Origin of the sequence: Ornithinibacillus halotolerans (assembly GCF_014637405.1) — a bacterium.
Taxonomy (GTDB): domain Bacteria; phylum Bacillota; class Bacilli; order Bacillales; family Amphibacillaceae; genus Ornithinibacillus; species Ornithinibacillus halotolerans.
In genome coordinates this window covers 173,015-220,700 of the sequence record NZ_BMEY01000004.1, presented here as the reverse complement: position 1 = coordinate 220,700, position 47,686 = coordinate 173,015, and the positions used below count along the sequence as shown (strand labels likewise).

The window sequence follows — 47,686 nt, the reverse complement described above, 5'->3', positions numbered from 1 at the left end:
TTTATCAGATGGTATCCTTTTTGTTTACTAGGAAGAGTTAGAATATTAAAAATAAACGTAGCACTTACCATTCGAAATGGAAGTGCTACGTTTTTAATTATTACTGGGGTTTTGTCCCAGCCTCTTTTTATATTCTTTCGTAATATAGTTCAACATTTGGATGAAATTTGCATATCTTGATATAGAGTGATTAGCCCAGAAATCTTAGGACTGAAAGGAGTTCGATTTAACATTGAAGATTCATATCGTTCAAAAAGGAGATACATTATGGGAAATAGCTAAATCATATGGGGTTGATTTTGAAGCATTAAAGGCAGCAAACGCTCATCTCTCTAGCCCAGATATGATTATGCCTGGAATGAAGATTCGCATTCCGACTACTGCAAAAGCTGTTAAAAAAGAATCTGTTAAAAAAGAGGCTGTGAAAGAGGCACCAACTCAACAAATCCAAAAAGAAGCTAAGGTTCCATATAAGGATATTTCTCCAAAGCCGATGCCGGTAATTAAAGAAGACGATCAAAAACCAATAATGGAAATTAAACCAGAGATGCCTATGCCACAAATGCCGCAGATTCCACAAATGACAATGCCTCTTATAATGCCAACACTAGATCAAGATTTTACAACGAATTTGACATTTAACCTCCCAGATAAAGATAGTGTAGAAGCACCTGAAGTTAAAGAGGAAACTATGGAAATGCCAGCACAAGAAGAAATGCAACAGCCAATGTATCAACCAATTCAACAACCGATGTACCAACCTGTTCATTTTGTTCCTTGTCCTTGCTACCCAATCCATCCATGTTGTGCAGGTCATCCAATGCCAATGCATCCAATGCACATGATGCCGCCAATGGGTTATCCACAAGTAATGCCAGCAACAGATTTTGGTGAGGATTGTGGCTGTGGTGGAGGAACAAACTATGGTGACATAGAAATGGGCGCTATGCCTCCTTTTGCTGCTCAACCAAATATCGGATTTCAAGGTCAGCCATTTTTAGGTGAACAAACGGAAGCAAATGTAACTTATCCAACTATGACTGGATTTAATGCAAACAATTTCCCTACCCCTCCTGGTTTTGGAGAATTACGAATGAACCATGAAGAAGAGTCATCAGATTGAGTAAATTTCTTGAGAGAGACGACCACCGAATCAATCGTCTCTCTTCTTTCTTATACTGGGAGGGGAATTTAGAAACAAAAAAAGTTCATCCAATTAAACGTAATATTTACTATATAGAAACAACTAGTGGAGACGCATACGTATTAAAAGGTCATTCAAATATGAATAATGTACAGCAACAATGGGAATTCTTTAATCGGATTCAATCCAATCATATTGTTCCATTTACTAAGTTTCCGAATGGGAAAAAAGAGATAACTGCAGGAACAAAATATAGTTGGACGATTTCCCCGTATATCTCTGGTAGAAAATTGAACTATAAATCCCCAGTGGATCGCAACCGAGCTGTATCAACTATAAAAAAGTTTCATTATCAAGCGAGTGGCATTTATGTTAATCATTTTATAAGGAAGCAATTGTTTTTTACTAGATGGGATGCAAGGCAAGAGAAGTTTTTATCAACAGAAGAGATTTTTGAAAAACTTGGCTTTATGAAGTTATTTCAGGACATGAATATTTTGATGAAAAAATACATTCATGTAGTATCTAGCTATGATTGGAAAAAAGAACAATTAGAAGCTGAAAGAAAAGGATGTTGGGTACATGGTGATGTAGCTTCACATAATTACTTACTAAAAAATGAACAAACCTATTTAATTGATTTTGATTTATTACATTGTACTTCTCAACTATACGATGTCATTCAATTAGGTCAGCGATTTTTGCCAAATATTGATTGGGATGTGAATACATTACTTCAGTATAATATGGTTAAAGAAGAAGAAATAGAAAGATTTTTATACTCTGTGTTTATACCAAGTGATATGGTAAGGGAATGGTTACATTTTCTAACGAAGAAGCGTCGCATAACGGTCCATTCGTATTTGGAGATTATGGAAAACGAATGGATAAAACGAAAAGAGTTTCTAAAGGAATCAATAAAATTAATAAAGTAATGATTTTACAAATAATAAATGTTAAGGATAATTTAACCGGTAATAAATAACCTCTCATTAAGCAAAATAGCTCTAAGGGAGGTTATATTTATGCGTTGGAAAATGTTATTTATGGTAAGTAGTTTAGTCTTTATTGCTGCTTGTGGTAATGATTCAGAACAAGGTGCGAATGAAGAAAACTTGGACAACATACAGCCTATCAATTATGAAACGAAAGAAGAACAAAAGACTCGATTAGGACAAAATGAACAATCAATTGGAGAATTAGGTGGCTATCCTCAAAGTGAACAAGAACGAGTAAATGAAGGGGATAAGAATTTCGGCGCCAAAAATGAAGATCGTTATACTAATGAACGAACTTATTATATTGCCGAGAAATTGTCTGAACGAAAAGAAGTAGTCCAAGCACAAGTAGCTGAGACTGATAAACGTGTTATTGTAGCCGTAATGACAGGTAATAAATATTATCCTGATTTGCCGAAAAGTATACGAGAAGAAGTTAAAGAAATGATACCTGATAAAGAAATTGTTGTATATACAGATGCAGCATGGTGGGATAGAATGCGAAATCTAAATAGCAATCCAGATAAGCTAGAAATAACAATTGAAAGAAACCTAAACAACTTTTTCAATAATAATTGAGCCTTTGTACTTACAAAGGTTCTTTCTTTTGTTTTCGAAGTTATGACCTTCCAGCAAATTGTGGTAGAATAGGAAAAGGATTTATTATGGGGAGAAGATAAAATGATTTCGTATGTAAGAGGAAAATTAGTTCAAATACAGGATGAATCAATAATTATGGATGTAAATGGGATTGGGTATAATGTTATTTGTCCAAACCCTTTTGTTTTTCAAGACTCTTTAAACAAAGAATTACACATACATACATATTTCCATGTTCGAGAAGATGCACACATACTTTATGGTTTTAAAAATGAGGATCAGAAATATTTGTTTACACAATTAATATCTGTATCAGGAATTGGACCGAAAAGTGCAGTAAGTATCTTAGCTGGTGTAAATATACCAGACTTTGTTTCCGCTGTAGAAAGAGAAGATGATAAATTTCTAACAAGTTTTCCTGGAGTCGGTAAGAAAACGGCAAGACAGATTATTTTAGACTTGAAAGGAAAATTAACTACACAAATTACAATAACAAGTGAACCAAGTACGAATACAGAGACACCATCTATCCATACAGATGATTTAAAAGAAGCAATGGAAGCCCTAAAAGCACTTGGTTATGTAGATAAAGAGATTAAGTCTATTATGCCAAAACTTCAAAAAGTCATTAAACCATCGACAAACACGGATGAGATTATTAAAAAAGCATTAAGTTTATTAATGAAAAGGTAGTAGGGGGAGAATATAATGGATGAAAGAATAGTTACTGGCCAACTACAAGAAGAGGAATCTTCTGTGGAGCTTAGTCTTCGCCCTACAACATTAAACCAATATATTGGACAGGATAAAGTAAAAGAAAACTTATCTATCTTTATTCAAGCCGCCAAAATGCGTAATGAACCGTTAGACCATGTGTTACTTTATGGACCACCGGGGCTAGGTAAAACAACATTAGCGGCAATTATCGCAAATGAAATGGGTGTTGAATTTCGTTCCACATCTGGGCCAGCGATTGATAGAGCTGGAGATTTAGCAGCAATCCTTACATCATTGGAAGCTGGGGATGTACTTTTCATAGATGAAGTCCATCGTTTACCACGTTCAGTAGAAGAAGTGCTCTATTCAGCAATGGAAGATTTTTTTATTGATATTGTTATTGGACAAGGACCTAGTGCAAGGTCTGTAAGAATTGACTTACCTCCATTTACATTAGTAGGGGCCACAACTAGAGCTGGATTATTGTCAGCACCTTTAAGAGATCGTTTTGGTGTGCTATCTAGATTAGAGTATTATGAAACAAAGGACTTATGTGCGATTGTAGAGAGAACTGCTGATATTTTTGATACGAACATTTCAAAAGAAGCGGCTGGTGAAGTAGCTCGTCGTTCTAGAGGGACGCCTCGTATTGCTAATCGTCTATTGCGCCGTATTCGAGATATTTCCCAAGTAAAAGGAGAAAAGGAGATTAGTTTCGAAACTACTGAAGTTGCCTTACAGATGCTACAAGTAGATGATGCTGGATTAGATCATATTGACCATAAACTGATCAAAGGTATAATCGAAGGATTCCAAGGTGGGCCTGTAGGATTAGATACGATCGCAGCAACAATTGGTGAGGAAGCACAAACGATAGAGGATGTGTATGAGCCTTATCTTTTACAGATTGGTTTTATCCAACGTACACCTAGGGGAAGAGTAGTTACCCCTAAGGCATATCAACATTTTGGTATGAAAGTGAATGATGAAAAGTGAATCTAGGAAAGATGTTTATTATAATTGGAATTATCTTTTTAATAATTGGTGTCATTTGGACGTTTATTGGTCGTTTACCGGGTGATATTTCATTTAAAAAAGGGAATTTTACGTTTTATTTTCCAATTATGACATCTATCATAGTAAGTATAATCTTATCGCTCATATTCTTCATCATTGGCAAGTTTCGGTAATTTCGTATAAAGGAGTAGCATCATGAATATAGAGGATTTTGATTTTCATTTACCAGAAGAATTAATCGCACAAACACCATTAAAAGACCGAAGTTCATCTAGGTTAATGGTATTAAATAAAGATACTAACGAGATCGAGCATAAACACTTTACTGATATTAAGCAATACTTGAAACCAGGTGATTGCTTAGTTTTAAATGATACTCGAGTACTTCCTGCAAGACTATATGGTGAAAAAGAAGATACAGGAGGGAAAGTAGAATTACTCTTGCTTAAACAAATGGATGGCGACAGTTGGGAAGTTCTAGCCAAACCAGCAAAAAGAATAAAGGTTGGGAGTAAGCTTTCATTTGGCAATGGTAAATTAACAGCGACTTGCACGGACATATTAGAACATGGTGGTCGAATCGTATCATTTGACTATGATGGTATATTCTATGAGATTCTAGATGAATTAGGTGAAATGCCATTACCACCTTATATTAAAGAACAACTTCCTGAGAGTGAACGATATCAAACGGTTTACGCAAAGGAAAAAGGATCTGCAGCAGCACCGACTGCGGGACTGCATTTTACGAACGAATTATTAGAAGAAATTAAAGAAATGGGAGTAACTATTGCTTTTATTACACTCCATGTTGGACTAGGTACTTTCCGACCTGTAAGTGTAGATAACATTGATGACCATGAAATGCATTCGGAATTTTATATGATGTCAGAAGAAACAGCTTCAACATTATCGAATGTTAGAGAAAATGGTGGAAGAATTATATCCGTAGGAACAACATCGACAAGAACGTTAGAAACAATTACTAGAGACAATAACGGGAAATTTGTTGAATCGAGTGGCTGGACGAATATTTTTATTTATCCATGTTTCGAGTTCAAGGCAATTGACGGGTTAATTACAAATTTCCATCTACCTAAATCTACGTTAATTATGTTAGTAAGTGCTTTTAGTAGCCGTAATTTAATTCTTAAAGCTTATAATAAAGCAGTAGAAGAAAAGTATCGCTTCTTCAGTTTTGGAGATGCAATGTTAATAATTTAGAAGAGGAACGATAACATGACAACACCAATACGCTATGAATTAATTAAAACAGATAAACAAACAGGAGCTAGACTTGGAAGAGTACATACTCCACATGGGTCGTTTGATACACCAACTTTTATGCCTGTTGGAACACTAGCAACAGTAAAAACGATGAGTCCAGAAGATTTGGAGTCAATGGGTGCGAAGATTATTTTATCCAATACTTACCATCTTTGGCTAAGACCTGGTGAAGATATTATTCGTGAAGCAGGGGGACTCCATAAATTTATGAACTGGGATGGAGCTATTCTTACTGATTCAGGTGGATTCCAAGTGTTTAGTTTAAGTGATATGCGTGAAATTACCGAGGAAGGTGTACATTTCCGTAATCATTTAAATGGTGATAAATTGTTCTTATCGCCTGAAAAAGCAATGCAGATCCAAAATGCATTAGGCTCTGATATTATGATGGCATTCGACGAATGTCCACCATATCCAGCCACTTATGAATATATGAAGGCTTCAGTGGAAAGAACTTCTAGATGGGCGGAAAGATGTGTAAAAGCCCATGAACGTCCTGATGTACAAGGATTATTTGGAATTATCCAAGGTGGAGAATACGAAGATTTGCGTAAATTAAGTGCGCAAGATCTCATTTCTCTCGACTTACCTGGTTATGCAGTGGGTGGCCTTTCAGTTGGAGAGCCAAAAGATGTAATGAATCGTGTGTTGGAATTCACTACACCTTTAATGCCTAGCAATAAGCCAAGATATTTAATGGGAGTAGGTTCTCCTGATGCGTTAATTGATGGTGCTATTCGTGGTATTGATATGTTTGACTGTGTGTTACCGACAAGAATTGCTCGCAATGGAACATGTATGACTTCAAATGGAAGATTAGTTGTACGAAATGCAAAATTTGCCCGTGACTTTGGACCTATTGATGAAAATTGTGATTGTCACGTGTGTAAAAATTATTCCCGTGCTTATATTAGACATTTAATTAAATGTAATGAAACTTTTGGATTTAGACTTACTACTTATCATAACCTACATTTTCTGTTAAAATTAATGGAGCAAGTACGACAAGCTATTCGCGAAGATCGACTTGGTGATTTTAAAGAGGAATTCTTTGAACAATACGGATTAAACAAACCGGACGCAAAGAATTTTTAAGGAACGTTTAGAAACATGGGTTTTTAAACGAATTGTATAGAAAGGAGGGACAAGTTCATGGAACAGTTAGGTGCATTCATACCGTTAATTCTAATGTTTGTAATCTTCTACTTCCTGCTAATTCGTCCACAGCAAAAACGTCAAAAACAAGTAAGACAAATGCAGTCTGAACTTAAAAAAGGTGATGCTGTTGTAACAATTGGTGGTTTTCATGGTACGATTCATGCGATTGATGAAAATACAGTTGTATTACAAGCAGGAGATGGATCTAAACTTACATATGATCGTTCTGCGATCCGTGAAGTTTCAGTGAATTAATAAATAAAGAGAGGCTATGTAGGTAGCCTCTCTTTTTTTGATTTAACTTATATACATCATTCATTATTAGAAGCTATGTTTACTCCTACGGCTCCTCCAAATAGAGCTGCTAAAATGTAGAAGAAGTGGTATATGGCTTGTTGTAAATCGAAACCAACTTGGTAACCAAGGAATTGTACAAGAAATACAAATACTGTAAATCCTAAACCAGTTATTGCTCCTACCATCCAGCCTTTATGTTTAGATTTACCTCCTGCAACAGCTCCCCCAATAAATAAGGAGATTAAACCAATGACAAGTGTAACCCAATTTGTTGCTGATTCACTAAAACTAGAAAATCGTAATAATACTGCTAGCCCCATACTTGAAACTAATATTAATCCTAATACAACTATCCAACCATACAATAATGCAGTAAATTGATGATTACGCATAAAAATCCCCCTCGTTTAATGCTTTTATCGTATATATATTCTTGTCCACTAAAAAGTAGACGAGTTTTTCTCAAATTAGTGAAATAATTATTTAGTAAACCATTTTTGTAAGAATGGAATCTGTTCTAATTCTTCCCTTGTAATGAATTTCAAGATGAAAAGTAGAAAGATATAAATGATTAGAAGAAGTATGATTGATACACCAAACAAAATAATGTTTGGATCATATTGGATGTAATAATTGTAAATGAACTTCCCGATCCCCCAAGTAGATAGAATTAAAGCAATCATTTTTACTATATCTTTAAAGGGAATAAAGAAGTTGATTTCTTTTCTTAATGTTGCAAGATGCAATAGTGTAATGAGTATCACTCCAACTGACATGGCTATTGCAACACCCATGATACCAAAACTTTCATTGGAAGCTAGAATGAATAATACAACAAATTTAACAGCTGCACCTATTAAACTATTCCACATTGCAGGCTTTGCATAATCGAGTGCTTGTAATGTAGCTTGTAATGGGGATTGAATATACAGTAGAATATAAAATGGTGCCATGAATATTAAGATTGTACTCGCATTTGCGGTCCCATACATAAAGGATAAGATTGGTACAGCAAAAATCGACAAGACGACTGTAGCAATCGCTCCGGAAGCGAATGAGATACGAATCGATTGGTGAATTCGATAATGGATTAAGGTATTATTTTTCTTAGCATCTGCCTCTGAAATGTTAGGGACAAGGGCAATGGATAACGATTGAGTGATAAATGTTGGTAAGAATAATAAAGGTAATACAAAACCTGTCAGTTCTCCATATTGCTTTGTTGCTAAAGAACTTGATATTCCTGCTATAGCTAAACTATTTGCTACAATGATTGGCTCCAAGAAATAGGAGAATGAGCTAATTAGTCTACTTCCGGTACTTGGTAATGCAATCGAAAATAACTCTTTAACAGTCTGTTTACTTGATTTCAAATAGGAAAAAAATCGATGTCTAATGCGAATAGTTTTTTTAGACTTGAATTGATAGATCATATAAAGTAATGAAGCAAATTCACCTAATATGACACTAAACATTGCTCCAGCTGCTGCAAATTCGATACCATAAGGTAGCAATAAATAAACAAAGAATGCAACACAGCTGATCCGGACAATTTGCTCAATGACTTGTGAATAACTTTGTGGTTTCATATTTTGTTTACCTTGAAAATAGCCACGCAACACAGACGAAATAGCTACGATTGGTATAATTGGGCTTATAGCTAGTATCGGGTACAGTGTTCGATCATCTGTTAATAATGTTGTTGCAATGAATGGAGCTGCAAGAATCATAACAATTGTAAAAAAGATACTTGATATACCAGTTATAATGATTGATACGACTAAGATTCGTTTTATTTTTGCTCGATCATTTTGAGCATCGGCTTCTGCAATTCGTTTGGAAATGGCTACAGGTAGCCCTAATTGTGTCAGAGTCATTACGAGGAAGAATGTTGGAAGGGCCATCATGTATAGACCAACACCTTCTTCACCCATCACTCTTGCAATCACTAGACGGTTAATGAAACCAAGAAATCTAGTAATCATACCAGCTAATATTAAGATTATTGTACCTTGTAAAAAAGTTTGTTTAGACAACTTTGATGACCTGCCTTCTCAAAAAATAAAATTTCATATACAATGATATATATGCAAACATAGTGGCCAAGCATGACAACTTGTCTTATGAATTCATAATCTTTCTAAAGTGGGTGAATGTTCTTGGAAATAGTTAAAGCTGTGAATGATTGGAAAAAAGAGTTAATTCCTGTTTTGAAAAGTAAAACAGAGGAGTTTCAAATGATGGGTTATTCCAAGGCTACAGAAGAAGACGTCTGGAATTGTCTCGTAAAAAAAGTTTGGAAGGGAAATCCAAATAAAAGATTATATGAAGTTGTCCAAGACATCTTTCACCTTAGTTCAGGGATATATATGAGCTACATAACGATTGATACATATCAACAAGATGATGACTTAATGGCTTCAATTGCGGCATTAACAGGGAAAAGTTAGAAGTCCCCTTGATTTTTTACATTCACGGTTTGGATACAGATAAGGGAGGAACATGTAATGAAAAATAAAGGACGTATAGTATCCTTTTTCCTAATCGTTATTGCATTAGGGGTAGTAATTGGATTATTTACACCAAAGGTTGCCAAAGATATTAATCTTGGGCTTGATCTACAAGGTGGTTTTGAAGTTTTATATGAAGTAGAGCCGGTTGATAAAACACAAACAACCGATCGAGAATTATTAGAATCTACAGTTCAATTATTAAATGATCGGGTTAATAAGCTAGGAATTAGTGAAGCGGTTATTGATATTGAAGGCGAAAATCGTATTCGAGTTCAACTTGCAGGAGTTGAAGATCAAAACCAAGCACGAGAAATGTTAGCTACTAGTGCTAGACTATCATTCCGTGATGTACATGATAATGTTCTTTTAGATGGTGCAGATATTAAAGAAGGAAGTGCAAAACAAGATTTTCATCCGGATACAAATGCACCAATTGTAACTTTACAAGTGAAGGAAGCTAGTAAGTTAACGGAAGTTACAACAGAACTATCGCAAAAGTTCGTAAGAGGAGTACCTTTACCGGAACGTGAAGACTTACTCGTAATATGGATGGATTACCAAGAAGGGGATTCGTTTAAGGAAGAAGTATTTAAAGAAGAACCGAAATATATTTCCGCTCCTGGAGTAGAAAAGCCAATTCCAGGTACCGATGTTATGATTAGTGGTTCCTTTACGGTAGAGGAAGCAAAGTATTTAGCAAATATTATTAATTCAGGTTCATTACCTGTTGATATGACAGAAATCTTCTCTACGTCTGTAGGGGCACAGTTTGGTGAGCAAGCATTAAATGAAACAGTAATTGCAGCAATTGTCGGTATAGCTATTATTTTCTTATTTATGATTGTTGTTTATCGTTTCCCAGGAATTATTTCTATTATATCACTTAGTATTTATACGTTTTTAGTACTTCTTATCTTCGAACTATTAAACGGTGTACTTACATTACCAGGTATTGCGGCATTAATACTTGGGGTAGGTATGGCAGTTGATGCGAATGTTATTACATTTGAGCGAATTAAAGAAGAATTACGTGAAGGAAAATCATTACATGCTTCCTTTAAAGCGGGAACAAGTAACTCCCTTCGAGCAATTTTAGATGCTAACATTACGACAATGCTAGCTGCAACAGTATTATTTATTTTTGGGACAAGCTCTGTTAAAGGGTTCGCAACGATGTTAATTATCAGTATTTTAGTTAGCTTTTTAACAGCAGTTTTCGGAACAAAATGGTTATTACAGCTATGGTTGAAAGCTAAGTTCCTTAAGAAAAATCCTAGTTGGTTTGGGGTAAAACAATCAGATGTGAAAGATATTAAAGATAACTCAGAAGTGCCAGCGAAGTTTCTTAATAAGGAATGGAATATCGTTGACTACCGAAGAAGATTCTTTATATTTACTTCTATATTAGTTATTATTGGAGCGGTATCTTTAATAATCTTTAAATTAAATCCTGGAATTGATTTTACTTCAGGATCTCGAGTACAAATTGTGGCCGAAGAAAGTTTAGATTCAGAGAAAATAAGCAAAGAATTAGCCCAATTTGACTTAGATGCTCCAGTAGTATTATCAGGTGAAAATAATGAAATTGCTGTCATACGATATGAAGAGATCATCGACGAAGATAGAATTGCTGAACTTAATACATATTTCATTGAGGAATATGGTGTAGAACCAAGTGTGAGTGTTGTGTCATCCATTGTTGGACAAGAGTTAGTGAAAAATGCTATCTATGCACTTGCAATTGCATCTATCGGTATGATTATCTATGTGGCATTTCGATTTGAGTTCTTCTTTGCGATTACAACTATAATTGCCTTATTGCATGATGTGTTTATTATGTTGATGGTATTTAGTATTTTCCGTATTGAATTTGATGTTACGATTGTTGCGGCAATACTAACGATTATCGGTTATTCCATCAATGCAACGATTGTTACATTTGACCGAATCCGAGAAAATATACAGAAGCAGAAGAAACCTGTGAAGTTATTTAAAGATCTTGCAACGATTGTTAATAAGAGTATCGTTCAAACGATGACTAGAACAGTGAATACAACGATTACGACACTAATTGCTGTTTTGGCATTCTTATTCTTAGGTGCCGAACCAATTCAAGGATTTGGTATTGCCTTAACAGTAGGATTAATTGCTGGAACATATTCATCCTTATTCCTAGCAACTCAATTATGGTTAGTATGGCGTGGGAAGAATATTAAAGAAAAGCCAGTTGATTTTAGAAAGAAAAAACGAATAGAAGGACCACAAGTTTAATGAATATGACTCAATCCCTTTGTACATGTACAAAGGGATTGTTTTTTTAATCTTGTATAAAATAATAGATAAGTTTCTAAGGAGGTTATCTAATTGAAGGGGCAAACATATGTCATCATTGCTATTTTATTTATGATTTTAGTTGCTATTTTTGCAGTAACAAATATTGAATCCGTGAATGTAAACTATTTTTTCTGGAAAGTTGAGTCCCCGTTAATATTAGTCATACTATTTTCAGTGCTAATGGGTGGAATAATAAGTGCTGCAGTTGGGATGATGAAGATGTTTAAGATGAAAAGAGAAATAAAAGTACTTAAAAGAGAGAATGTAGAACTAGCTCAACGAATTGAGGAAAAGGAATTAGACAATTCGGATATCGATATAATTAATTCTGAAAACGGCGAAAATGATGCAAATAGGATAAACTAGAAATTTAATTGCTCCCCTCGACATGATTTGTGTATAATAGATTAGTCAGGGGTGAGATTATGATACAAAGCAAGTCAAATTGGAAATTTGCTAGCATAGAAGAGAATCAAATCGATTGGAATGATGGAAGTTCACAATTATCTCCCGTGATAAAAGAGCTCCTGCAACAACGAGGTTTGAAAACAGCGAAAGAAGTTGAAGATTTTTTAGTGCCTTCTATTAATAACTTACTTGATCCAAATCAATTAAGTTCTATGGATATCGCAAAGGAAAGAGTATTAGAAGCTATTGAAAGAAATGAAAAAATACTCGTCTTTGGTGATTATGATGCTGATGGTGTTAGTTCAACAACTATACTTATAAAAACATTACAAGAACTAGGTGCAAAATGCGATTTCTATATCCCTAATCGTTTCACCGAAGGATATGGACCGAATGAACAAGCATTTAGACAAGCTCATCAAAATGGATTTCAATTAATTATAACTGTGGATTGCGGTATTGCTTCTATACACGAAGCAGATGTTGCCAAAGAGTTAGGTATCGATTTAATTATTACGGATCACCATGAACCACAAGAGGAACTCCCAGATGCTTTGGCCATTCTTCATCCAAAATGCTCGCCTGATTATTCATTTAAAGAACTTGCAGGTGCTGGAGTTGCCTTTAAATTTGCCGAATGTTTACTCGGTTACTTTCCAGAACATTTATTAGATTTAGTTGCTATTGGAACGGTAGCAGATTTAGTACCTTTAGTAGAAGAGAACCGAATATTAGTTTATTACGGTTTGCAAAAACTATCCAGTACTGCTCGTGAAGGACTAATTGCATTAAAAAATCAATGTAAAATAGAAGGAAAAGTAAATGAGGAAGATATTGGTTTTTTAATTGGCCCACGATTGAACGCAGTTGGTAGATTACAGGATGCGGATTTAGCTGTAGAACTATTGTTATGCGATGACAAAGAAATAGCAGAAGAACTAGCTGAAATTGTGAACCAATTAAATACAGAACGCCAACAAATTGTTGCATCTATTGTAAAAGAAGTTGAAGAAACGGTTGAAATCGATGCGAAAAAAGGCGTTATTGTCGTTGCTAAACAAGGATGGAATGAAGGAGTCCTAGGGATAGTTGCTTCCCGTCTGGTGAGAAAATATGACCGACCAGCTATCGTATTAGCTATAAATGAAGAGAAGGGATTGGCTAAAGGCTCTGCTAGAAGCATCCCAGCTTTTGATCTCTTTCAAAGTTGTATGAAAATAAAAGATGTTTTTACTCATTTTGGAGGCCACTCCCAAGCTGCTGGAATGACCTTGCCAATAGATAATGTACAACATCTTGAACAAAAACTAGATGAAATCATAAAAAATGAGTTAACTAGTGAGGATTTTAAACAAGAAGTATTAATTAGTAGGAAACTGAAACTTAGCGAAATAAGTGAAAATCTTGTTACTGAAATTAGTCAATTAGCTCCTTTTGGAATGGCAAATCCAAAACCGAAATTCCTTGTGGAAAGTAGACCAGTTGATATACGTCAATTAGGTAATATGAAAAAACACTTAAAGCTACTCTTTAAAGAAGATACAGCATCATTAGATGGAATTGCTTTTGGAATGGGCAATTTACACCCGCTTATTTCACCTCAAGCAACAGTCTCTGTAGTAGGTGAACTAGGAATCAATGAGTGGAATGGGATTAGGAAAGTTCAGATGATGATTGAAGATGTGAAAATCAACCATTGGCAACTTTTCGATCATCGAGGAAAACGAAAAATTGATTTTAATTACGATCAATCCCATTTTAGTCATCAATTCGTCATTTATAATACACTTGAGATTCATCAAGATATTCCAAACCATATAAAGCACTTAACGTATAAGGAAGCATTGGAATTTAATGGTAAAGTAGAAGTATTATACTTGCTTGAATTACCACAACATTTACATGACTTACATGAAATTATCACTAAGTTCAAACCTGTTAATATTCATGCTTGTTTTTATGTCGAAAATAGTGTTTATATGGCTCCATTTCCGAAGAGGGAAGATTTTAAATGGTTGTATTCATTGATATGGAAAAATCAAGAATTGAGCTTGGATAGTGAACTAAACAAGATAATGAAAGCTAAAGGATGGACAGAGGAATTAATTCAATTTATGTTAGACGTGTTTTCTGAGCTTGAATTTGTTAATATAAATAATGGATTAATTACATTGAATAAGCAGCCACAAAAGAAAGATCTACAAGAGGCCAGAGCTTATCAAAATCGTATCAAACAAGGAAAAATCGAAAAAACACTATACTACGCGACATATAACGAATTGTTAACATGGTTTGAAGAGTGTAGAGGTGAGACGGTACAACCTAAGGAGGAAATTACCCATGGATTATAAAAAATATATAAAAATTGTTCATGATTGGCCGAAAGAAGGAATTGAATTTAAAGATATTACACCATTAATGGATAATGGAAAAGCATTTAAAGCTGCAGTAGATGAGATTGTTGAATTTGCGAGAGATAAGCAGATTGATTTAGTTGTAGGTCCAGAAGCGCGAGGATTTATTGTTGGATGTCCTGTTTCTTATGCGTTAGAAGTTGGATTTGCTCCAGTACGTAAAGAAGGAAAATTACCTAGAGAAGTTATTAAAGTTGATTATGGCCTTGAATATGGAGAAAATGTATTGACTATTCATAAAGACGCGATTAAGCCGGGGCAACGAGTACTAATTACGGATGATTTATTGGCAACAGGTGGAACGATAGAGGCAACTATAAAATTAGTGGAAGAACTAGGCGGTATTGTAGTTGGCTGTGCGTTTTTAATCGAATTAAGTTACTTGGATGGATTAGACAAACTTAAAGGCTATGATGTACTAACTTTAATGAAATATTAATTAATTTTCAAGGTCTGGCGGGGTATACCTCGTCAGACCTCTTCTAATAAGGTATTATAGTAATAAGAATAATGAAATAATATTGTTTCTATAAATTTTTCTTTACAATTGGGTCTATTTTTTTGATACTAGAAGGAAAGTATCTTCTACAATAAAAAGGTGATATTATGGCAAAAAACGACATTATTACAATTGAACAACTTATTGAAAAAGCTCGGGGTTATTTATCAGAGAAAGATATAGCATTTATTGAGCGTGCTTTTAAATATGCGGATGATGCGCATAAAGAACAATTTCGTAAATCTGGGGAAGCATATATCATTCACCCAATTCAAGTTGCTGGAATTCTAGTAGACTTAAAAATGGATCCTGAAACAGTTGCGGGTGGTTTCTTACATGATGTTGTAGAGGATACCGATATAACGCTTGAAATGATCGAGGAAGAATTTAATAAAGAAGTAGCCATGCTTGTTGATGGTGTAACCAAATTAGGTAAAATTAAATACCAATCCAAGGAAGCACAACAAGCGGAAAATCACCGTAAAATGTTTGTCGCAATGGCAAAGGATATACGAGTTATTTTAATTAAGCTTGCTGATAGATTGCATAATATGCGTACGTTAAAATTCTTACCTCCCGAAAAACAAAGACAGAAAGCAAATGAAACATTAGAAATATTTGCACCACTTGCTCATCGACTAGGAATCTCTACGATTAAGTGGGAACTAGAAGATATTTCCTTACGATATTTAAATCCTCAACAGTATTATCGAATTGTACAATTAATGAAACAAAAACGTGATCAACGAGAATCGTATATTGAGGAAGTTATTGAAGAGGTTAACGAGCAATTAAAAGAGGTAAATATAGAAGCGGATATTTCCGGAAGGCCGAAACATTTATACAGTATCTATCAAAAAATGAATAAGCAAAATAAGCAATTTAATGAGATTTACGATTTATTAGCGGTTAGAATTCTAGTTGATAGTATTAAAGACTGCTATGCTGTTCTTGGAATTATTCATACGTGCTGGAAACCAATGCCAGGCCGATTTAAGGATTATATTGCAATGCCGAAACAAAATCTTTATCAATCATTGCATACGACAGTAATTGGACCTAAAGGCGATCCTTTAGAAGTTCAAATACGTACGAAAGAAATGCATGAAATTGCAGAATATGGGATTGCGGCACACTGGGCTTATAAAGAAGGAAAACAAATAAATAAAGATAAAAAATCTTTTGAAGAAAAACTTACTTGGTTCCGAGAAATTTTGGAGTGGCAAAGTGAAACACATGATGCAGAAGAATTTGTTGAATCATTAAAAGTGGATCTATTCTCTGATATGGTTTATGTATTTACCCCTAAAGGAGATGTAATTGAATTACCATCTGGTTCAGTACCACTTGATTTTGCCTACCGAATTCATACAGAGATAGGTAATCAAACGATTGGCGCAAAAATTAATGGGAAAATGGAGCCACTGGATTATCAACTGAAAAATGGGGACATCGTTGAAGTACTAACATCAAAACATTCCTATGGTCCATCACAAGATTGGTTGAAAATAACGCAAACATCACAAGCAAAAAATAAAATTAGAGCATTCTTCAAGAAACAACGTCGTGAAGAGAATATTGCCAAAGGTAAAGACTTAGTTGAGAAAGAAATACGATCCATGGATATTGAACCAAAACTGGCATTAACCGAAGAAAACTTGCAACGAGTTTATGAACGTTTTAATTTTACTTCGGAAGAAGATTTATATGCTGCGGTTGGTTATCAAGGAATTACGGCTGCATTAGTAGCAACTAGGCTGACTGATAAGATACGTCAAACTCGTCAAAAAGAACAAGATTTAGCGCAAACACTTGAAGAAGCGAAGAATGAGTTTAAGGATAAGAAAAAGTATAAAAAGGACTCAGGCGTCATTGTAGAAGGTGTAGACAATTTACTTGTTCGTCTGTCTAAATGTTGTAATCCTGTACCAGGTGACAAAATACTTGGATATATAACTAAAGGCCGAGGAGTTTCTGTTCATCGGGAAGACTGTCCTAACGTACAAACAGAAGAGGCAAAACAACGACACCTCCATGTAGAGTGGGAAAAAAATCAGTCCCAAAAACAATATCATGTGGACTTGGAAATATCCGGTTATGATAGAAGAGGCCTTTTAAATGAAGTCTTGCAATCAGTAAATGAGTTAAAGACAAATATTACTCATGTGAATGGGCGTTCGGATCGTAATAGGATGGCAATTATTCAAATCACTATTCTGATTCATAATACCGGACATTTACGTAAGATTGTTGAACGTATTAAACAAATAAAAGACGTCTATACAGTAACTCGTACGATTCAATAAGGACTAACTCAAGAGGGAGACTTTCTCAAATAGAGTTAGTCTTTTTACTTATATATATAGTAAAAGGAGATTTAAAATGAGAGCTATTATACAGCGTGCAAAAGATGCAAAAGTCACGGTTGAACAGGAAATAGTAGGGGAAATTGAGTATGGTTTAGTTATCCTACTTGGTGTTACTCATGAGGATACAGAAGAGGACGCTAAATATTTGGCAAATAAGGTTGTGCATTTACGTATCTTTGAAGATGAACAAGAAAAAATGAATAAATCATTAAAAGATGTACAAGGTGAAATATTATCGATCTCACAATTTACTTTATATGGAGATACTAGAAAAGGTAGAAGGCCGAACTTTATGCAAGCAGCCAAACCAGAACAAGCAAATACATTGTATAAACAATTTAATCAACTTCTTATAGAACAAGGGATAAAAGTAGAAACTGGGATATTCGGAGCAATGATGGATGTACAATTAACAAATGTTGGTCCAGTTACTTTAATTCTCGATAGTAAGGTTAAATAAACTAAGAGAATTTTGTAGTAAAACAACAATTTATAGCAGTTAGTGAGGAAAGAAACTTTATAAGAAATGAATACCCCTGGATAACAAAATAGGTATCCGGGGGTAAAGTATGCTTTAAAATATTATTTTAACAAATAAAACATAAGGTTATTTGAAAAAACATTAATTATTAAAGTACCTCTGTAATCCATTGACCATTCCAGCTACTAATTTTTTTTGGTATGCATTTGTTGCTAGTAATTGATCAATTTCAGGATTAGAAATAAATCCTAGTTCCACTAATACAGAAGGCATTAGGTTTTGACGAATAACCTGGAAGTCTCCAAAATCGTAACCTCGATCACGGTCACCTGATTTTTTGACTGTTTCTTCTTGTATATATTGAGCTAAACTTTCTGATTGTTCGTTGTAATAATAAGTACTAATCCCAGTTACAGATGGGGATTCTGGGAAGCTATTGTAATGTAAACTAATAAAAGCACTAGCATTCACTGTATTAGAAATAGTTGCTCTCGATGTTAGCGAAACAAATGTATCTTCGTCACGAGTTAAGATTACTTCGGCACCTAACATAGATAGTTCTTGTGCTAGTATTTTCGCCGTTTTATAAGCAATATCTCTTTCATACACTTCAGTAGAACTTAATGCTCCTGAATCATTTCCTCCATGTCCGGGATCAACTACAATTGTCTTACCGTTCAAATCACCATAAGATGTTTCATTGGATTCATCTACTAGAGCTTTATAAATATAACCCTCTGAGCTATCTAACTTTACTTTATACCAATTATCTGTTTCTCCGATAATAACAAGTTCTTCTCCTTTAGATACAAACGCAATAATTTCATATTTTGTAGATGGTCCACTTCGGATATGTAATGATTCGACTGGATTACTAATCGTGTCACTTTCGTCCATTTCTATTGTATCGCCAGGTGTTTCGTCAGCTAATATAGTGACAAAATCTTGAATTACCCAAGCAGAAGAACCATTAAACTGAATCTCAATCCATTCTCCATCGCGAGAAACAAAAGGATATTTTTCATCTTTATATACTTGACCTAACACAGAATGATCAGTGCCAGGTCCACCTCTTAAATTGACACCATCTTCATTAATTATCACTTCATTTGCCTCTGCACTTACTGAAAAATTTCCCAATATCAGAATAGCACATAATATGACTAAGCCTTTCTTATAACGCAACCAATTTCCTCCTAATTATTTTCAAATTAAATTACCTTTCTATTTTAATAAATAATAGTCATTTAGGCAAAACTATTTGTAATCAAAGGAGGCGTTTTACATGCGTATGAATGAGAAACATTGGGGCTCTCATAATAATAGAGATATATTTGGAGTTAATTTACATCGTTTTATCGAGCTGGAAGAATCCTCAGGACATATGGAAATAGCTCAGGAATTAGGTATTTCATTAGGTGAAGTGAAAGCATTGAAGAAAAAGATCAATCGTACTTGACAATCAACACACAAAACATTATGATAATATTCATTCAAGTAGATTCTAATACATACTTTAGTACCGATGACGGAAAAAGTAACTAGTGCGAATAACATGTTCAGAGAAAAAATGCCATAGGCTGAAAGCATTTTACATGGGTCCCTAGTGAAAGACATTCCATAGGTTCTATATTGAACGGTAATCTAGTAAATATAGACGTTTTGCAGGCGTTAACTGTGAAAGAGGATGCATGTATTTGCATCAACTAGGGTGGCAACGCGGGTTACTCTCGTCCCTTTATTTTTAAGGGACGGGAGTTTTTTGTATTTTTTTATAAATAGGGAGGTTATGGCCAATGGAAATTAAGGCGCCAAGGGGTACACAAGATATCCTACCAAAAGAAGCGAAGAAATGGGAATATGTTGAAAATAAAATTAAAGGAATTTGTGAAGACTTCCATTTTGAAGAGATTCGTACACCAGTGTTTGAGCATACAGAAGTATTTGCACGAGGTGTTGGAGACACAACAGATATCGTTCAAAAGGAAATGTATACATTTGAAGACCGCGGAGGTAGAAGCTTAACACTCCGACCAGAAGGAACAGCTTCCGTAACGAGAGCGTTTGTTGAAAATAAATTATATGGTGACCCAAATCAACCAGTTAAACTATATTATTTTGCACAAATGTTCCGATATGAACGTCCACAACAAGGTAGAATGCGACAACTTAACCAGTTCGGAGTAGAAGTGCTTGGAAGTGCCGATCCAGCAGTCGATGCAGAGGTAATCGACCTAGCAATGACCGTTTACCAAAAACTCGGATTAACTTCTTTAAAACTAGTAATTAACTCATTAGGTGATACGGAAAGTAGAAAAAAACACAGAGAAGCATTGATTAACCATTTTTCGCCACATAAGGAAGAGCTCTGTCGCGATTGTCAAACCCGACTAGAACAAAATCCTATGCGCGTGTTAGATTGTAAAACTGACCGTAATCATCCAGCGATGAAGACAGCACCTTCTATACTAGACTACTTAAATGAAGAATCAAGTAATTATTTTGAACAAGTAAAAGAGTACTTAGATTTAATGAACATCTCCTATGAAGTTGATCCAAATTTAGTTAGAGGACTGGATTATTATAATCACACCGCATTTGAAATAATGAGTGAAGCGGAAGGATTTGGGGCGATTACAACACTTGCTGGTGGTGGTCGTTATAATGGGCTCACTGAACAATTAGGTGGTCCAAATACACCTGGAATTGGATTTGGAATGGGAATTGAGCGGTTATTAATGGCACTAGAAGCTGAAAAAGTAGAAATTCCGGTAAAAGATGAATTAGATTGTTATATTGTCTCATTAGGTGAACTACCGAAAAAAGAGGCTGTACGTTTAGTACACGAACTAAGAATAAATGGTATTCAAGTCGATCAAGATTATCAGGGGCGTAAAATTAAAGCACAATTTAAAGCTGCAGATCGTTATCATACAAAATTTGTGTTAGTACTTGGGGAAGATGAATTAGAAAAACAAGTTATCAATGTAAAGGATATGGCGACAGGTGAACAAATTGAAGTTCCTTTACAACAATTAGTTACTACGATGAAAGAAAAGCTTATAGGAGGAAAATAGATGAGCGAAAGAGTACTAGCGGGAACAATTCAAGAAACAGATGTGGAAAAAGAAATTCTATTAAAAGGTTGGGTACAAAAACGCCGTGACTTAGGTGGATTAATTTTTATCGATTTACGAGATAAGTCTGGAATTATTCAAGTGGTGTTTAATCCTGAGTATGAAAATGCTCTAGCAGTTGCTGAGAATGTTCGTAGTGAATATGTTATTGAAGTAGTAGGAACTGTTGTATTACGAGACGAAAATACAATTAATCCTCAAATGAAAACTGGAACACTTGAAGTAATTGCATCACAAGTAAAAGTACTAAATAAAGCTAAAAATCCTCCTTTCTTAATTCAGGATGAGACAGACGTGTCAGAGGATTTACGATTAAAATATCGCTATATGGATTTACGCCGTGCTCCACTTCAAGAAACGTTTAAGAAGCGACATCAAATAACACAAGTAGTACGAAACTTTTTAAACGATAACGAATTTCTTGAAATGGAAACGCCAATCTTAACAAAAAGTACTCCTGAAGGGGCAAGAGACTATTTAGTTCCAAGTCGTGTACATCCAGGTGAATTTTACGCATTACCACAATCACCTCAGCTGTTTAAACAGTTAATTATGATGAGTGGATTTGAAAGGTACTACCAAATTGCTCGTTGTTTTAGAGATGAAGACTTACGTGCAGATAGACAACCAGAATTTACCCAAATAGATATTGAGACTTCGTTCATGACAAGTGATGACATCATGGAGATGACGGAGCAGATGATGCAAAAGGTAATGAAAGAGGTAAATGATGTTGAAATCGAGCTTCCTTTACCAAGAATGCCATATCAAGAAGCAATGGAACGATTTGGTTCTGACAAACCAGACACTCGTTTTGAATTAGAACTTATTCATATATCAGAAGTTGTTGCTAACTCTGACTTTAAAGTATTCCAAAGTGCTATCGAAAATGGCGGAAAAGTTGCATTATTAAATGTTAAAGGTGAAGCTGCAAACTTCTCTCGTAAAGATATTGATAAACTTACTGATTTTGTTAAAGTTTACGGTGCGAAAGGATTAGCTTGGTTAAAAGTAGAGGGAGCAGAATTAAAAGGACCAATCGCAAAATTTATTACAGAGGAAGAAAAACAAGGACTCTTAACAAGTGCGGGAGCTGAGGATGGAGACTTACTGTTATTTGTTGCTGATAAAACTTCGGTTGTTTATGACAGTTTAGGTGCGCTACGACTTAAGCTTGGTAAAGAATTAGGATTAATTGATGAGAGTAAATTTAACTTCTTATGGGTTACGGACTGGCCTTTACTCGAATATGACGAGGAGTTAGGTAGATATTTTGCTGCTCACCATCCATTTACAATGCCATTTGAAGAAGATTTTGAAAAACTAACTACAAATCCTAGTGAGGTACGTGCGAATGCATATGACCTTGTATTAAATGGTTATGAATTAGGTGGGGGATCTATCCGTATTTACAAACGAGAAATTCAGGATCAAATGTTCAAAGTTTTAGGCTTTTCACAAGAGGAAGCAGAAGAACAATTTGGATTTCTATTAGAGGCATTAGAGTTTGGTGCACCTCCACACGGTGGGATTGCATTAGGCCTAGACCGTATTGTAATGTTATTAACTGGTAGAAGTAACTTACGTGATACAATCCTATTCCCGAAAACTGCTTCAGCATCTGATTTACTTACAGACGCACCAAGTGAAGTAAGTGATGCACAGTTAACAGACCTATCTATTCAACTAAATAAGAAAATATGACATAATTTTAATTCTGTTTATAAATTGTAACAATTGTCATGAAGACTTCATATAAGAATTATTGAATGGACGCTTGTGTCTATGTTAAGATATTTTTACAAACATAGATAACTTCATAAAGTACCAATCCTGACATGTTAGTCTATAAAATTATGTTTTGACCGAACAGATTAACGAAGGGAGCCGAAAGTTTTCGCATGGCATACATGCCTTTCATCAAGGACGTATAAAATTCGAAACTAGGCACCCACCTGCTTGAAGCGGGGATCAAAACTTGTTATAGACGGCATGATTGGGATTGGTATTATACATAGAATAATTGGGAGGCTATATTTTTGTATATAGCCTTTTTTTATTTGCAGCGGTAGTGACGGTAGAAACTTGTGTGAAGTATGGGAAATCAGCCGAGAGAAGGCTTGTCACGGTAGAACCTTGTGTGAAGTATGGAAAATCAGCCGAGAGGAAGCTTGTCACGGTAGAACCTTGTGTGAAGTGTTGGAAAATCAGCCGAGAGAAGGCTTGTCACGGTAGAACCTTGTGTGAAGTATGGGAAATCAACCGAGAGAAGGCTTGTCACGGTAGAACCTTGACTGAAGTGTTGGAAAATCAGCCGAGAGAAGGCTTGTCACGGTAGAAACTTGTGTGAAGTATGGGAAATCAACCAAGAGAAGGCCTGTCACGGTAGAAACCTATATGAAGTGTGAGAAAGCCAACCGAGAAACCTTATCACAGTAACAAATTCTGAGTTCCATGGAAAGTAGCCAATGTTAAGGTGGAAAATAGAAACTCTCATAAACACCAAATCCCTCCTGACTAAATCAAAATAAGACTGCCTTATTTACAGGCAGTCTTAATCTATTAACTAAACTTCAATAATCTCTAATTCTAATTTGAACCTTGAGCAATTTGCTCGAGATTACCATTTTTGTCCATGCGGAACGCTGGTGCTTTAAATGATCCTTGATCTTCCAACACGGTCATCTTTCTTGCACGGTCCATAATTTGAACGAAAACTTTATAATCTTCTTGAATGGTAACTAATTCTTTCTCTGTTTCAGAAAGCTGTTTTTCTAGTTTATTAATCTGTTCTTTTAACATCTGGTTTTCTTTTTGTACGTGATCTAATGTTACTTTTGATTGATTAGAAGCATAGTAGTCTTTCTTTAGCTGACTTAAGTATTGAATAACAGTTTCTAATGTAATGGTTGTAGCTTGTTGAGGAATCTCAACATTTGTTGATTCGTCGTTAGAATTAGAAATTGTTGTTTCATAATTAGGTTGAAATGTAACTACTGATGGGCGAGTAGTTTTCTTCGCCTTTTCTAACGCTCGTTTTTTCTCTTTTCTTTGTCTTTTTGCTAAATCAATCGCATTAATATATTTTTTCCTAATTTCTGCATTCCATCTAAATCCACATGCAGCTGAAGTTCGATTTAATTTATCGCCAACTTCCTCAAATGCGTTTAATTGTGTGCTTCCTTCGCGAATATGTCTTAGTACAGTTTCCGCTAGTAATAAGTCATCTTCATGGGACCAAGCATCTTGTCTAACTTTTGTCATGTATGTTTCATCTCCTTTTTCAAATAACAACTATTCAAACAATACTTTTTAAACTAGTAATTTGTGTTCAAAAAAAGTCAGTTCATTAGATAAAAAGTTTTGAGGTGACTTATTAGGTCATTATTTCGTTTTCAATAGTTTTGACTGGAGAAACATTTTTTATACGTATAGTTAGACAAAATTTTGTTCATCTCACTCTTTATTTATTATTCTTTTTCTCTCGTAATATTTTTTCATACACTTGTTTCATAGCTTGTTCGAATTTACCGGTTTCTTTCGGATGATAATACTGTTTATTTTTAATTGTTTCTGGTAAATATTCTTGATACACCCATGCTCCCGGATAGTCATGAGGATATTTGTAATCTACTCCTCTTCCTAAGCTTTTTGCACCTTGGTAATGAGCATCTTTTAAATGATTTGGTATTTCTCCACTTTTACCATTACGTATATCATGAAGGGCTGCATCAAGAGCTTGATAGGCAGTGTTAGATTTAGGAGATAAACATAATTCAATAATTGCGACAGACAAAGGAATTCTCGCTTCTGGAAATCCTAATCTTTCTGCAGCCTCAACCGCAGCAATTGCCCTAGGTCCAGCTTGTGGATTGGCAAGACCAATATCTTCATAGGCAATGACGATCATTCTTCTTGCTATAGAGTCTAAGTCGCCAGCTTCAATTAATCTACCTAAATAGTGTAGTGCAGCATCGACATCACTACCACGAATTGATTTTTGAAAGGCAGAGAGAACATCATAATGAGCATCTCCATTTTTATCATGGGAAAAGCTCTTTCGTTGCATACATTCTTCTGCTATTTCCAGATTAATAACAATTTCGTTGTTTTCATTTACCGGTGTTGAAGCGACGGCTAACTCCAGACCATTTAAAGCTGAACGCATATCTCCACCAGAGCTACTAGAGAAATGTTCTAAAGCTTCATCTGTTAAATAGATTTGTCTGTCACCAAATCCGTTAACTTCGTCTGTAATAGCTCTAGTAATGGCTTTCTTCACATCATTTGGAGTAAGGGAATGTAATTCAAAGATGTGACAGCGGCTTCTTATCGCAGGATTAATCGCGTGGTAAGGGTTACTAGTTGTACATCCGATTAACGTAATTAAATTACTTTCTAAATGAGGTAAAAGGAAGTCTTGTTTGGCTTTATCAAGTCTATGAACTTCATCTAAAATAAGCACTAGATTTCCTGTCATTTTCGCTTCTTCCACTACTATTTCCATATCTTTTTTCTTATCAACAACAGCGTTTAATAGTCGTACTTGTAATTGCAGACTTTTGGCAAGTGCTGTCGCTAGGGAAGTTTTTCCAGTACCAGGAGGTCCGTATAGTATCATGGATGCAAGACTCTCAGCTTGAACCATTCGATGTAATATTTTTCCTTCACCGACTAAATGTTCTTGGCCAATTATTTCATTTATATGTGTTGGTCTCATTCGAAAGGCTAGTGGTTTCCTTTTCATTTGCATCGTCCTTTTATAATAGTCTAATAATCTTAGCCTAATCTCGATTCGAAAAAAATGCAAGGAGACTAGCTTCATGTTATAATACCATGTATTTTAAAGTTAACGTTGATAATGGTATAGTTAATATAAAAATAGATACGTTAGTTTAATGGACGGATAAGAGGAGTTATAGTATGAAGATTTCAACAAAAGGAAGATATGGTTTAACGATTATGATCGAGTTAGCTCGTAATTATGGGGAAGGACCAATTCCATTAAAAACAATAGCTAGAGAAAATAACTTATCGGAGCATTATTTAGAACAGCTTGCATCTCCACTTAGGAACGCAGGTCTTATTAAAAGTGTTCGTGGGGCATATGGAGGGTATATTTTACCGAGAGAACCAAAAGAGATAACAGCTGGAGATATTATTCGCGTATTAGAAGGTCCAATTGCTTTAGTAGAAGGCATTGAGGAAGAAGAGCCTGCAAAGCAAGCGTTATGGAAACGGGTAACCGAAGCTATAAAACAAGTATTAGATACGACTACATTAGAAGATTTAATTAATCACGATAAAGACGATCCATTAGATGGATATATGTTTTACATTTAGTGTGTTTAGTTTAGAAAGGAAGTTAAATTTATGGAACATATCTATTTAGATCATGCTGCAACAACACCGATGGATAAAAGAGTGATTCATACAATGGTACCGATATATGAAGAAGTTTATGGAAATCCATCTAGTGTACATGCTTTTGGAAGAAAGGCAAGACAATTACTTGACGAAGCTAGAAGAGTTTTAGCTAAAAGTATCGATGCGAATGAAAAAGAAATAATATTTACTAGTGGTGGTACAGAAGCGGATAACTTAGCTTTAATTGGTACTGCATTAGCAAATAAACATAAAGGTAACCATATTATTACGACAACTATTGAACATCATGCAACACTGCACACTGCTGAATATCTTGAAAAAGAAGGATTCGAAGTTACCTATTTGCCAGTAAATAAAGAGGGAAAGATTTCAGTAGAAGATGTAAAAAGTGCGTTAAGAGATGAAACGATTCTTGTCTCAGTAATGTATGTTAATAATGAAACAGGAGTTATTCAGCCGATTAAAGAAATTGGTGAACTTCTAAAAGGTCACAAAGTATACTTCCATACCGATGCAGTGCAAGCATATGGTACGATTGAATTGAATGTAAATGAATTAGCTGTTGATTTATTATCTGTTTCTGCACATAAAATTAATGGCCCTAAAGGGATTGGTTTTTTATATGCAAGAGAAGGCACGAAATTGAACGCCCTCCAATTTGGAGGAGAGCAGGAACGTAAGCGGAGACCGGGAACGGAAAATGTTGTAGGTGCTGTTGGTTTTCAGTCGGCTGTGGAAATAATGCTAGAGGAAAGAGAAATTCGTAATAACACATATGAAGGTTATAAGAATCGATTTATAGAGGTATTGAAAGAAGAAGAGATTGACTTTAATTATAATGGGGATCCTTCATCAACTGTTCCTTCCATTATCAATATTAGTTTTCCTGGAACAAATGTAGAGAAGTTGTTGGCAAATTTTGATTTATCAGGTGTTGCGGCATCAAGTGGGAGTGCGTGTACGGCAGGTTCAGTAGAGCCGTCTCATGTATTATCAGCCATATATGGTGCAAACAATCCATGTACAACAAATTCAATCCGGTTTAGTTTTGGGGCGGCCAATACAATGGAAAATGTTACGGATGCAGCACATAGAGTCGCAAAAATAATAAAACGTTTAGTAAAGTAGGTGCAATTAATATGAAAGAAAATAAAGATATACGAGTTGTTGTCGGTATGAGTGGGGGTGTAGACTCCTCAGTCGCAGCATTGCTTTTAAAAGAACAAGGGTATGACGTAGTAGGCATATTTATGAAGAATTGGGATGACACGGATGAATTCGGAGTATGTACAGCTACAGAAGATTTTGATGACGTAGTACGAGTCTGTAATCAATTAGATATTCCATATTACTCCGTAAACTTTGAAAAACAGTATTGGGATAAAGTCTTTACGTATTTCTTAGATGAATACAAAGCAGGTCGCACACCTAATCCAGATGTTATGTGTAATAAAGAGATTAAATTTAAAGCATTTTTAGATCATGCTTTAGATCTAGGTGCAGATTATCTTGCAACTGGTCACTATGCACAAGTACGTGAAAATAATGGTAAATATGAAATGCTTCGTGGAGTGGACTCCAATAAAGATCAAACATACTTCTTAAATCAATTATCCAGTGATATCTTAGAAAAGGTAATGTTCCCACTTGGTCATTTACCAAAATCAAAAGTACGTGAAATTGCCAAAGAACACGGTTTAGCAACAGCAACGAAAAAAGATAGTACCGGAATTTGTTTTATTGGTGAAAGAAACTTTAAAGAGTTTCTAAGTGAATATTTACCAGCACAACCTGGTGAGATGCAAACATTGGGTGGAGTAGTAAAAGGTCGTCACGACGGGCTAATGTATTATACAATTGGTCAACGACAAGGACTTGGAATTGGTGGAGCAGGTGACCCGTGGTTCGTAGTCGGAAAAAACTTAAAAGAAAATATTCTTTACGTAGAGCAAGGCTATAGTAATGATAGCTTGTATTCAGATGAACTCATTGCAACAGATCTAAACTGGATTAATCCAGATGAAATACAAGATAGTTTTACATGTACAGCAAAATTCCGTTATCGCCAAGAAGATAGTGGTGTAACTGTTCAAAAATTGGAAAATGGAAATGTTCGAGTAATCTTCGATGAAAGCCAACGTGCCATCACACCAGGCCAAGCAGTCGTCTTCTATGACGAAGAAGTATGCCTAGGTGGAGGCACAATCGACAAAATCATAAAACATGATAAAATTTTGGATTATGTAGGTTAGATGTAGTGGTGTCAAAAGTGACTTTTTGTCTTTTAAATGTATAGCTAAAAGAGCTCCAGAAATATACGGAGACTCCTGCGGGAAGCAAGGCATCGGTGAGACCCCGCTGATGCACCTGCGTCTGCAAGTATCGCTAAGAAGCAGGCTTCCTCGGTGCAAGGCAGCAAGGAAGCCTATTCAAGTAGCAGCCTGGCTCACCAGCCGCCCGCGGAAAGCGAAGTATATTTCCGGAGCGGGGTAGGTGTGTATCAATAATCGTATTACTATTTTTTAGAAAAGAAGTCTCTACCTACCCAGAAAAAAGGAGTTTTTATATGGATAAAATAGCAACTGCAGTAGAACTAATGAGAGAAAATGAATTTGAGCAAGCAGCAAATCTATTCAATGAATATATTGAAGAAAATCCAACAGATCCAGTTGGTTACGTGAACTTTGGAAACTTATTAATGCATTTAGGTGATTTAGAAAGAGCAGTGACTTTTTTTGAAAAAGCAATCGAACTGAAAGACTCAACTGCAACTGCCTATTATGGGTTAGGGAATGTCTATTATGAAAAAGAAGACTTTGTAAAAGCACGTGAAAATTACTTAGAAGCGATTAAAAACGGTCTTGAAGAAGCGGATGTATTTTTTATGTTAGGAATGGCACATCAGAATCGCCAAGAGTTTAAATTAGCCCTTCCTTATCTATTACGTGCCAAAGAGCTTACTCCTAATGATGAAGAAGTTGTATTCCAGTACGGATTAGCTTTAGCACAAAGTGAACTGATTCCAGATGCTAAAAAAGTATTCGAAGAAGTATTAACATTAAATGAAGAACATAGTGATGCCTACTATAATCTAGGTGTTATTGCACTATTTCAAGATGATGTCAAAAAAGCTATCGAAAGTTTTGACAAAGCACTAACGATTAATCCCGAACATATATTAGCTGCAAACGGAAAACGAGTAGCTGAAGAAGCTTTAAATTAACGAGTTTGACCAAAGGTGAGGTGTGTAAGATGGATAATAGCCAATTAGAACAGAATAATGAATTTGTAAGAGGCGAACTTCTTTATACTATTTTCACCAATGATGTGGAGCATTTTTCTATTGCAAAAGTAAAAATAATAGAAACAAATATTAACTATGATGAAAAAGAAATGATCGTAAAAGGCTATTTTTCACAGTTACAAGAAGGAACAGTCTATCATTTTACTGGTCAACTCGAAAGACATCCAAAGTATGGACAACAATATAATGTATCGTCTTACCAAACATTTATTCCAGATACAAAAGAGGGCTTAATTGCCTATTTATCTAGTGATCTTTTCTATGGAATTGGTAAAAAAACTGCAAAGAGAGTGGTTGATCATTTAGGAGAATTAGCTGTTTCCAAGATTCTAAATGATCCCTCTGTCTTAGATTCAATCTCTGGTTTAAAAAAGGAAAATGCTACTACTATTGTTAAGACACTTCAAGAGAACCAAGGATTTGAACAGGTTGTCGTATACTTATCAAATTATCATATTGGTTTAAAAATGGCACAGAAAATATATGCGGCTTATAAAGATGAGGCGATATCTAAGTTACAAGAAGATCCATATCAGTTTGTTTTTGAAATCGAAGGATTTGGTTTTAGAACAGCAGATGATATTGCTAGGAAAAATGGAATATCATTATCCAGTCCTAATAGAATCGGGGCTGGATGTATTTATATACTACAAAAAAGTGTCCAAGATGGTCATGTATTCTTGCCGTTTGAACAATGTATACAAGAGATTGGCGATTTATTAACAGCTTCTGGAGAGGCTCTTACAGATATCCAAATCCAAAATACTATAGAAGAATTAAATACGGAAAAGAAAATCATTTTATACAAAGGGAATGTCTACTTACCATCACTTTATTACGCAGAAGATGGACTAGCATCAAGTATAAACCGTTTAATAACAGATCAAATTGAAGAAAAAACGACACTAGCCGATCTCATGAAAATTATCGGAAAAATTGAGGAAGAAGAAGTTTTAAGTTATGGCAAAGAGCAATTTTCTGCTATTGAACAAGCTTTAAAGTCCAAGTTAATGATATTAACTGGAGGGCCAGGTACAGGAAAGACAACTGTCATTAAAGGGATAATTAAAGCATATGCAGAAGTCCATAAAGTTTCTATTAATCCAATAGATTATGAGCAAAAAAATGATTTTCCATTCGTTCTTACAGCACCAACTGGTAGAGCCGCTAAACGATTAACTGAATCGACAGGCATACCTGCGATGACCATTCATCGATTACTTGGGTGGAATGGAGCAGATGGTTTTGATAAGGATGAACAGGAGCCATTAACAGGAAAATTTTTAATTATAGATGAATTTTCAATGGTTGATATTTGGCTTGCTAATAGTTTGTTTAAGGCTATTCCAACTGATATGCAAGTGTTAATTGTGGGCGATGAAGACCAGTTGCCTTCTGTAGGACCTGGTCAAGTATTGTCAGATTTACTAGAAAATCATACAATACCAAAGGTTAGCTTGCATGAAGTGTACCGACAAAAAGAAGGCTCTAAAATTATTCAACTTGCACATAGCATTAAAAATAACTCGTGTTCTACTGATCTTCTAGTAAATGATAAAGACTTTAGCTTTATCAACTGTAAGGAGCATCAAGTAGTAGAGGTTATTACACAAATTTTTCAAAAAGCAGTGAATAAGGGTTTAGATCCAAAAGATATTCAAGTATTAGCACCAATGTATCGGTCTCAAGCAGGAATAACAAACATTAATAAATCGTTACAAGAATTAATTAATCCACAAACAAAAGGAAAAAGAGAAGTACAAGCAAATGACGTTGTATATCGAATTGGTGACAAGGTCATTCAACTTGTTAATCAACCAGAAGACCAAGTATTTAATGGTGATATTGGGGAAGTAGTTGCGATATTTAGAGAAAATGAAAATACAGAAAATGTAGAGCAATTAGTCGTTTCATTTGATGAGAAGGAAGTTGTCTATGAAAGAAAAGATTATACAAATCTGATGCATGCATATTGTATATCCATTCATAAATCTCAAGGAAGTGAATTTCCTATTGTCATTCTACCCGTAGTCTCATCTTATCATCGAATGCTAAGAAAGAATCTCTTATACACAGCGATTACTAGAGGGAAAAAATCTCTTATAATATGTGGAGAGAAACAAGCATTTCTGAGAGGAATAGAAACATTGGATACAAATAAACGGAATACTACATTGAAGGGATTGTTGGAAGAACGGCTAAATGACTTCAACCCTACCAATGAAAATACACAAGAAGAATATGAAATTTCCCCTTATGATTTCATGTGAGAAGGTATATTTTACTTGAACTCGGGCAAGCATAACATAATACTTAAATTAAATTCAGGAGAGATTGAAATTATGTTAATGCGCTGCCCGAACTGTAGTAGTAAAGATATAGGGAAAATAGGTACTCAGCAATTTTATTGTTGGAATTGTTTTATAGAAATGTCTATCTCAGGAAATGAATTAACCATTCACCAAGTAGAATCTGATGGTAGTTTAAGTTCACTTAATGATCTTTTTACGGAGGAAGAGAGAAAGCTAGAATGGTAAACCTCTAGTTTAAATCGTAATTTTCAACTAAGGGGTGTACCGAATGATATTGAAGAAAAAACCGGTAAATTTTCTTTATTGGATTGTCACTGGTATTTTGTTTTTTCTTTTTATTTATTTACTAGTAAAGCTTTTTCCTTATTATAAAGCTTTTATTTCTTTTTTATGGCATTTATTAGTTCCATTTATTATCGCTGCATTAATTGCCTATTTACTCTATCCAATTGTAATGAAAATACATCGCTATAATATCCCAAAAGGTATTGCGATTCTAATTATTTATCTTCTTTTTTTTGGTGGAATTGGCTATCTAATTTATCGAGTCTATCCTGCCATTGTTACACAATTACGGGATTTTGATGAGTATCTTCCTCAATTAGTTAATATGTATCAAGATATAATTTATCAATTATATAACTCTACTTCGTTTTTACCGGAGACTGTCCACGATAAAATCGATGAAACTATTCATTCATTAGAAAAGTGGATAGATGCATTACTAGGTACATTAATTGGTGGATTTTCTAAGATTCTTGACTTTATCATTGTTATTACAGTAATTCCAGTATTAGTTTTTTATTTTCTTAAGGATTATGAAAAAATTAATCGTTATGTAAAAAAGCAAATTCCTAGTAAATATAGAGAAAATGTTAGTGACCTTTTTCATTCAATGGATGAAGGGTTAGGTGGATATATACGTGGACAATTACTAGTTTGTTTATTTGTTGCCATTACGAGTTATGCAATTTATCAATTTTTAGACTTAAAATATGCCCTATTATTGGCAATATTTATGGGAATTATGAACTTTGTTCCTTATTTTGGCCCCATTATCGGTGCAATTCCAGCAATTATTATTGCGTTAACGGTTTCCGGTAAAATGGTTCTTTTTGTCTTAATTGGGGTATTTGCTATTCAATTGATTGAAAGTAATCTATTGTCCCCATATATCGTTGGAAAGAGCACGAAAGTACATCCGGTTGCGATTATTTTTGCGTTATTATTAGGTGGAAAAATCGGTGGGGTAATCGGAATGGTGATCGCCGTACCATTGTTAACTATTTTACGAGTTGTCATTAAACATCTATGGTTAATTAGAAGGAAAAATTGACAATTATGACGAAGTTAACTATAATATCGCTATCTAAAGTATTTAACACGATGAAGGTTCTGAGTACATGGCACTCAATTTCAAGAGAGAGATTTCCGTAGGCTGAAAGAAATCTTATATTAGAACCATGGAAAGCTAAACCGGAGTACGGCTAATCCCCGTCGGCTGAGCAACCGTTAACTTGCTACATAAGGTGATGAACAATTGTTTTGTTCATAATTAGGGTGGTACCGCGATAATCTCGTCCCTGCAAATATGCAGTGAGGAGATTTTTTTGTTTTGTTAATACATAAAGGAGGATATAAATATGAAACAATTAACTTCAGCTCAAATTAGACAAATGTATTTAGATTTTTTCCAAGAAAAAGGGCATAAGGTAGAACCGAGTGCTTCCTTAGTACCCCAAGATGATCCAACTTTATTATGGATCAATAGTGGTGTTGCTACGCTAAAAAAGTATTTTGATGGTCGAGTAATTCCTGAGAACCCTCGCATAGTTAATGCACAGAAATCAATTCGAACGAACGACATTGAAAATGTTGGGTATACAGCAAGACATCATACTTTCTTTGAAATGCTAGGGAACTTTTCGATTGGAGATTATTTTAAGAAAGAAGCAATTGAGTGGGCTTGGGAATTCCTTACAAGTGAAAAATGGTTAGGTCTTGACCCAGAGAAACTTTCTGTCACAGTACATCCAGAAGATGATGAAGCATATGATATGTGGCTAAACGATATTAAAGTTCCGAAAGAAAGAATCATTCGATTAGAGGAAAACTTTTGGGATATTGGTGAAGGTCCAAGTGGTCCTAATACGGAAATTTTCTACGATCGGGGAGATAGTTTTGGAAACGACCCAGATGATCCAGAACTATATCCAGGAGGAGAAAACGATCGCTATTTAGAAATTTGGAACTTAGTATTTTCTCAATTCAACCATAATCCAGATGATACGTATACACCTCTACCGAAGAAAAACATTGATACTGGTATGGGCTTAGAGCGTATTACTTCAGTAGTTCAAGATGTTCCAACGAACTTCGAAACAGATTTATTTATGCCGATTATTAAGAGAACAGAAATGTTAGCAAATGTTAAATATGGTGAAAATCCATCAAGTGATACTGCATTTAAAGTGATTGCGGACCATATTCGAACAGTTAGCTTTGCTATTAGTGATGGAGCATTACCATCTAATGAAGGAAGAGGATATGTACTAAGAAGATTAATTCGTCGTGCTGTCCGTTTTGCAAAGGAAATTGGAATAGAGAAACCATTCATGTTTGAATTAGTAAATACGGTTGGAGATATCATGAAAGACTTCTACCCAACAGTAACAAAACAACATGACTTTATTCAAAATATCATTAAAGTAGAAGAAGAACGTTTCCATGAAACATTAAACGATGGATTAGATATCTTAACTGAATTAATTGCCAAAGAAAAAGCAAAAGATTCGACGATTTTCCCTGGAGAAGAAGTATTCCGTTTATATGATACGTACGGATTCCCGAAAGAATTAACTGCTGAATATGTAGAAGAACATGGTTTTACAATTGACGAAGCAGGATTTGAAGCAGAAATGGAAAAACAACGAGAACGTGCTAGAAACGCTAGACAAAAAGTTGATTCGATGCAAGTTCAAGATGAAGTTCTAGGCAAATTAGATATTGAAAGTGAATTTGTCGGCTATAATACATTAACAACAGAAACAACGATTGTTGCAATTATTAATAATGGGGAATTAGTTGACGTTGCAATGGAAGGGGAAGAAGTGTTAATCTTCTTACAAGAAACGCCTTTTTATGCTGAAAGTGGTGGACAAATTGCTGACCATGGAACTATTTCAATAGGTACTAACCGTGCATTTGTGAAGGATGTCCAAAAATCTCCGAAACAACAAAATATTCATCGAACAGTCATTGAAAATGGTGAACTTCATGTAGGAGATAAAGTCGAAGCTGTTGTAGATGCTGATTCTAGGAATTTAATCATTAAAAACCATACAGCAACACATCTATTACATCAAGCATTAAAAGATGTACTAGGTACACATGTAAATCAGGCAGGATCATTAGTAGCTCCAGAAAGATTACGTTTTGATTTTTCACATTTTCAGTCTGTGAAGAAAGATGAATTAGAACAAATTGAGAAAATAGTAAATGAAAAGATTTGGGATTCTATTTCATTAGATATTAGTTTAAAAGGAATCGATGAAGCAAAAGCTATGGGTGCAATGGCATTATTTGGAGAAAAATATGGTGACATTGTTCGAATAGTGAAGATTGGTGATTATAGTCTGGAATTATGTGGCGGTTGTCACGTTCAAAACACTTCTGAAATCGGATTGTTTAAAATTGTATCTGAAGGTGGAATTGGTGCAGGTACTAGACGAATTGAAGCTGTTACAAGTAAATTTGCATTTAATTACTTGTCAGGTAAACAAACACTGTTACAAAATACCGCTCAACTATTAAAGACAAATGAAGATCAAGTATTAGAAAGAGTAGATACTTTATTCTTAGAAATGAAAGAACTTCAAAAAGAAAACGAATCGTTACATGCAAAACTTTCTAATCTAGAAGCTTCCTCAATCCTTGACCAAGTTCAAGAAATTAGTGGTGTTCAAGTGTTAGCACAGAAAGTAAATGTAAAAGATATGAATCAATTAAGAACGATGCTAGATGAACTAAAACAAAAACTAGGATCTGCAATTATTCTATTAGCAACAGAAAGTAATGGCAAAGTACAACTAGCAGCAGGTGTATCCAAGGATTTAATTGATAGAGGATTACATGCTGGAAATCTAATTAAGAAAGCTGCACAGCTTTGTGGTGGTGGCGGTGGTGGTCGACCGGACATGGCTCAAGCAGGTGGTAAAGATCCTAGTAAGATTAATGATGCTCTTCAATATGTGATAGAGTATGTCGGTGAAAACATTAATAGTTAATTATCCAATGGTAAATAATATTATATTTAATTCACCAAACATGGTAGAATAAATTAGAGACAATAAATGGAATGAGGTGTCGTGATGAGTTCAATTGATAAGACAATGAAATTCAACTTTTCAGAGGAGCCATTTAATCGAGATATAAAAGAAATATTGATGACTGTCCATGAGGCACTTCAGGAAAAAGGCTATAATCCGATTAATCAGATCGTTGGTTATTTACTATCAGGTGATCCAGCATATATACCTCGCTATAAAGATGCAAGAAACTTGATCCGGAGAATCGAACGAGATGAAGTCATAGAAGAGTTAGTTAAATATTATTTGGAACAACATAAGGGTAATTAACATATGAAAATTATGGGATTAGATGTTGGTTCGAAAACCATTGGAGTCGCTGTAAGTGATGAATTGGGATGGACAGCTCAAGGTATAACAACTATTAATTGGGACGAAAATGATATAGAGTCAGCAGACAGTCAATTGACAGAAATTCTAAACGAACACAATATAGTAAAAGTCGTTGTTGGATTACCTAAAAATATGAACGGAACCATTGGTGAACGTGGTGAAGCTTGCATGAAGTTTGCTGAACATATTGAAGAACGATTTAATTTAGAAACGGTTCTTTGGGATGAACGGTTAACTACGATGGCTGCCGAGAGAGTATTGCTAGAGGCAGACGTAAGTCGTAAAAAACGTAAAAAGGTAATTGATAAAATGGCGGCAATGATGATCTTACAAGGTTACCTTGATCAAAAATAAAAAGGAGATTGAATTAAATGGCTATTGAAGAAAAAGAGCGAATTATCATTCCAGATGAAAACGGTGAAGAGCATTTATTTGAGGTACTATTCACATTTGATGTCGAGGAAACAGGATATTCCTACATTACAGTTGTTCCTGTCGAACAGAAAGATGATGATGAAGTAGAAGTTTATGCGTTCCGTTATGAAGAAAAACAAGACGAAGATATTTCTTTATTTGCAATTGAATCCGATGAGGAATGGGATATTGTAGAAGAAATGTTAAATACACTTTCTGAAGAAGAGGAATTAAAAGAATAATAAAGCATGAAGGGGAAGGCGAGTAAATTCATGATGAGTTTACTCGCCTTTTTTATTGTTAATATATATCCTTTGTAATTGAAGGTGAAGATTATTACGAGGGATCCTATTATTCATTTCTTCGGAACTTTGGTCAATTGCGAGAGAGGGTATCCCATATATCATTTTAGCCGTACTCAGGGTTCAAAATGAAGAATGGGAGCATCCGAAACAACATTTCAGCCGAATTTCAGATTCAAAATGAAGAATAAGAGCGTCCCATACATCATATCAGTAGCAGTCCTAGTTCAAAATGAAGTATAAAAGCTTCCCATACATCCTTTATTACTATTTTCCGCCATCTACTTCATTAGAAAATTCACTTATCTATAAGAATTTAATAAAATTCTAGCGTAACTTGTCTTTTTTTAGTATAATATACCGGATGAGAGGGGGATAATGAATGTCTAAGGATAAGAATAAAGGTAATTTTAAGGATAATTTAATTGCTAGAGGTGAAGATGCACGTACTGTTAGAAAGATTGTAGCGATTGTAATTATCACTTTAATTATCGTCCTTGCTATAGGTGGAATATCTGGTTACTCCTATATTAAATCTGGTCTAGAACCAGTAGAACCAGGAAATGAGCAAGGAATAGAAGTTGAAATCCCTTTAGGTTCATCAACATCTAGTATTGCTGAACTACTTGAAGAAAATGAAATTATTAAAGATTCTATGATATTTCGATTCTACATAAAGTTTAAGAATGAATCAGGATTTCAAGCAGGAAACTATACATTTACAAAATCTATGACTTTTGATGAAATTATCGAATCACTAAAAAGTGGACGAATCATTAAGGAACCAGTATATCGAGTAACAATTCCTGAAGGTTTAACAATCGAGGAAATTGCGTCTATTTATGCTGATAAATTACCTATTACAGAAGAGGATTTCATTGAAAAAGTTACCGATCCAGATTATATTAGTGAACTGATGGAAAGATATCCATTTTTACCAGAAGATATTTTACACGAAGAGCTAAGATATTCATTGGAAGGATATTTATTTGCTGCGACTTATGATTTTTATCAGGAAGATCCATCCATTGAAACTGTTATAGAAAATATGTTAGATAAATCACAATCTGTTCTTGGGAAATATCTCGAGGAGATGGATGCTAACGGTTTATCACTTCATGAAACAGTCACAATGGCATCTATAATAGAGAGAGAAGCAGTGACAGAAGATCAACGTAAAAAAATCTCCGGTATTTTCTATAACCGATTAGAGATTGGGATGAAACTCCAAACGGATCCTACTGTTTTATATGCAATTGGTGGCCATAAATCAAGGGTTTTACGAAAAGATACAGAAGTTGAATCACCATTTAACACGTACCATATTTATGGATTACCAATTGGACCAATTTCAAATTTCTCTGAAAGTGCATTAGCTGCTGCGATTAATCCAGAAGAAACGAATTATTACTATTTCCTCCATGATGGAGAAGGAAATATTTATTATTCCGAAACATTAGAGGAACATAATGCTTATAAAAATGAACATATTTATTAAATAAGTGGGAGTGTGAATTTATTTCACATTTCCCGTTTTTTTGATGTTACCATCATGAAAGATTATATTCATATTATTAGAAGAACTTGGTATCCTAATAGGATAGTATAAAATGAGGGTTAAAAATGAACGAACTATTGAATCAATATTTAAATAAGCATTTACCATTATCAAGTAATTGGGTCATTGAGTTAGAAAAACAAGCGAAAATTGATCGTATTCCAATCATGGATCCGATTGGGATGAATTTTCTTATGCAATTAATTCGGTTAAATAAACCAAAGAAAATATTAGAAGTTGGAGCTGCAATTGGTTATTCCGCATTACGAATGCATGAAGCATACCCCGAATCGCATATCACAACGATTGAAAGAGACGATGTAAGATACAAGCAAGCTGTTGAAAATATATCGAAACAAAATAAAGCATCTAATATTACTATTATTCATGGTGATGCATTGGAGGAATTAGAGGAATTAGCTAATAAAAAGCTTACGTATAATTGTATCTTTATAGATGCGGCTAAAGGCCAATATAAAAAATTCTTTGAACTTTCCATTCCATTATTAGAAGATAATGGATTTGTTGTCACGGATAATGTATTATTCAGAGGGTATGTAGCTGAACCAGAATTTGACCATCCGCGTTACAAGAAAATGGTAGAAAAAATAAGGGTGTTTAATGAATGGCTTGTGAATCACCCAAACTTTGTTACGACGATATTACCGATAGGTGATGGAGTTGCTATAAGTTATAAAAAATAAATGAAATGAGGTAGCACCTATGCAAGACAAACCGGTTGTAATTGGTGTTGCAGGTGGTAGTGGAAGTGGAAAGACATCTGTAACAAAATCAATTTGCCAACGATTTTCTGATAAGACCATCCTTGTTATTGAACAAGATTATTATTATAAAGATCAAAGTCATTTACCATTTGAGGAAAGATTAGAGACTAACTATGATCATCCACTAGCATTTGATAATGATTTATTAATTCAACATGTACGGTCATTATTAAACCATAAATCTATAAATAAACCTGTATATGACTATAAACTTCATACACGTTCAAAAGAAGTGATTAAAGTTGAGCCTAAAGATGTCATTATCTTAGAAGGTATACTCATCTTAGAAGATCCACGTCTAGTAGACTTAATGGATATTAAAGTATTTGTTGATACAGATGCGGACTTGAGAATACTTAGAAGAATGGTTCGTGATATAAAGGAAAGAGGAAGGTCAATTGATTCAGTTATTGACCAATACTTAAATTCTGTACGACCTATGCATTTGCAATTTGTAGAACCAACCAAAAGATATGCAGACATTATCATCCCTGAAGGTGGGGAGAATTATGTAGCGATAGACATAATGGCTACAAAAATTGCACAAATATTGTCTAAAAGTAATAAAAATAGTTTGCAAAAAAGTATTGAAAATTAAAATAAAATCTGCCATAGTAATGGTTAGTATACTTTTTAATTGATGTTTTTAAAATTTCATACATCAAATAAAGTAATTATCGTATTGTGCAGTAGGTAGATAAAAGGAGTGTTTTTCATGGCTGTAGAGAAAAGTTATTATATGACACAAGAGGGGAAAGAAAAATTAGAACAAGAACTTCTTTACTTAAAAACGGAAAGAAGACAAGAAGTTGTTGAACGAATAAAAGTTGCAAGAGACTTCGGTGATCTTTCGGAGAACTCTGAATACGATTCAGCAAAAGACGAGCAAGCATTTGTAGAATCCCGTATTGCTCAAGTTGAAAAAATGATTCGTAATGCTGTAATTATTGAACATGATAACGATAATCCTAATATGGTATCACTTGGAAAGACAGTAACATTCGTAGAATTACCTGAAGGAGAAGAAGAGTCATACACTATTGTTGGTAGTGCAGAAGCTGATCCATTTGAAGGTAAAATCTCCAACGATTCACCAATGGCGAAAAGCTTACTTGGTCATGAAGTAGGGGAAGAAGTATCTGTCGCAACACCAGGTGGAGAAATAAAAGTTAAAATAGTAAAAGTTGGTTAGTAAATAATCTTAAAAACCACCCCGGATAGATTTGTAACCTTTTGTAAGCGGTGTACGAGCCAGTGCAAGAGGAATATGAATTTATCTGGGGTGTTTGTTTTGTGACAAAACTCATCAGCATAGGTATTCTACTTATTACAAAAACATTAAATAATAAACGGGGATATTATTCCTATCATATAAATTATGGTAATATAATAAGGTATACATAGGGAGGGATAATAGAATGAGTAATTTTAATAGATATTCTCGGGTTAACAAATTTGAAAAAAGAAGAAAAAATACGAAGTTAATTTCTATTTTAATGGTTGCTGCAACAATTCTAGTTCTACTCTTAATCGGTCTATGGCTATTTGGTCCTGACGATCAAGCAGATGATTCTACTAATAATTCAAGCCAAGTAGATAATGCAAATAATAGCGAAAATACTTCGGAGGATAATGGGGAAGATCCTGCTTCAACAAATGATGAATCCTCCCAATCTAATGATGGGGAAAATAGTTCTGAAAATGAAGATAATCAAAGTTCTGAAAATGTAGATGAACAAAATGAAGAAGATACCCCTGTAAATAGTGAAGATGAAAATGTCATTAGTACAATAAATGATAATTGGGAACCAGTTGGAACCGAACAAGAAGGTCCACACTCGATTAATTTTACTGAAGACTCTCAAGATAGAATAGAAATGGAAAAAGCTGTTTTACATGCAACAGGACTAGCTGAAGATGACATGATTCCTTGGTGGCTCGAACGTGGAGGAGATCAACAAGTAATTGCAACTGTCTCAAATCGTGCAGAAACAGCAATCTACCGAGTATACTTAAGTTGGATTGATAATCAAGGGTGGCAACCAACATTAGTAGAGATACTTGAAGAAAACGATCAAAAATGGCGTTTTGAATAAAAGGCACTTAGGAGGAAAAGACAGCATGACTATTGGAATAATTGGAGCAATGGATGAAGAAATCGAAATAATAGTTCAGGAAATGACAAATAAAGAAGAAACAACGATAGCAAATTGTTTATTTGTAAAAGGTAACTTACGAGGACAAGAAATCGTTCTATTGAAATCAGGAATTGGAAAAGTAAATGCAGCTATGTCTACGACTATATTAATGGAACGTTTCTCACCGGATTATGTGATAAACACAGGATCTGCTGGTGGATTTGCAAAACAACTTGATGTTGGAGATGTCGTTATATCAAATGAAGTAGTACATCATGATGTTGATGTAACAGCTTTTGACTATGCTTATGGACAAGTACCAGGTATGCCAGCTACTTTTCAAGCAGACCCGAGCCTAATCCAAAAAGCAATAAAAGCAGTTGAACAAATCGATATACAAGGTGAAATTGGTTTAATTGCAACAGCAGATTCCTTTATGGATGATCCAGAACGAGTTAACTTTGTACGTGAAAAGTTTCCTGCATTAATTGCAGCTGAAATGGAAGCTGCAGCAGTCGCACAAGTATGTCATCAATATAATTGTCCTTTTGTTGTAATCCGTGCATTGTCGGATATAGCAGGAAAAGAATCTTCTGTATCATTTGATGCCTTTTTAAAAACAGCAGCGAAAAATGCATCTGAAATTATCTTTCATATGCTTGAAGCCTAATGTTAAATGGGACAGTCCCTATGTGAACTTTTCACATAGGGACTGTCCCCATTTTTATGTGATTATCCTTTTCTTTCATTTCGGTAATATTCGTGGAATACTTTCATTAAAGCCCTTTTTTCAATACGTGATACATAGCTTCTTGAGATATTAAGTTTTTTCGCGATTTCTCGTTGAGTCATTTCTTTTTTGTCATTTAATCCATAGCGATATATAATTACTTCTCTTTCGCGTTTATCTAGAATTGAAAAATAATCCTGCATTTTTTCAATTTCCATATTTAATTGGATATACTCGATGACATTTTCATTCTCAGCTTCTAAAATATCAATTAAACTGATTTCATTTCCTTCCTTGTCTTGGCCTATTGGATCATGTAATGAAACATCCTTTTTTACCTTTTTTAAAGCTCTTAAATGCATCAGTATTTCGTTTTCAATACAACGCGCAGCATAAGTAGCTAATTTCGTTCCTTTCCCAACAGAAAAGCTCTCAATCCCTTTAATTAATCCGATGGTTCCGATTGAAATTAAATCTTCCATATCTTCACCTGTATTTTCGAACTTTTTAACAATATGTGCTACTAGTCGTAAATTATGTTCAATTAATTTATTTCGTGCATCTTCACTACCTTCCTGCATCTCTTTAATGTATTTTGCTTCATCTTCCGCAGAGAGCGGTTGTGGAAATGCATGGTTTTTAACATAGGAAACAAAGAATAGAGCTTCCTTTATTAGTAATGCAAGGACACTCATGATTCCGGACAAACACAAACACCTCCTACCTGGCTGGGCTATAGCCTATATAAACACACTATGAAGTTTGGGCGTGTCTTGTGTCTGTCCAATAAAAATTACAAATAAGAAAAAATCGTTACTCGACTGAAGTAACGATTTTTTACAAATGTTTATCCATTTATTTTACTTTTGGCTGCTTCAAACGCATCGTGACGATTTTTTGTAACTGGCTTAATACCTTGGTTATGGGCAGCACGTCCAATCATATGTGCGGAAACTGGAGCCGTGGCCATAATAAAGATAATCCCTAACAATAATTTACCACTAACAATATCTTCTTTAACATAGAGATATAGAAATGCTGCAATTAATATACTAGCAACACCTAAAGTGGAAGCCTTTGTGGCTGCATGTAATCTTGTATAGATGTCAGGAAAACGAATAATACCAATCGTTGCCGATAATGTTACAAAGGAGCCAAAAAGTATTAATAAAATAATAATGATGTTTACTATTAAATCAATCCATGTCCCTGTCAATGATAACACCCTTTTCTACATATTTTGCGGTAGCAAGTGTTCCCAAAAATCCTAGTATACCTACGAGAAGGGCAACGTCATTTAAGTATGGGGTAGAAAGGTGAATTGCAACTAAACCTACAATTGCCATTAGATTGATTCCCATTGTATCTAATCCGACTGCACGGTCTGGATTAGTTGGACCTTTGAAAATTCGATATAAAAGTAATACTAAGGAAATACCGATAAACACTGAACCAATTAAGATAGAATAACCTATTAACTTTTCGGTAAATTGAATAGCAGCTGTCATTATCTTGTCACCTCCAAGATAGCTTTCTCGAAGCTGTCTTTAATTTCCCTAATCGATTCATCCACTTCATCAATATCCATTGCGTGGATGTATAGAGTGTTATTATCATCCGAGACAGCTACGGAAAGCGTTCCAGGAGTTAAAGTAATCAGATGGGCTAATAATGTAATTTCCCAATTACTTTTAACTTCTAATGGTAAGGCAAATATTCCTGGTTCAATCTCTGGTTTTGGTGTATAAACAAGTTTAAGTATACTAATATTAGATAGGATTAATTCTCTTATAAATAGCAATATAAGTTTTACTATTTTTACGACACGTTTTCCATAGAAAGATCCTGGAATAAACCTGTTTAATAATAAAACTAAAAGTAACCCCCAAATATATCCAGCTATAAAACTAGGAAGTGTATACGACTCACTTAAGAACATCCACATAAACGCTATGACAATATTAATTAATACTTGAAAGGCCATCGTCGATCACTCCTTTAACACAGAATCAATATAAATTTCGGGGTCAAGTAAATATTCTGCTATTCCTTCCACAGAAGGATATACAAATTCTGCTCCAACACCAAGAAATACTGATACGGCTAGTAAGCAGACAATCGGTATAATAGTACCAAGTGGGGCTTTTTTTGTATAATTGTTCTGTTCATCTTTTTCTCCCCAGAAACCACGAATGAATATTTTCATCACAGAGTAAAGGATTAATAGACTAGATAATAGACCAATAATGATGATCGCAATTTCATCAGCCGCTGCAGCACCTTTTAATAATTGAAGTTTCCCGATAAAACCACTAAAAGGTGGGATGCCGGCTAAGACAAAAGCAGCGATAAACAGTAACCATCCAAGAAGTGGATAGTGGTGGATAAGTCCTTTCATTTTCCGGAGATCGGAAGTGCCAGCCACATAGGCAATGACACCAACTAATAAAAATAGTGCTGATTTTATAATCATATCGTGAACTAGGTAGTAGATTGCTCCACTTAGCGCATCCTGGTTAAATATACCAATTCCCATAATGATGTAACCTATAGCAGGAATAATATTATAGGCAATGGTAAGTTTAATGTTATTCGTTGAAAGAGCACCAATCACACCGAATATCATCGATAAGCCTGCAATCCAAATAAAGGCTTCATGGGTAATTTCCATCTTATGAATAAAGATTAACGAGAACACCCGTAGGATGGAATATATCCCTACTTTTGTTAGTAATGCACCAAATAGTGCCGATACGACAGGGTTAGGAACGATATAAGGCCTTGGCAACCAGTAGTACAGTGGGAATAGGGCAGCTTTTGTCCCAAATACAAAGAATAATAATATCCCAATAGTTGTAAGTATTCCTCTTTGCTCTACTTCAGCAACTCGTTCTGCTATTTGTGCCATATTTACTGTTCCTACAACACCATAAAGCAATGCTACTGCTGTAACAAACAACATAGAGGAGAATAAGTTTATTAATACATATTTTACAGATTCTCGAAGTTGAACCTTATCTCCACCTAATACAATTAGTGCGTAGGAGGCCATTAACAGTACTTCAAAGAATACGAAAAGGTTAAATAGATCTCCTGTTAAAAATGCACCAGAAACACCTGCAATTAGCATAAAGAAGAACGTGTAATAATAATGTGTTTCTTGTTTTAAACTTAATGAATGGGCTGCATAGAACGCAGTAGTTGCAGCAATGATATTAGTCGTTAGGACAAGAATGATGGAAAGTTCATCTGCCACAAGAATAATACCATATGGTGCTACCCAATCGCCTGTTTCTAGGATGATAGAACCATTCGTAAAAACTTCGAATGTAACGTAACTTACTACTATTAAACTAATGATAGAAAACAACTTGGTAAGAAAACGTGAAACTTTTACATTTTTGTTTGTAAAAGCAACAATTATACCTGCCAACATCGGGATGATTATCGGTAAAATTGCTAAATTACTCATTCGATTCACCCCTCATTTCATCCATATTATCTGTTTTATTTTCATTTGCAGCACGATAACTTAATACTAATAAAAGACTCGTAATACCAAAACTAATAACAATTGATGTAAGTATCAATGCTTGTGGTAGTGGATCTGTATAACTAGTAACGCTGTCGTCTAATATCGGTGGTTGACCACGTTTCAGTTTTCCCATTGTTAAAATTACTAAATGGGCACCATGTGAGAGTAATACCGTACCGATAATGATACGAAGTAATTGTTTCTGCAAAATATTGTAAATAGCCGTTGCAAATAGAATTCCGGCTAATATAAGAATTAAATATTCCATTACTCTGCCTCCTTATTCTTTCTCACTTTAATGAGGCTGTAGATTGCTAATGCGGCAATACCTAGAACTGTAATCTCAAATAGGGTATCTAGACCACGCATATCGACTAAAATGACGTTTACGATATTTGTTCCGCCACCTAACGTATAAGCAGTTTCTACGAAATAGTCGGAAATCGTATCAAACCAATCAGAGCTATGTGCAGCAATACCGACCATTGTAATTAATGTGCCTATGCCGAGAGCTAAGAAAAGATTGGTAATCGATGTAGCAGTAGTTTCATTTCTTTTTCTAAGCTCTGGTAAATGATAATAAGCAAGTAAGAATAGTGCCATCGATACGGTTTCCACAACAAGCTGTGTTAACGCTAAGTCTGGTGCACGTAATAATACAAAAAGGATCGATATTCCAAAACCAACAATTCCAGTTACAATAATTAAGGATAATTTATTGTTGATAAAAATAGTACAAATTGCAGCTAGTACCATTATTAAAACAATTGCAATATCAACAATTGAAATTTCTTCTAGATCATTAAACGATATATTACTAAATCCACCTGTTGTAAACATGATGGCAAACGAAAATGCAATAATTACCCCTAAAATAAGGGACATATATAGTTTTAATGAACCAGTCATATACGAATTAGTAATGCCAGCAGAGAAGTCATCGACATTTTTAACAAGCTTGTCATATACTTTATTAAAACTTAAATTACCAGGAATAGCTTCATAAATCTTCGTCCAATATTTACGAGTTAGGAATAGGATAATACCCACCCCAACAACGATTAATGACATGATAAAAGGAGGTATAAATCCATGCCAAAAATGAATGTCTGTATATGCTACAGCATGGTTTCGTATACCTTCTGCT

49 protein-coding genes, 1 other RNA gene and 2 other annotated features (1 of these 52 only partly in view) are annotated in these 47,686 nt (G+C 34.7%); of the genes, 38 read left to right on the top strand and 12 right to left on the bottom strand.

The window, feature by feature from the left end; translation table 11 throughout:
* The 10 genes from IEV35_RS20085 to yajC form a co-directional block, all read left to right on the top strand.
* The coding region (locus IEV35_RS20085; RefSeq protein WP_229740659.1) for a hypothetical protein at nucleotides 1-180 on the top strand (180 nt) is incomplete at its 5' end.
* Nucleotides 181-232: 52 nt separating this feature from the next.
* Nucleotides 233-1,123 (top strand): SafA/ExsA family spore coat assembly protein, encoded by an 891-nt coding sequence (gene safA, locus IEV35_RS05785; protein WP_188383751.1) that lies wholly within the window; start codon nucleotides 233-235, stop codon nucleotides 1,121-1,123.
* Nucleotides 1,120-2,079, top strand: coding sequence for a phosphotransferase (locus IEV35_RS05780; protein ID WP_188383750.1), 960 nt, complete (start codon nucleotides 1,120-1,122; stop codon nucleotides 2,077-2,079). Before safA ends, IEV35_RS05780 begins: the two co-directional genes overlap by 4 nt.
* Before the next feature lie 90 nt (nucleotides 2,080-2,169).
* Nucleotides 2,170-2,721, top strand: coding sequence for a YhcN/YlaJ family sporulation lipoprotein (locus IEV35_RS05775; protein WP_188383749.1), 552 nt, complete (start codon nucleotides 2,170-2,172; stop codon nucleotides 2,719-2,721).
* 102 nt (nucleotides 2,722-2,823) lie between these two features.
* Complete coding sequence (gene ruvA / locus IEV35_RS05770) at nucleotides 2,824-3,435, top strand: Holliday junction branch migration protein RuvA (RefSeq protein WP_188383748.1); 612 nt, start codon at nucleotides 2,824-2,826, stop codon at nucleotides 3,433-3,435.
* Nucleotides 3,436-3,450: 15 nt separating this feature from the next.
* A complete protein-coding gene (gene ruvB / locus IEV35_RS05765) occupies nucleotides 3,451-4,455 on the top strand; it encodes a Holliday junction branch migration DNA helicase RuvB (protein WP_188383747.1) in 1,005 nt (334 codons plus the stop codon).
* Nucleotides 4,456-4,466: 11 nt separating this feature from the next.
* Entirely contained in the window at nucleotides 4,467-4,649 is a 183-nt protein-coding gene (locus IEV35_RS05760) for a DUF2905 domain-containing protein (RefSeq protein WP_188383746.1), read from the top strand.
* A 22-nt stretch (nucleotides 4,650-4,671) separates the two neighbouring features.
* On the top strand, nucleotides 4,672-5,700 hold the full coding sequence (gene queA, locus IEV35_RS05755) for a tRNA preQ1(34) S-adenosylmethionine ribosyltransferase-isomerase QueA (protein WP_188383745.1): 1,029 nt from the start codon (nucleotides 4,672-4,674) through the stop codon (nucleotides 5,698-5,700).
* A gap of 15 nt (nucleotides 5,701-5,715) precedes the next feature.
* Nucleotides 5,716-6,858: a tRNA guanosine(34) transglycosylase Tgt gene (gene tgt / locus IEV35_RS05750; RefSeq protein WP_188383744.1), complete on the top strand. Its 1,143-nt coding sequence runs from the start codon at nucleotides 5,716-5,718 to the stop codon at nucleotides 6,856-6,858.
* A 57-nt stretch (nucleotides 6,859-6,915) separates the two neighbouring features.
* Nucleotides 6,916-7,176 carry a preprotein translocase subunit YajC gene (yajC, locus tag IEV35_RS05745; protein ID WP_188383743.1) on the top strand — a complete coding sequence of 87 codons (261 nt, stop codon included), beginning with the start codon at nucleotides 6,916-6,918 and terminating at the stop codon, nucleotides 7,174-7,176.
* 56 nt (nucleotides 7,177-7,232) lie between these two features.
* Here yajC and IEV35_RS05740 read toward each other — a convergent pair whose 3' ends face one another.
* Together IEV35_RS05740 and spoVB are read right to left on the bottom strand one after the other, a co-directional pair.
* Nucleotides 7,233-7,610, bottom strand: a complete 378-nt coding sequence (locus IEV35_RS05740) for a TIGR04086 family membrane protein (RefSeq protein WP_188383742.1) — start codon at nucleotides 7,608-7,610, stop codon at nucleotides 7,233-7,235.
* An 87-nt stretch (nucleotides 7,611-7,697) separates the two neighbouring features.
* Complete coding sequence (gene spoVB, locus IEV35_RS05735) at nucleotides 7,698-9,254, bottom strand: stage V sporulation protein B (RefSeq protein WP_188383741.1); 1,557 nt, start codon at nucleotides 9,252-9,254, stop codon at nucleotides 7,698-7,700.
* 123 nt (nucleotides 9,255-9,377) lie between these two features.
* Between spoVB and IEV35_RS05730 the strand changes: the two genes are divergently transcribed.
* The 7 genes from IEV35_RS05730 (at nucleotide 9,378) to dtd (ending at nucleotide 18,215) form a co-directional block, all read left to right on the top strand.
* Nucleotides 9,378-9,668, top strand: coding sequence for a post-transcriptional regulator (locus IEV35_RS05730; protein ID WP_188383740.1), 291 nt, complete (start codon nucleotides 9,378-9,380; stop codon nucleotides 9,666-9,668).
* A gap of 57 nt (nucleotides 9,669-9,725) precedes the next feature.
* Nucleotides 9,726-12,002: a protein translocase subunit SecDF gene (secDF, locus tag IEV35_RS05725; protein ID WP_188383739.1), complete on the top strand. Its 2,277-nt coding sequence runs from the start codon at nucleotides 9,726-9,728 to the stop codon at nucleotides 12,000-12,002.
* Between the two features lie 93 nt (nucleotides 12,003-12,095).
* A complete protein-coding gene (locus tag IEV35_RS05720; RefSeq protein WP_188383738.1) occupies nucleotides 12,096-12,431 on the top strand; it encodes a LapA family protein in 336 nt (111 codons plus the stop codon).
* Between the two features lie 59 nt (nucleotides 12,432-12,490).
* On the top strand, nucleotides 12,491-14,824 hold the full coding sequence (recJ, locus tag IEV35_RS05715; protein WP_188383737.1) for a single-stranded-DNA-specific exonuclease RecJ: 2,334 nt from the start codon (nucleotides 12,491-12,493) through the stop codon (nucleotides 14,822-14,824).
* On the top strand, nucleotides 14,814-15,326 hold the full coding sequence (locus IEV35_RS05710) for an adenine phosphoribosyltransferase (RefSeq protein ID WP_188383736.1): 513 nt from the start codon (nucleotides 14,814-14,816) through the stop codon (nucleotides 15,324-15,326). The genes recJ and IEV35_RS05710 overlap by 11 nt, the downstream gene beginning before the upstream one ends.
* Before the next feature lie 167 nt (nucleotides 15,327-15,493).
* Nucleotides 15,494-17,692, top strand: coding sequence for a RelA/SpoT family protein (locus tag IEV35_RS05705; protein ID WP_188383735.1), 2,199 nt, complete (start codon nucleotides 15,494-15,496; stop codon nucleotides 17,690-17,692).
* Nucleotides 17,693-17,768: 76 nt separating this feature from the next.
* Entirely contained in the window at nucleotides 17,769-18,215 is a 447-nt protein-coding gene (gene dtd, locus IEV35_RS05700; protein ID WP_188383734.1) for a D-aminoacyl-tRNA deacylase, read from the top strand.
* 162 nt (nucleotides 18,216-18,377) lie between these two features.
* Here the strand turns inward: dtd and IEV35_RS05695 are convergent, their stop codons facing one another.
* Nucleotides 18,378-19,421, bottom strand: coding sequence for an N-acetylmuramoyl-L-alanine amidase family protein (locus IEV35_RS05695; RefSeq protein ID WP_188383733.1), 1,044 nt, complete (start codon nucleotides 19,419-19,421; stop codon nucleotides 18,378-18,380).
* Between the two features lie 100 nt (nucleotides 19,422-19,521).
* On the opposite strand from IEV35_RS05695, the gene IEV35_RS05690 reads away from it, so the two are divergent.
* The 4 genes from IEV35_RS05690 to ssrS all read left to right on the top strand — a co-directional run bounded on the left by IEV35_RS05690 (nucleotide 19,522) and on the right by ssrS (nucleotide 23,380).
* Nucleotides 19,522-19,695: a hypothetical protein gene (locus IEV35_RS05690; protein ID WP_188383732.1), complete on the top strand. Its 174-nt coding sequence runs from the start codon at nucleotides 19,522-19,524 to the stop codon at nucleotides 19,693-19,695.
* Nucleotides 19,696-19,752: 57 nt separating this feature from the next.
* Nucleotides 19,753-19,977: a binding site (T-box leader), on the top strand.
* A 55-nt stretch (nucleotides 19,978-20,032) separates the two neighbouring features.
* Nucleotides 20,033-21,313 carry a histidine--tRNA ligase gene (gene hisS, locus IEV35_RS05685; RefSeq protein WP_188383731.1) on the top strand — a complete coding sequence of 427 codons (1,281 nt, stop codon included), beginning with the start codon at nucleotides 20,033-20,035 and terminating at the stop codon, nucleotides 21,311-21,313.
* Nucleotides 21,314-23,077 (top strand): aspartate--tRNA ligase, encoded by a 1,764-nt coding sequence (gene aspS / locus IEV35_RS05680; protein WP_188383730.1) that lies wholly within the window; start codon nucleotides 21,314-21,316, stop codon nucleotides 23,075-23,077.
* 123 nt (nucleotides 23,078-23,200) lie between these two features.
* Nucleotides 23,201-23,380: non-coding RNA, 6S RNA (gene ssrS / locus IEV35_RS05675), on the top strand.
* A 582-nt stretch (nucleotides 23,381-23,962) separates the two neighbouring features.
* Here the strand turns inward: ssrS and IEV35_RS05670 are convergent.
* Entirely contained in the window at nucleotides 23,963-24,637 is a 675-nt protein-coding gene (locus IEV35_RS05670; RefSeq protein WP_188383729.1) for an RsfA family transcriptional regulator, read from the bottom strand.
* A gap of 199 nt (nucleotides 24,638-24,836) precedes the next feature.
* Nucleotides 24,837-26,120 (bottom strand): replication-associated recombination protein A, encoded by a 1,284-nt coding sequence (locus IEV35_RS05665; RefSeq protein WP_188383728.1) that lies wholly within the window; start codon nucleotides 26,118-26,120, stop codon nucleotides 24,837-24,839.
* Nucleotides 26,121-26,296: 176 nt separating this feature from the next.
* Here IEV35_RS05665 and cymR point away from each other — a divergent pair, with 176 nt between their 5' ends.
* The 17 genes from cymR (at nucleotide 26,297) to mtnN (ending at nucleotide 42,944) form a co-directional block, all read left to right on the top strand.
* Nucleotides 26,297-26,716: a cysteine metabolism transcriptional regulator CymR gene (gene cymR / locus IEV35_RS05660; RefSeq protein ID WP_188383727.1), complete on the top strand. Its 420-nt coding sequence runs from the start codon at nucleotides 26,297-26,299 to the stop codon at nucleotides 26,714-26,716.
* A 30-nt stretch (nucleotides 26,717-26,746) separates the two neighbouring features.
* Nucleotides 26,747-27,889 (top strand): cysteine desulfurase family protein, encoded by a 1,143-nt coding sequence (locus IEV35_RS05655; RefSeq protein ID WP_188383726.1) that lies wholly within the window; start codon nucleotides 26,747-26,749, stop codon nucleotides 27,887-27,889.
* 11 nt (nucleotides 27,890-27,900) lie between these two features.
* A complete protein-coding gene (mnmA, locus tag IEV35_RS05650; protein WP_188383725.1) occupies nucleotides 27,901-29,013 on the top strand; it encodes a tRNA 2-thiouridine(34) synthase MnmA in 1,113 nt (370 codons plus the stop codon).
* 314 nt (nucleotides 29,014-29,327) lie between these two features.
* Nucleotides 29,328-29,984, top strand: coding sequence for a tetratricopeptide repeat protein (locus IEV35_RS05645; protein ID WP_188383724.1), 657 nt, complete (start codon nucleotides 29,328-29,330; stop codon nucleotides 29,982-29,984).
* Between the two features lie 29 nt (nucleotides 29,985-30,013).
* On the top strand, nucleotides 30,014-32,335 hold the full coding sequence (gene recD2 / locus IEV35_RS05640; RefSeq protein ID WP_188383723.1) for an SF1B family DNA helicase RecD2: 2,322 nt from the start codon (nucleotides 30,014-30,016) through the stop codon (nucleotides 32,333-32,335).
* Nucleotides 32,336-32,407: 72 nt separating this feature from the next.
* Nucleotides 32,408-32,602, top strand: a complete 195-nt coding sequence (locus IEV35_RS05635) for a YrzR-like zinc ribbon domain (RefSeq protein WP_229740658.1) — start codon at nucleotides 32,408-32,410, stop codon at nucleotides 32,600-32,602.
* Between the two features lie 43 nt (nucleotides 32,603-32,645).
* Nucleotides 32,646-33,713 carry an AI-2E family transporter gene (locus IEV35_RS05630; protein ID WP_188383722.1) on the top strand — a complete coding sequence of 356 codons (1,068 nt, stop codon included), beginning with the start codon at nucleotides 32,646-32,648 and terminating at the stop codon, nucleotides 33,711-33,713.
* A 41-nt stretch (nucleotides 33,714-33,754) separates the two neighbouring features.
* Nucleotides 33,755-33,965 (top strand) — a binding site (T-box leader).
* A gap of 55 nt (nucleotides 33,966-34,020) precedes the next feature.
* A complete protein-coding gene (gene alaS, locus IEV35_RS05625) occupies nucleotides 34,021-36,663 on the top strand; it encodes an alanine--tRNA ligase (RefSeq protein WP_188383721.1) in 2,643 nt (880 codons plus the stop codon).
* An 84-nt stretch (nucleotides 36,664-36,747) separates the two neighbouring features.
* Nucleotides 36,748-37,014 (top strand): IreB family regulatory phosphoprotein, encoded by a 267-nt coding sequence (locus tag IEV35_RS05620; RefSeq protein ID WP_188383720.1) that lies wholly within the window; start codon nucleotides 36,748-36,750, stop codon nucleotides 37,012-37,014.
* Between the two features lie 3 nt (nucleotides 37,015-37,017).
* Nucleotides 37,018-37,431 (top strand): Holliday junction resolvase RuvX, encoded by a 414-nt coding sequence (gene ruvX / locus IEV35_RS05615; RefSeq protein WP_188383719.1) that lies wholly within the window; start codon nucleotides 37,018-37,020, stop codon nucleotides 37,429-37,431.
* A gap of 17 nt (nucleotides 37,432-37,448) precedes the next feature.
* Nucleotides 37,449-37,733, top strand: a complete 285-nt coding sequence (locus tag IEV35_RS05610; protein ID WP_188383718.1) for a DUF1292 domain-containing protein — start codon at nucleotides 37,449-37,451, stop codon at nucleotides 37,731-37,733.
* 442 nt (nucleotides 37,734-38,175) lie between these two features.
* Entirely contained in the window at nucleotides 38,176-39,291 is a 1,116-nt protein-coding gene (mltG, locus tag IEV35_RS05605; RefSeq protein WP_188383717.1) for an endolytic transglycosylase MltG, read from the top strand.
* A gap of 125 nt (nucleotides 39,292-39,416) precedes the next feature.
* Nucleotides 39,417-40,055, top strand: a complete 639-nt coding sequence (locus IEV35_RS05600) for an O-methyltransferase (RefSeq protein ID WP_188383716.1) — start codon at nucleotides 39,417-39,419, stop codon at nucleotides 40,053-40,055.
* A 19-nt stretch (nucleotides 40,056-40,074) separates the two neighbouring features.
* On the top strand, nucleotides 40,075-40,734 hold the full coding sequence (gene udk / locus IEV35_RS05595) for a uridine kinase (RefSeq protein WP_188383715.1): 660 nt from the start codon (nucleotides 40,075-40,077) through the stop codon (nucleotides 40,732-40,734).
* A gap of 117 nt (nucleotides 40,735-40,851) precedes the next feature.
* Nucleotides 40,852-41,328 (top strand): transcription elongation factor GreA, encoded by a 477-nt coding sequence (greA, locus tag IEV35_RS05590; RefSeq protein ID WP_188383714.1) that lies wholly within the window; start codon nucleotides 40,852-40,854, stop codon nucleotides 41,326-41,328.
* A gap of 226 nt (nucleotides 41,329-41,554) precedes the next feature.
* Nucleotides 41,555-42,232, top strand: a complete 678-nt coding sequence (locus IEV35_RS05585; RefSeq protein WP_188383713.1) for a YrrS family protein — start codon at nucleotides 41,555-41,557, stop codon at nucleotides 42,230-42,232.
* 25 nt (nucleotides 42,233-42,257) lie between these two features.
* The gene (gene mtnN, locus IEV35_RS05580) at nucleotides 42,258-42,944 is read left to right on the top strand and encodes a 5'-methylthioadenosine/S-adenosylhomocysteine nucleosidase (RefSeq protein ID WP_188383712.1); all 687 of its coding nucleotides are present in this window, start codon (nucleotides 42,258-42,260) and stop codon (nucleotides 42,942-42,944) included.
* A 62-nt stretch (nucleotides 42,945-43,006) separates the two neighbouring features.
* On the opposite strand, the gene sigK is transcribed toward mtnN, so the two are convergent.
* The 7 genes from sigK to IEV35_RS05545 form a co-directional block, all read right to left on the bottom strand.
* On the bottom strand, nucleotides 43,007-43,711 hold the full coding sequence (sigK, locus tag IEV35_RS05575; RefSeq protein ID WP_188383711.1) for an RNA polymerase sporulation sigma factor SigK: 705 nt from the start codon (nucleotides 43,709-43,711) through the stop codon (nucleotides 43,007-43,009).
* Nucleotides 43,712-43,851: 140 nt separating this feature from the next.
* Nucleotides 43,852-44,220: a monovalent cation/H(+) antiporter subunit G gene (mnhG, locus tag IEV35_RS05570; protein ID WP_188383710.1), complete on the bottom strand. Its 369-nt coding sequence runs from the start codon at nucleotides 44,218-44,220 to the stop codon at nucleotides 43,852-43,854.
* Complete coding sequence (locus tag IEV35_RS05565) at nucleotides 44,201-44,512, bottom strand: monovalent cation/H+ antiporter complex subunit F (protein ID WP_188383709.1); 312 nt, start codon at nucleotides 44,510-44,512, stop codon at nucleotides 44,201-44,203. Before IEV35_RS05565 ends, mnhG begins: the two co-directional genes overlap by 20 nt.
* Complete coding sequence (locus IEV35_RS05560) at nucleotides 44,512-44,988, bottom strand: Na+/H+ antiporter subunit E (protein WP_188383708.1); 477 nt, start codon at nucleotides 44,986-44,988, stop codon at nucleotides 44,512-44,514. The genes IEV35_RS05565 and IEV35_RS05560 overlap by 1 nt, the downstream gene beginning before the upstream one ends.
* Nucleotides 44,989-44,994: 6 nt before the next feature.
* Complete coding sequence (locus IEV35_RS05555) at nucleotides 44,995-46,476, bottom strand: Na+/H+ antiporter subunit D (RefSeq protein WP_188383707.1); 1,482 nt, start codon at nucleotides 46,474-46,476, stop codon at nucleotides 44,995-44,997.
* Nucleotides 46,469-46,807, bottom strand: coding sequence for a Na(+)/H(+) antiporter subunit C (locus IEV35_RS05550; RefSeq protein WP_188383706.1), 339 nt, complete (start codon nucleotides 46,805-46,807; stop codon nucleotides 46,469-46,471). The genes IEV35_RS05555 and IEV35_RS05550 overlap by 8 nt, the downstream gene beginning before the upstream one ends.
* Nucleotides 46,807-47,686, bottom strand: partial view of a Na+/H+ antiporter subunit A gene (locus IEV35_RS05545; RefSeq protein WP_188383705.1) — the final stretch only. 1,460 nt of this gene lie beyond the right edge of the window; only the last 880 of its 2,340 coding nucleotides appear in the window; the start codon falls outside the window, past its right edge — the gene reads right to left on this strand; the stop codon is at nucleotides 46,807-46,809. Before IEV35_RS05545 ends, IEV35_RS05550 begins: the two co-directional genes overlap by 1 nt.

Coding starts and splice junctions, on each gene's coding strand:
- IEV35_RS05710 (WP_188383736.1), top strand. CDS start 14,814: ATGGATTATAAAAAATATATAAAAATTGTTCATGATTGGCCGAAAGAA.
- IEV35_RS05670 (WP_188383729.1), bottom strand. CDS start 24,637: ATGACAAAAGTTAGACAAGATGCTTGGTCCCATGAAGATGACTTATTA.
- IEV35_RS05705 (WP_188383735.1), top strand. CDS start 15,494: ATGGCAAAAAACGACATTATTACAATTGAACAACTTATTGAAAAAGCT.
- IEV35_RS05655 (WP_188383726.1), top strand. CDS start 26,747: ATGGAACATATCTATTTAGATCATGCTGCAACAACACCGATGGATAAA.
- IEV35_RS05635 (WP_229740658.1), top strand. CDS start 32,408: ATGTTAATGCGCTGCCCGAACTGTAGTAGTAAAGATATAGGGAAAATA.
- alaS (WP_188383721.1), top strand. CDS start 34,021: ATGAAACAATTAACTTCAGCTCAAATTAGACAAATGTATTTAGATTTT.
- IEV35_RS05585 (WP_188383713.1), top strand. CDS start 41,555: ATGAGTAATTTTAATAGATATTCTCGGGTTAACAAATTTGAAAAAAGA.
- greA (WP_188383714.1), top strand. CDS start 40,852: ATGGCTGTAGAGAAAAGTTATTATATGACACAAGAGGGGAAAGAAAAA.
- hisS (WP_188383731.1), top strand. CDS start 20,033: ATGGAAATTAAGGCGCCAAGGGGTACACAAGATATCCTACCAAAAGAA.
- aspS (WP_188383730.1), top strand. CDS start 21,314: ATGAGCGAAAGAGTACTAGCGGGAACAATTCAAGAAACAGATGTGGAA.
- dtd (WP_188383734.1), top strand. CDS start 17,769: ATGAGAGCTATTATACAGCGTGCAAAAGATGCAAAAGTCACGGTTGAA.
- IEV35_RS05560 (WP_188383708.1), bottom strand. CDS start 44,988: ATGGCCTTTCAAGTATTAATTAATATTGTCATAGCGTTTATGTGGATG.
- ruvA (WP_188383748.1), top strand. CDS start 2,824: ATGATTTCGTATGTAAGAGGAAAATTAGTTCAAATACAGGATGAATCA.
- IEV35_RS05620 (WP_188383720.1), top strand. CDS start 36,748: ATGAGTTCAATTGATAAGACAATGAAATTCAACTTTTCAGAGGAGCCA.
- mtnN (WP_188383712.1), top strand. CDS start 42,258: ATGACTATTGGAATAATTGGAGCAATGGATGAAGAAATCGAAATAATA.
- mnmA (WP_188383725.1), top strand. CDS start 27,901: ATGAAAGAAAATAAAGATATACGAGTTGTTGTCGGTATGAGTGGGGGT.
- ruvB (WP_188383747.1), top strand. CDS start 3,451: ATGGATGAAAGAATAGTTACTGGCCAACTACAAGAAGAGGAATCTTCT.
- IEV35_RS05690 (WP_188383732.1), top strand. CDS start 19,522: ATGCGTATGAATGAGAAACATTGGGGCTCTCATAATAATAGAGATATA.
- IEV35_RS05610 (WP_188383718.1), top strand. CDS start 37,449: ATGGCTATTGAAGAAAAAGAGCGAATTATCATTCCAGATGAAAACGGT.
- IEV35_RS05600 (WP_188383716.1), top strand. CDS start 39,417: ATGAACGAACTATTGAATCAATATTTAAATAAGCATTTACCATTATCA.
- IEV35_RS05630 (WP_188383722.1), top strand. CDS start 32,646: ATGATATTGAAGAAAAAACCGGTAAATTTTCTTTATTGGATTGTCACT.
- mltG (WP_188383717.1), top strand. CDS start 38,176: ATGTCTAAGGATAAGAATAAAGGTAATTTTAAGGATAATTTAATTGCT.
- IEV35_RS05760 (WP_188383746.1), top strand. CDS start 4,467: ATGTTTATTATAATTGGAATTATCTTTTTAATAATTGGTGTCATTTGG.
- recD2 (WP_188383723.1), top strand. CDS start 30,014: ATGGATAATAGCCAATTAGAACAGAATAATGAATTTGTAAGAGGCGAA.
- tgt (WP_188383744.1), top strand. CDS start 5,716: ATGACAACACCAATACGCTATGAATTAATTAAAACAGATAAACAAACA.
- IEV35_RS05740 (WP_188383742.1), bottom strand. CDS start 7,610: ATGCGTAATCATCAATTTACTGCATTATTGTATGGTTGGATAGTTGTA.
- secDF (WP_188383739.1), top strand. CDS start 9,726: ATGAAAAATAAAGGACGTATAGTATCCTTTTTCCTAATCGTTATTGCA.
- IEV35_RS05645 (WP_188383724.1), top strand. CDS start 29,328: ATGGATAAAATAGCAACTGCAGTAGAACTAATGAGAGAAAATGAATTT.
- IEV35_RS05550 (WP_188383706.1), bottom strand. CDS start 46,807: ATGGAATATTTAATTCTTATATTAGCCGGAATTCTATTTGCAACGGCT.
- IEV35_RS05555 (WP_188383707.1), bottom strand. CDS start 46,476: ATGAGTAATTTAGCAATTTTACCGATAATCATCCCGATGTTGGCAGGT.
- ruvX (WP_188383719.1), top strand. CDS start 37,018: ATGAAAATTATGGGATTAGATGTTGGTTCGAAAACCATTGGAGTCGCT.
- queA (WP_188383745.1), top strand. CDS start 4,672: ATGAATATAGAGGATTTTGATTTTCATTTACCAGAAGAATTAATCGCA.
- IEV35_RS05565 (WP_188383709.1), bottom strand. CDS start 44,512: ATGACAGCTGCTATTCAATTTACCGAAAAGTTAATAGGTTATTCTATC.
- cymR (WP_188383727.1), top strand. CDS start 26,297: ATGAAGATTTCAACAAAAGGAAGATATGGTTTAACGATTATGATCGAG.
- udk (WP_188383715.1), top strand. CDS start 40,075: ATGCAAGACAAACCGGTTGTAATTGGTGTTGCAGGTGGTAGTGGAAGT.
- IEV35_RS05775 (WP_188383749.1), top strand. CDS start 2,170: ATGCGTTGGAAAATGTTATTTATGGTAAGTAGTTTAGTCTTTATTGCT.
- yajC (WP_188383743.1), top strand. CDS start 6,916: ATGGAACAGTTAGGTGCATTCATACCGTTAATTCTAATGTTTGTAATC.
- IEV35_RS05665 (WP_188383728.1), bottom strand. CDS start 26,120: ATGAAAAGGAAACCACTAGCCTTTCGAATGAGACCAACACATATAAAT.
- recJ (WP_188383737.1), top strand. CDS start 12,491: ATGATACAAAGCAAGTCAAATTGGAAATTTGCTAGCATAGAAGAGAAT.